General features: G+C 71.4%; 55 protein-coding genes (1 of these 55 cut by a window edge). 25 read left to right on the top strand and 30 right to left on the bottom strand.

What is annotated here, in order from left to right:
* The 3 genes from ACFV20_RS03680 to ACFV20_RS03670 form a co-directional block, all read left to right on the top strand.
* Positions 1–204, top strand: partial view of a glutamyl-tRNA reductase gene (locus ACFV20_RS03680; protein WP_385651934.1) — the 3' portion only. The gene continues 1,557 nt to the left of window position 1, outside the view; the window shows 204 of its 1,761 coding nt (coding positions 1,558–1,761); its start codon lies beyond the left edge, outside the window; it ends in the stop codon at positions 202–204.
* A gap of 164 nt (positions 205–368) precedes the next feature.
* Positions 369–1,316 carry a hydroxymethylbilane synthase gene (gene hemC, locus ACFV20_RS03675; protein ID WP_385651989.1) on the top strand — a complete coding sequence of 316 codons (948 nt, stop codon included), beginning with the start codon at positions 369–371 and terminating at the stop codon, positions 1,314–1,316.
* Entirely contained in the window at positions 1,313–3,019 is a 1,707-nt protein-coding gene (locus ACFV20_RS03670; protein ID WP_385651933.1) for a uroporphyrinogen-III synthase, read from the top strand. Before hemC ends, ACFV20_RS03670 begins: the two co-directional genes overlap by 4 nt.
* Positions 3,020–3,039: 20 nt before the next feature.
* Here the strand turns inward: ACFV20_RS03670 and ACFV20_RS03665 are convergent, their stop codons facing one another.
* The gene (locus ACFV20_RS03665; protein WP_385651932.1) at positions 3,040–4,428 is read right to left on the bottom strand and encodes an FAD-binding oxidoreductase; all 1,389 of its coding nucleotides are present in this window, start codon (positions 4,426–4,428) and stop codon (positions 3,040–3,042) included.
* Positions 4,429–4,817: 389 nt separating this feature from the next.
* Between ACFV20_RS03665 and hemB the strand changes: the two genes are divergently transcribed.
* The gene (gene hemB / locus ACFV20_RS03660; protein WP_385651930.1) at positions 4,818–5,816 is read left to right on the top strand and encodes a porphobilinogen synthase; all 999 of its coding nucleotides are present in this window, start codon (positions 4,818–4,820) and stop codon (positions 5,814–5,816) included.
* Positions 5,817–5,824: 8 nt separating this feature from the next.
* Here the strand turns inward: hemB and ACFV20_RS03655 are convergent, their stop codons facing one another.
* Positions 5,825–6,544 (bottom strand): DUF4232 domain-containing protein, encoded by a 720-nt coding sequence (locus ACFV20_RS03655; RefSeq protein WP_385651927.1) that lies wholly within the window; start codon positions 6,542–6,544, stop codon positions 5,825–5,827.
* 229 nt (positions 6,545–6,773) lie between these two features.
* Between ACFV20_RS03655 and ACFV20_RS03650 the strand changes: the two genes are divergently transcribed.
* The 3 genes from ACFV20_RS03650 (at position 6,774) to ACFV20_RS03640 (ending at position 10,660) form a co-directional block, all read left to right on the top strand.
* On the top strand, positions 6,774–8,231 hold the full coding sequence (locus ACFV20_RS03650) for a helix-turn-helix domain-containing protein (protein ID WP_385651925.1): 1,458 nt from the start codon (positions 6,774–6,776) through the stop codon (positions 8,229–8,231).
* Positions 8,232–8,406: 175 nt separating this feature from the next.
* Complete coding sequence (locus ACFV20_RS03645) at positions 8,407–9,309, top strand: SAM-dependent methyltransferase (RefSeq protein WP_385651923.1); 903 nt, start codon at positions 8,407–8,409, stop codon at positions 9,307–9,309.
* A 118-nt stretch (positions 9,310–9,427) separates the two neighbouring features.
* Entirely contained in the window at positions 9,428–10,660 is a 1,233-nt protein-coding gene (locus ACFV20_RS03640) for a PLP-dependent aminotransferase family protein (RefSeq protein ID WP_385651921.1), read from the top strand.
* Between the two features lie 315 nt (positions 10,661–10,975).
* On the opposite strand, the gene ACFV20_RS03635 is transcribed toward ACFV20_RS03640, so the two are convergent.
* A complete protein-coding gene (locus ACFV20_RS03635) occupies positions 10,976–11,788 on the bottom strand; it encodes a DUF2690 domain-containing protein (protein WP_385651918.1) in 813 nt (270 codons plus the stop codon).
* Positions 11,785–12,543 (bottom strand): peptidoglycan-binding protein, encoded by a 759-nt coding sequence (locus ACFV20_RS03630; RefSeq protein WP_385651916.1) that lies wholly within the window; start codon positions 12,541–12,543, stop codon positions 11,785–11,787. The genes ACFV20_RS03635 and ACFV20_RS03630 overlap by 4 nt, the downstream gene beginning before the upstream one ends.
* A gap of 304 nt (positions 12,544–12,847) precedes the next feature.
* Between ACFV20_RS03630 and ACFV20_RS03625 the strand changes: the two genes are divergently transcribed.
* Positions 12,848–13,231, top strand: coding sequence for a peptidase inhibitor family I36 protein (locus ACFV20_RS03625; protein WP_385651914.1), 384 nt, complete (start codon positions 12,848–12,850; stop codon positions 13,229–13,231).
* A gap of 77 nt (positions 13,232–13,308) precedes the next feature.
* Here the strand turns inward: ACFV20_RS03625 and argS are convergent, their stop codons facing one another.
* Positions 13,309–15,066 carry an arginine--tRNA ligase gene (gene argS / locus ACFV20_RS03620; RefSeq protein ID WP_385651911.1) on the bottom strand — a complete coding sequence of 586 codons (1,758 nt, stop codon included), beginning with the start codon at positions 15,064–15,066 and terminating at the stop codon, positions 13,309–13,311.
* Positions 15,067–15,215: 149 nt separating this feature from the next.
* Between argS and lysS the strand changes: the two genes are divergently transcribed.
* On the top strand, positions 15,216–16,964 hold the full coding sequence (gene lysS / locus ACFV20_RS03615) for a lysine--tRNA ligase (RefSeq protein ID WP_385651908.1): 1,749 nt from the start codon (positions 15,216–15,218) through the stop codon (positions 16,962–16,964).
* A gap of 98 nt (positions 16,965–17,062) precedes the next feature.
* Here the strand turns inward: lysS and ACFV20_RS03610 are convergent, their stop codons facing one another.
* From ACFV20_RS03610 to ACFV20_RS03600, 3 genes are all read right to left on the bottom strand, one after another.
* Positions 17,063–18,400: a DUF2637 domain-containing protein gene (locus ACFV20_RS03610; RefSeq protein ID WP_385651907.1), complete on the bottom strand. Its 1,338-nt coding sequence runs from the start codon at positions 18,398–18,400 to the stop codon at positions 17,063–17,065.
* 121 nt (positions 18,401–18,521) lie between these two features.
* Entirely contained in the window at positions 18,522–19,439 is a 918-nt protein-coding gene (locus ACFV20_RS03605; RefSeq protein WP_385651905.1) for a DUF3558 family protein, read from the bottom strand.
* A gap of 119 nt (positions 19,440–19,558) precedes the next feature.
* Positions 19,559–20,377, bottom strand: a complete 819-nt coding sequence (locus ACFV20_RS03600; protein WP_385651903.1) for a DUF3558 domain-containing protein — start codon at positions 20,375–20,377, stop codon at positions 19,559–19,561.
* Between the two features lie 171 nt (positions 20,378–20,548).
* Between ACFV20_RS03600 and ACFV20_RS03595 the strand changes: the two genes are divergently transcribed.
* Positions 20,549–21,742 (top strand): RtcB family protein, encoded by a 1,194-nt coding sequence (locus tag ACFV20_RS03595; protein ID WP_385651901.1) that lies wholly within the window; start codon positions 20,549–20,551, stop codon positions 21,740–21,742.
* Between the two features lie 121 nt (positions 21,743–21,863).
* Here ACFV20_RS03595 and ACFV20_RS03590 read toward each other — a convergent pair whose 3' ends face one another.
* Positions 21,864–22,640 (bottom strand): SDR family NAD(P)-dependent oxidoreductase, encoded by a 777-nt coding sequence (locus ACFV20_RS03590; protein WP_385651899.1) that lies wholly within the window; start codon positions 22,638–22,640, stop codon positions 21,864–21,866.
* A 119-nt stretch (positions 22,641–22,759) separates the two neighbouring features.
* Here ACFV20_RS03590 and ACFV20_RS03585 point away from each other — a divergent pair, with 119 nt between their 5' ends.
* A complete protein-coding gene (locus ACFV20_RS03585) occupies positions 22,760–22,984 on the top strand; it encodes a hypothetical protein (protein WP_385651897.1) in 225 nt (74 codons plus the stop codon).
* Positions 22,985–23,003: 19 nt separating this feature from the next.
* Here ACFV20_RS03585 and ACFV20_RS03580 read toward each other — a convergent pair whose 3' ends face one another.
* Both ACFV20_RS03580 and ACFV20_RS03575 read right to left on the bottom strand, forming a co-directional pair.
* On the bottom strand, positions 23,004–23,339 hold the full coding sequence (locus ACFV20_RS03580) for a YnfA family protein (protein ID WP_385651895.1): 336 nt from the start codon (positions 23,337–23,339) through the stop codon (positions 23,004–23,006).
* Between the two features lie 54 nt (positions 23,340–23,393).
* A complete protein-coding gene (locus tag ACFV20_RS03575; RefSeq protein ID WP_385651894.1) occupies positions 23,394–23,801 on the bottom strand; it encodes a winged helix-turn-helix transcriptional regulator in 408 nt (135 codons plus the stop codon).
* A 124-nt stretch (positions 23,802–23,925) separates the two neighbouring features.
* On the opposite strand from ACFV20_RS03575, the gene ACFV20_RS03570 reads away from it, so the two are divergent.
* Positions 23,926–24,816, top strand: a complete 891-nt coding sequence (locus ACFV20_RS03570) for an NADP-dependent oxidoreductase (protein ID WP_385651892.1) — start codon at positions 23,926–23,928, stop codon at positions 24,814–24,816.
* Positions 24,817–24,949: 133 nt separating this feature from the next.
* On the opposite strand, the gene ACFV20_RS03565 is transcribed toward ACFV20_RS03570, so the two are convergent.
* On the bottom strand, positions 24,950–25,783 hold the full coding sequence (locus ACFV20_RS03565; protein WP_385651890.1) for a DUF6597 domain-containing transcriptional factor: 834 nt from the start codon (positions 25,781–25,783) through the stop codon (positions 24,950–24,952).
* A gap of 62 nt (positions 25,784–25,845) precedes the next feature.
* On the opposite strand from ACFV20_RS03565, the gene ACFV20_RS03560 reads away from it, so the two are divergent.
* The 4 genes from ACFV20_RS03560 to ACFV20_RS03545 all read left to right on the top strand — a co-directional run bounded on the left by ACFV20_RS03560 (position 25,846) and on the right by ACFV20_RS03545 (position 29,857).
* The gene (locus ACFV20_RS03560; protein ID WP_385651888.1) at positions 25,846–26,463 is read left to right on the top strand and encodes a TIGR03086 family metal-binding protein; all 618 of its coding nucleotides are present in this window, start codon (positions 25,846–25,848) and stop codon (positions 26,461–26,463) included.
* Between the two features lie 64 nt (positions 26,464–26,527).
* On the top strand, positions 26,528–27,604 hold the full coding sequence (locus tag ACFV20_RS03555) for an LLM class flavin-dependent oxidoreductase (RefSeq protein ID WP_385651886.1): 1,077 nt from the start codon (positions 26,528–26,530) through the stop codon (positions 27,602–27,604).
* 117 nt (positions 27,605–27,721) lie between these two features.
* The gene (locus ACFV20_RS03550; RefSeq protein WP_385651885.1) at positions 27,722–28,441 is read left to right on the top strand and encodes a response regulator transcription factor; all 720 of its coding nucleotides are present in this window, start codon (positions 27,722–27,724) and stop codon (positions 28,439–28,441) included.
* Positions 28,442–29,857 (top strand): sensor histidine kinase, encoded by a 1,416-nt coding sequence (locus ACFV20_RS03545; RefSeq protein ID WP_385651882.1) that lies wholly within the window; start codon positions 28,442–28,444, stop codon positions 29,855–29,857.
* Positions 29,858–30,114: 257 nt separating this feature from the next.
* Here ACFV20_RS03545 and ACFV20_RS03540 read toward each other — a convergent pair whose 3' ends face one another.
* The 4 genes from ACFV20_RS03540 to ACFV20_RS03525 form a co-directional block, all read right to left on the bottom strand.
* A complete protein-coding gene (locus tag ACFV20_RS03540) occupies positions 30,115–31,755 on the bottom strand; it encodes a glycoside hydrolase family 13 protein (RefSeq protein ID WP_385651880.1) in 1,641 nt (546 codons plus the stop codon).
* 63 nt (positions 31,756–31,818) lie between these two features.
* The gene (locus tag ACFV20_RS03535) at positions 31,819–32,655 is read right to left on the bottom strand and encodes a carbohydrate ABC transporter permease (RefSeq protein WP_385651878.1); all 837 of its coding nucleotides are present in this window, start codon (positions 32,653–32,655) and stop codon (positions 31,819–31,821) included.
* Entirely contained in the window at positions 32,652–33,641 is a 990-nt protein-coding gene (locus ACFV20_RS03530; protein ID WP_385651876.1) for a carbohydrate ABC transporter permease, read from the bottom strand. The genes ACFV20_RS03535 and ACFV20_RS03530 overlap by 4 nt, the downstream gene beginning before the upstream one ends.
* 11 nt (positions 33,642–33,652) lie before the next feature.
* Positions 33,653–34,936, bottom strand: coding sequence for an ABC transporter substrate-binding protein (locus tag ACFV20_RS03525; RefSeq protein ID WP_385651874.1), 1,284 nt, complete (start codon positions 34,934–34,936; stop codon positions 33,653–33,655).
* Between the two features lie 303 nt (positions 34,937–35,239).
* Here ACFV20_RS03525 and ACFV20_RS03520 point away from each other — a divergent pair, with 303 nt between their 5' ends.
* On the top strand, positions 35,240–36,310 hold the full coding sequence (locus ACFV20_RS03520) for a LacI family DNA-binding transcriptional regulator (RefSeq protein WP_385651987.1): 1,071 nt from the start codon (positions 35,240–35,242) through the stop codon (positions 36,308–36,310).
* A gap of 37 nt (positions 36,311–36,347) precedes the next feature.
* Here the strand turns inward: ACFV20_RS03520 and ACFV20_RS03515 are convergent, their stop codons facing one another.
* Both ACFV20_RS03515 and ACFV20_RS03510 read right to left on the bottom strand, forming a co-directional pair.
* A complete protein-coding gene (locus ACFV20_RS03515) occupies positions 36,348–36,947 on the bottom strand; it encodes a dihydrofolate reductase family protein (protein ID WP_385651871.1) in 600 nt (199 codons plus the stop codon).
* 531 nt (positions 36,948–37,478) lie between these two features.
* Positions 37,479–37,874, bottom strand: coding sequence for a DUF302 domain-containing protein (locus tag ACFV20_RS03510; RefSeq protein WP_024883016.1), 396 nt, complete (start codon positions 37,872–37,874; stop codon positions 37,479–37,481).
* A gap of 179 nt (positions 37,875–38,053) precedes the next feature.
* Here ACFV20_RS03510 and ACFV20_RS03505 point away from each other — a divergent pair, with 179 nt between their 5' ends.
* The 4 genes from ACFV20_RS03505 to ACFV20_RS03490 all read left to right on the top strand — a co-directional run bounded on the left by ACFV20_RS03505 (position 38,054) and on the right by ACFV20_RS03490 (position 41,270).
* On the top strand, positions 38,054–39,418 hold the full coding sequence (locus ACFV20_RS03505; RefSeq protein ID WP_385651868.1) for a rhodanese-like domain-containing protein: 1,365 nt from the start codon (positions 38,054–38,056) through the stop codon (positions 39,416–39,418).
* Between the two features lie 35 nt (positions 39,419–39,453).
* Positions 39,454–39,819: a rhodanese-like domain-containing protein gene (locus tag ACFV20_RS03500; protein WP_385651865.1), complete on the top strand. Its 366-nt coding sequence runs from the start codon at positions 39,454–39,456 to the stop codon at positions 39,817–39,819.
* Complete coding sequence (locus tag ACFV20_RS03495) at positions 39,816–40,559, top strand: sulfite exporter TauE/SafE family protein (RefSeq protein ID WP_385651863.1); 744 nt, start codon at positions 39,816–39,818, stop codon at positions 40,557–40,559. Before ACFV20_RS03500 ends, ACFV20_RS03495 begins: the two co-directional genes overlap by 4 nt.
* Positions 40,560–40,694: 135 nt before the next feature.
* Positions 40,695–41,270 carry a rhodanese-like domain-containing protein gene (locus ACFV20_RS03490; RefSeq protein WP_385651860.1) on the top strand — a complete coding sequence of 192 codons (576 nt, stop codon included), beginning with the start codon at positions 40,695–40,697 and terminating at the stop codon, positions 41,268–41,270.
* Positions 41,271–41,345: 75 nt separating this feature from the next.
* On the opposite strand, the gene ACFV20_RS03485 is transcribed toward ACFV20_RS03490, so the two are convergent.
* From ACFV20_RS03485 to ACFV20_RS03460, 6 genes are all read right to left on the bottom strand, one after another.
* Positions 41,346–42,212: a cytochrome c biogenesis CcdA family protein gene (locus tag ACFV20_RS03485; protein ID WP_385651857.1), complete on the bottom strand. Its 867-nt coding sequence runs from the start codon at positions 42,210–42,212 to the stop codon at positions 41,346–41,348.
* Positions 42,209–42,958, bottom strand: coding sequence for a DsbA family protein (locus ACFV20_RS03480; protein WP_385651856.1), 750 nt, complete (start codon positions 42,956–42,958; stop codon positions 42,209–42,211). The genes ACFV20_RS03485 and ACFV20_RS03480 overlap by 4 nt, the downstream gene beginning before the upstream one ends.
* A gap of 46 nt (positions 42,959–43,004) precedes the next feature.
* On the bottom strand, positions 43,005–43,499 hold the full coding sequence (locus ACFV20_RS03475; protein ID WP_385651853.1) for a hypothetical protein: 495 nt from the start codon (positions 43,497–43,499) through the stop codon (positions 43,005–43,007).
* A 555-nt stretch (positions 43,500–44,054) separates the two neighbouring features.
* A complete protein-coding gene (locus tag ACFV20_RS03470) occupies positions 44,055–44,336 on the bottom strand; it encodes a metal-sensitive transcriptional regulator (RefSeq protein WP_010358257.1) in 282 nt (93 codons plus the stop codon).
* 364 nt (positions 44,337–44,700) lie between these two features.
* The gene (locus ACFV20_RS03465) at positions 44,701–45,405 is read right to left on the bottom strand and encodes a hypothetical protein (RefSeq protein ID WP_385651850.1); all 705 of its coding nucleotides are present in this window, start codon (positions 45,403–45,405) and stop codon (positions 44,701–44,703) included.
* Complete coding sequence (locus tag ACFV20_RS03460; RefSeq protein ID WP_385651847.1) at positions 45,402–45,830, bottom strand: DUF6415 family natural product biosynthesis protein; 429 nt, start codon at positions 45,828–45,830, stop codon at positions 45,402–45,404. The genes ACFV20_RS03465 and ACFV20_RS03460 overlap by 4 nt, the downstream gene beginning before the upstream one ends.
* 413 nt (positions 45,831–46,243) lie before the next feature.
* Between ACFV20_RS03460 and ACFV20_RS03455 the strand changes: the two genes are divergently transcribed.
* A complete protein-coding gene (locus ACFV20_RS03455; protein WP_385651845.1) occupies positions 46,244–46,558 on the top strand; it encodes an ATP-binding protein in 315 nt (104 codons plus the stop codon).
* Here ACFV20_RS03455 and ACFV20_RS03450 read toward each other — a convergent pair.
* The gene (locus ACFV20_RS03450; protein WP_385651842.1) at positions 46,536–47,252 is read right to left on the bottom strand and encodes a 2'-5' RNA ligase family protein; all 717 of its coding nucleotides are present in this window, start codon (positions 47,250–47,252) and stop codon (positions 46,536–46,538) included. The two genes, ACFV20_RS03455 and ACFV20_RS03450, sit on opposite strands and share 23 nt — an antisense overlap.
* A gap of 19 nt (positions 47,253–47,271) precedes the next feature.
* Positions 47,272–48,594, bottom strand: a complete 1,323-nt coding sequence (locus ACFV20_RS03445) for a hypothetical protein (RefSeq protein ID WP_385651839.1) — start codon at positions 48,592–48,594, stop codon at positions 47,272–47,274.
* A 183-nt stretch (positions 48,595–48,777) separates the two neighbouring features.
* Here ACFV20_RS03445 and ACFV20_RS03440 point away from each other — a divergent pair, with 183 nt between their 5' ends.
* The 3 genes from ACFV20_RS03440 to ACFV20_RS03430 are packed head-to-tail and all read left to right on the top strand — an operon-like array spanning position 48,778 to position 50,486.
* Positions 48,778–49,659, top strand: a complete 882-nt coding sequence (locus ACFV20_RS03440; RefSeq protein WP_385651837.1) for a helix-turn-helix domain-containing protein — start codon at positions 48,778–48,780, stop codon at positions 49,657–49,659.
* Positions 49,656–49,886: a DUF397 domain-containing protein gene (locus ACFV20_RS03435; RefSeq protein ID WP_385651836.1), complete on the top strand. Its 231-nt coding sequence runs from the start codon at positions 49,656–49,658 to the stop codon at positions 49,884–49,886. Before ACFV20_RS03440 ends, ACFV20_RS03435 begins: the two co-directional genes overlap by 4 nt.
* A 54-nt stretch (positions 49,887–49,940) precedes the next feature.
* Complete coding sequence (locus ACFV20_RS03430) at positions 49,941–50,486, top strand: flavoprotein (RefSeq protein WP_385651834.1); 546 nt, start codon at positions 49,941–49,943, stop codon at positions 50,484–50,486.
* Here ACFV20_RS03430 and ACFV20_RS03425 read toward each other — a convergent pair whose 3' ends face one another.
* From ACFV20_RS03425 to ACFV20_RS03410, 4 genes are all read right to left on the bottom strand, one after another.
* Complete coding sequence (locus ACFV20_RS03425) at positions 50,487–52,190, bottom strand: relaxase/mobilization nuclease domain-containing protein (protein ID WP_385651832.1); 1,704 nt, start codon at positions 52,188–52,190, stop codon at positions 50,487–50,489.
* Complete coding sequence (mobC, locus tag ACFV20_RS03420) at positions 52,187–52,705, bottom strand: plasmid mobilization relaxosome protein MobC (protein WP_385651830.1); 519 nt, start codon at positions 52,703–52,705, stop codon at positions 52,187–52,189. Before mobC ends, ACFV20_RS03425 begins: the two co-directional genes overlap by 4 nt.
* 235 nt (positions 52,706–52,940) lie before the next feature.
* Positions 52,941–53,747: a DUF2637 domain-containing protein gene (locus ACFV20_RS03415; protein WP_385651985.1), complete on the bottom strand. Its 807-nt coding sequence runs from the start codon at positions 53,745–53,747 to the stop codon at positions 52,941–52,943.
* Positions 53,748–53,953: 206 nt separating this feature from the next.
* Positions 53,954–55,246: a DUF3631 domain-containing protein gene (locus tag ACFV20_RS03410; RefSeq protein WP_385651828.1), complete on the bottom strand. Its 1,293-nt coding sequence runs from the start codon at positions 55,244–55,246 to the stop codon at positions 53,954–53,956.
* Between the last annotated feature and the right edge of the window lie 212 nt (positions 55,247–55,458).

Here is a 55,458-nt window from a genome sequence, read left to right as displayed (position 1 = left end):
GCGGAGATCACCCAGACCGTGCGGCGCGTGGTCGACAAACTGCTCCACGCGCCGACCGTGCGGGTCAAGCAACTCGCGGCCGAACCCGGCGGCGCCGGGTACGCGGACGCGCTGCGGACCCTGTTCGACCTCGACCCCGAGACGGTGGCCGCCGTCTCCCGGGCCGAGGAAAGCACCACCCAGAGAGACCGAGGGCCGGCATGAACGACACGCGTGAGCCGCTGGGGCGCGTCGGCGCCGAGGGCACGAGCGCGCGGAGGCCCGAGGGGCTGAGCACGGTCGAGTCCTCGACACCGGCTGAGGCGCCCCTGCGGGGAGCGGACGCACCGGGGGCGCTGAGGCTCGGCACCAGGCGCAGCAGGCTCGCCATGGCCCAGTCCGGGCAGGTGGCGGAAGCCGTCAGCCGGGTCACCGGGCGGCCCGTCGAGCTCGTCGAGATCACCACGTACGGCGACGTCTCGCGTGAGCAGCTCGCCCAGATCGGTGGCACCGGCGTGTTCGTCAACGCGCTGCGCGACGCGCTGCTCGCGGGCGAGGTCGACTTCGCGGTGCACTCGCTGAAGGACCTGCCGACCACGCAGCCCGACGACCTGGTCGTGGCCGCCGTGCCGGTGCGCGAGGACCCGCGGGACGTGATCGTCGCCCGGGACGGCCTGAAGTTCACCGACCTGCCCTCCGGGGCCCGCATCGGTACGGGTTCGCCGCGCCGCATGGCGCAGCTCAACGCGTACGCCCGCAGCCACGGACTGGACATAGCGACGGTCCCGATCCGCGGCAACGTCGACACCCGCATCGGGTTCGTGCGCAGCGGGGAGCTCGACGCCGTCGTGCTGGCCGCCGCCGGACTGAACCGGATCGGCCGCGGTGACGAGGTGACCGACTTCCTGTCGGTCGACACGGTTTTGCCCGCCCCCGGCCAGGGGGCCCTGGCGATCGAGTGCGCCGCAGTCAATGCGGACCTCGCCGCCGTGCTCGCCGAACTCGACGACCCGTTCACGCGGATCGCCGTGACGGCCGAGCGATCACTGCTCGCCGCCCTGGAGGCCGGTTGCAGCGCCCCCGTGGGCGCGCTGGCCGACCTTCCCCCGCTCTCGGCACCGCTCGAGCGGGGGGACCACCAGGCCGACCTGCAGATTGTCAAGGAAATGCGCCTGCGCGCCGTCGTCGGGACCACCGACGGCACGCGCATGGTGCAGCTGTCCACCACCGGTCCCGTGCCCGAGACGCACGACGGGGCAACGGCGCTCGGTCGCGAACTCGCGGCCGAGATGCTCGCCCAGGGCGCGGCCGGTCTGATGGGGGAGCGAGCACATTGAGCCCCACCACCCTTTCCGCCGGTCCTGAACACGGGCACGTCACCTTCCTGGGTGCCGGACCCGGAGATCCGGGACTGCTGACTCTGCGCGCCGTGGAGGCGCTGGCGAGTGCCGACGTCCTCGTCGCCGAGCACGAAGTGCTCGACGTCGTACGTCAGCACGCCAGGCAGGGCGTCTCCGAGGTGCACACGGATCCGGATCCTTCGCAGGACCCGGCGCCGGGCACAGGAACGCCCCAGCTGACGGTAGTTGACGGCACGTCAACCACCGCCGCAGTCCCCGCGGTGCGGGATGCCGCACATCTTGTCATGGAGGCCGCGCGGGGCGGCAGGCGGGTCGTGCGTGCGGTGTCCGGGGACCCGGGCCTCGACGCGTACGCCGCCGAGGAGATGCTGGCGTGCGCCGCCGCCGGGGTGCCCTTCGAGGTGGTCCCCGGCATCGCGAGTGCCGTCGGTGTGCCCGCCTACGCCGGTGTGCCGCTGCGGGACGCGCAGGGCGCGGACGTGCGGTTCGTCGACGCGCGGACGGCGTCGGACCGGTGCTGGACGGAGGTCGGGGCGTCGGACGGCACGGTCGTCGTGTCCACGACGCTGGACTCCGTCGCGGCGGCGGCCGGTGAGCTCGTCTCCGCCGGGCGCAAGCCGGACACCCCCATGACGGTCACCGTCGCCGGTACGACCACCCGGCAGCGCACCTGGACCGCCACGCTCGGCACGATCGCGCAGACGCTGAAGCAGGCCAAGGTGCTGCCCTCGCCCGACGGCGGCCGGCCGGTCATAGCCGTGGTCGGGGATCGTTCCGCCGCCGCCCAGCGCGACCAGCTCGCGTGGTTCGAGTCCAAGCCGCTGTTCGGCTGGAAGGTGCTCGTGCCGCGTACGAAGGAGCAGGCGGCGTCGCTCTCCGACCAGCTGCGGTCGTACGGGGCCGTGCCGCACGAGGTGCCGACGATCGCCGTCGAGCCGCCGCGCACGCCCCAGCAGATGGAGCGCGCGGTCAAGGGGCTCGTCACGGGCCGCTACGAGTGGATCGCCTTCACCTCGGTGAACGCGGTCAAGGCCGTGCGGGAGAAGTTCGAGGAGTACGGGCTCGACGCGCGTGCCTTCGCGGGCATCAAGGTCGCGGCGGTGGGTGAGCAGACCGCCAAGGCGCTGATCGCCTTCGGTGTGAAGCCGGACCTGGTGCCGAGCGGGGAGCAGTCGGCCGCCGGTCTGCTGGAGGACTGGCCGCCCTACGACCCGGTCTTCGACCCGATCGACAGAGTGTTCCTGCCGCGGGCCGACATCGCCACGGAGACGCTGGTCGCCGGGCTGATCGAGCTCGGCTGGGAGGTCGACGACGTCACGGCCTACCGGACCGTGCGGGCCTCGCCGCCGCCGGCGGAGACCCGTGAGGCGATCAAGGGCGGCGGCTTCGACGCCGTGCTGTTCACCTCGTCCTCCACCGTGCGGAACCTGGTCGGCATCGCCGGCAAGCCGCACAACGTCACCGTCATCGCCTGTATCGGCCCGGCCACGGCCAAGACCGCCGAGGAGCACGGGCTGCGGGTGGACGTGATGGCTCCCGAGCCGTCCGTGCACAAGCTGGCCGAGGCGCTGGCCGACTTCGGCGCGAAGCGGCGTACGGCGGCTCTGGAGGCCGGGGACCCGGTGACGCGGCCGAGCGAACGGCGGCCGGGGGCGCGACGCAGGCGCTCGACGACCTGACCGACCCGCACTGGCTGCGGCTACGCGGGTGTCACCGCGTGGCCGTAGCGCAGGAGGTTGTCCGGGTCGTAGACGGACTTGTCGTGGCGTAGGCGGGCGTAGACCTCCGGGGTCCAGGCGCGGGCGCGGTCCTGCTCGTCGCCCGGGGTGCCGTGGATGTTGACCATGGTGCGGCCCGTGCCGTACGGGGCCATGGCCGTGTAGAGGCGGCGCGTGGCCTGTTCGACGGCCTCGGCGACGGGTGGGGCGGGCATGAGGCCGACCGATTCCATGAAGTAGCCGGCGTCGCGGGAGCAGACCGCGTCCTCGACGGCGGACGGGCGGGCCAGGGCGCCGCCCATGTGCCGCAGGGAGGCCACGAGGAGCGGGTACTCGGCGCCGGCCGCCGCGCCGACCTGCTCCAGGAACGTGCCGAGGGCGTCGGGGGTCAGGTCGCGCAGCAGCATGCAGCACTCGCGCGCCGGGAGCGGGTCCTGGGGTTCCATGTGGATGCGGTCCAGGTCCGCGCAGTCCATCTCCTCGATCGTGTCGACCGACACGGGGGCGGCTTCCCGCAGTGGTGCGATCAGGGACTCGCCCTCGGCCGGGTCGCCCGGCCACGCGATCGCGACCCGCGCCCAGAAGCCGCCGCGCAGGGGCTCGGGGATCTGCGGGATCGGCGGCAGGCGCAGCACCGAGAACATGCTGCACATCTCGTCCGGAACCGTGCGGGTCCAGTCCGTCCAGGTCCGCAGCAGGGTCTCCGTGTGCTCGGCGTGGCAGTGGAGGGCGCCGCCGTAGAGCCGGGGGAGCGGCAGCAGTTCGGTGACCAGCGAGGTGACGATGCCGACGTTGCCCTTGCCGCCGCGCAGCGCCCAGAACAGCTCCGGCTCGCGCTGCGGGTCCGACTCGCGCGGGTGGCCGTCCGGGGTGACGACCTGGAAGGAGCGGACCAGGTCGGCGGCGTAGCCGTAGGCCCGGCCGAGGACCGGGAGGCCGCCGCCCAGGGTGTAGCCGACGACGCCCGCGTCCGTGGAGGTGCCGCACAGGCCCGCCAGGCCGTGGGGGGCGGCCGCGGCCATGACGTCGCTCCACTTGGCACCGGCGGCGATGGTGGCGGTGCGGGTGGTGGGGTCCACCTGGACGTCCGTCATACGGGACGTGGTGATCAGCAGGCCGTGCTCGATCGGGTAGTTGGCGCCGTGGCCGGTGGCCTGGACGGCGACGGGAGTGCGGGTGGCGTTCGCCCAGCGCAGGGCGGTGACGACGTCGTCGGGGCCGGTGGCGCCCACGGCCACGTCCGGGGTGTGGAGGGAGGCCAGGTTGAAGCCGGTGACCTCGTCGGCGTAGGCGGGGTCGCCGGGGCGCAGTACCGGCGCGTGGATCTCCGAAAGGGCGAAGAGGTCGGGGGTGTGGTGGGTGGCGGTCATCGCGTCCTCCGCGGGGGCGGGTACGGAGGGACGGCGGCGGTGGGGGTGGCCGGCCGTCGGGGTTCTCGTCCTGCTGTTTCAGGATGGACCTGGGGGTGCGGGGGCGCATTGCGGGGCTGTGGGTTTCGGGATACTCGGCGTTCGCGCCCGGGGCGGGGGGTTTCGCAGCCCGGCGGAGCGGGGTGCCTCCCCCGAGCGCTCGGCTCCGCTCGAGCAGGGGACCCCCACGCCCACCCGTGCCGCCCCCTCGCGGCGCGCCTGCCCGCAGCGGGGGCGGTGGTGCATCGCGTGCCCGTGGCTGGAGCCTGGGAGTGTGCGTGATCGCGGGCGGTGCGGGGCCGACAGGGCGTCGGTATCGGGGGGTTTGGGGCGGGCGTAGCGTAGGGGGCATGACGTCGTACGGATCATTCCCCGGTTCTCGGCCGCGGCGGTTGCGGAGCAACGCCGTGATGCGTCGGATGGTCGCCGAGACCCGGCTGCACCCCGCCGATCTCATCCTCCCCGCCTTCGTGCGCGAGGGCGTCAGCGAGCCCGTGCCGATCGCCGCCATGCCGGGGGTCGTGCAGCACACCCGGGACAGTCTGAAGAAGGCCGCCGCCGAGGCGGTCGCGGCGGGGATCTCGGGGATCATGCTGTTCGGCGTGCCGGAGGAGTCGAAGAAGGACCCGCTCGGCACGCCCGGGACCGACCCGGACGGGATCCTCCAGGTCGCCCTGCGGGACGTGCGCGCCGAGGTCGGGGACGACCTGCTCGTCATGTCCGACCTGTGCCTGGACGAGACCACCGACCACGGTCACTGCGGTGTCCTGGACGAGCAGGGACGGGTCGACAACGACGCGACCCTGGAGCGTTACGCCGAGATGGCCCAGGTGCAGGCCGACGCCGGCGCCCATGTCGTCGGGCCCAGCGGGATGATGGACGGCCAGATCGGCGTCATCCGCGACGCCCTCGACCAGATCGGGCGGGAGGACGTCGCGATCCTCGCCTACACCGCCAAGTACGCCTCCGCCTTCTACGGGCCCTTCCGCGAGGCCGTCGGCTCGTCGCTGCAGGGGGACCGCAAGACGTACCAGCAGGATCCCGCGAACGCGCGGGAGTCGCTGCGCGAGCTCGCCCTCGACCTGGAGGAGGGCGCGGACATGGTGATGGTCAAGCCGGCCGGGCCCTACCTGGACATCCTCGCCCGGGTCGCGGACGCCGTGGACGTGCCGGTCGCCGCCTACCAGATCTCCGGCGAGTACTCGATGATCGAGGCCGCCGCCGAGAAGGGCTGGATCGACCGGGACCGGGCGATCATGGAGTCCCTGACCGGTATCCGCCGGGCCGGTGCGCGCACCGTCCTCACCTACTGGGCCACCGAAGTGGCCCAGAAGCTCAAGGACCGGTAGGGCGGCGCTCAGTAGGACAGCGCGTCGTCCATGTCGCGCAGCCAGTAGGTGACCTTCAGGGTGCTGTCGTAGTAGACGCCCTTGGCCGGCAGGGCCGGGATCGCCGAGGGGCCGCCGTCGCTGTCGGGCGTGTAGCCCTGGAAGCCGACCGTGAGCTTGTGGCCGGTGGTGCCCCACTCGCCGCTGCCGTCGGCGGCCGACAGCGAGACGCCCGCGTAGCCGGACTCGCCGGGGGCCAGGGTCGTCACCGCCTGCGGCTGGGAGTCCTCGATGGCCTGCGGAACCCACTGCATCTCGTCGAAGCGCAGCACCGGGTAGTAGGTGAGGTCGCACGTCTTCGAGCCGGTGTTCTTCACCGTGATCAGCATGTGGTTGAGGGGGCGGCGGACCGGCTGGGCGGTGACGGTGGTGTTGGAGCCGTTGCAGGGGACGCGGGTCGCGGCGGCACCCTTCCCGCCCTTCGTGTCCTTCCCGCTCTTCGCGGCCTTCGAGGCCTGCCGGTTCTCGGTGGCCTGCGTCGCCCGCCGGTTCTTCGCGCTCGTCGCGTCCTTCGCGTCCTGCGTGCTCTCCGGGGCCTGACCGGCCCGCGTGGCCTGCCCGGCGGTGACGGTCGCCGAGGCCGGCTCGGAGCGGGCGGCGCCCTCGTCCTGCGTGCCGGTGCCGTCCTGGCACGCCGTCAGGGCGAGGGCGGCCAGGAGGGCGGCGGGGAGGGCGTGGTACATGCGCATGTCTGCGGTTCCTTTCGGACAAAGGCGGTGGGCAAGCAGGCCCGGGTGGGCCGCGCCGTCGGTGGTCCCGGAAGCGGCGTGCTTGGATGACCAGAGCTTGTGCGGTGATCCGTCCCGGCTGCCAGACCCGGCGGCCCATCAGGGACGTTGGAACGGCCGCACATGCTCTGACCAGGGAGAACGGCCATTCCCTGGAACGGGGGAACGGGACACGGGGCATGGAGGAACGGTGTCGGAGGGGACGACCGCGGCGGAATTCGCCGCACTGCTGGGGGAGCTGAAGGAGCGCTCCGGGCTGAGCTACGGGGTGCTCGCCAAGCGGCTCCACATGAGTACGTCGACGCTGCACCGGTACTGCAACGGCGATGCCGTGCCGACCGATTACGCGCCGGTGGAGCGGCTCGCCAGGCTGTGCAAAGCCTCGTCGGAGGAGCTCGTCGAACTGCACCGGCGGTGGGTCCTGGCGGATGCCGCGCGGGCACGCAAGGGGAGCGGCGCCACGGGCGGTGGCGGCAAGGGGAGCAGGGGCGGGGAGAGCCGTGGCGAGGGCAGCGGTGGTGAGGAGAGCAGGGGCGAGGGCAGCGCTGGTGAGGGAAGCAGGGGCGAGGAGAGTGGTCGTGCCGGGGACGGCGTCCCGGTCTCGGGTGCAGTCGTGGCCGCGGACGGCGTCCCGGTGTCGGGCGCGGTCGTGGCCGGGGACACCGATGCCCCCGCGCCGGAGGCCCCCGCACGGCGTCGCCCCCGCCGTGCCCTCCTCGTCGGTGTCGCCGTAGCCGTGGCCCTCACCGGGGTCGGTCTCGCCGTGGCCGTCCCGCTGGACGGGTCGGACGACGGCGGGCGGGGCGGAACGGCGGTGGTCTCGAGCGGTGCTGGTGGCGGGCCGGCCGGTGACGGTCCGGCGGCCTCCGTGCGGCCGTCCGCCGGTTCGTCCACCCCGGGCGGCGAGGACAAGCACCGGGCGGAGACCAAGCACCCGGGCAGGGGCGGGGGGAAGGACGAGGGGAAGAAGGAGCCTGCCGCCTCGGACACCGCCGCCGGTGGTTCCGGCCGCCCCGGTCGCGACACCGCCCCCGCCGCCGCTCCTCTCACCGTGACCACGGAACCGCACGCCTGGGAGAGCCCCTGCTCCCAGCGCTACCTGGTGAACCTGCCGCCGGGGCAGGTCCGCCCGCCGCCGATCGAGCCGGACGCGCCCGGCTGGGTGGCGGCCATGGGGGCCGTGCCGTCGGGGGAGCAGCTGCTGAAGCTGACCGTGCAGGGCAAGGGCGAGGAGACCGTGGTCGTCAAGGATCTGACGGTCCGGATGGCCGGCAAGCGGGCGCCGCTCGCCTGGAACGACTACGCCATGGGATATCCGGGCGTCGGCTGCGGTGGCGGTGTGCCGACCCGGTTCTTCACGGTCGCCCTCGACGCCACGCGCCCCGGGGTCGTGCCCGAGGCGGGGCACGCGGACTTCCCCTTCAAGGTGAGCGAGTCCGACCCGGAGGTGTACTACATCCAGGCCGACGCCTCCGCGTACGACGTCAGCTGGTACCTGGAGCTGACGTGGTCCAGCGGCGGCCGGACGGGCACGCTGATCGTGGACGACCACGGCCGGCCGTTCCGTACGAGCGGCAACAACGGGCGTCCGGCGTACGAGTTCCCGCTGGGCGGCGAGAAGTGGGTCGAGGAGGGGACCACACAGTAGTCGCCGGGGGCCTCAGTGGAACTCGTGGACCAGCTCGATCCTTCCGGGGATGTGGGCGTTGAGCTCGTCGAGTTGCTTAGTCCTTGTCGAGGCACCATCAAACCGGTTGAGCCGTTAGCTTGTTGCTCGTCGTAGTGGTTGTCGATCGAACTGCCCACGCTTCAGGGAGACGTTCATGTCCGGTGACGCCCTCAGCCAGGATCCCGCCGAGCTGCGGAGGAGGATCGACAGCAGCAAGGCGCACCCGGCCCGGGTCTACGACGTCTTCCTCGGCGGCAAGGACCACTACCCCGCCGACCGGGACGCGGCCGCCGCCGCGCTGGCCGCCAACCCGCGCGGGTACCTCGACGTCCGGCACAACCGCGACTTCCTCCGGCGCGCGGTGACCACGCTCGTGGAGCAGGACGGCATCCGGCAGTTCCTGGACATCGGCACCGGCCTGCCCACCGCCGAGAACGTGCACCAGATCGCGCAGCGCATCACGCCCGAGTCGCGGGTCGTGTACGTCGACAACGACCCCGTGGTGCTCGCGCACGCCCGCGCCCTGCTGACCAGCGGCCCCGAGGGACGCACGGACTACATCGACGCCGACCTCCGGGACCCGGGCCGCATCCTCGAACAGGCCGCCAAGACACTGGACCTCGACCGGCCGGTCGCCCTCTGCCTGGTCGCGATCCTGCACTTCGTCTCCGACGAGGAGGCCTATCCGCTGGTGAGCGGACTGCTCGGCGAACTGCCCGCCGGCAGCCGGCTGGTGCTGAGCCACCTCACCGAGGACCTCAACCCCGAGAACATCCGCGCGGTCCAACGGACCTACACCGAACGCGGCTTCACCTTCGTGCTGCGCTCCCGGGCCGACATCGAGCGGTTCTTCACGGACAGCGGGCTGGAGATCGCCGAACCGGGGGTCGTCCCCGCGCACCGCTGGCGGCCCGACCACGCCGCCCCCCTCCCCGAGCAGCCGGAGGAGTCCTTCCTCGCCTCGCTGGAGGAGATCGAGAAGGTGCGCTACCGCGACATCAACGACGTCACGGACGCGGACATCAACGTGTACGCGGCGATCGGCACCAAGGCGTGAGGCGCGGTTCACGCGGGTGACCGGCGGGGCGTCCGGATCGCGGAAACCTGCTTGTAGACGGCACGTACTTCCCTAGGCTGCGGGCACCAGGCGCCACCGCAGCCGAAGGAGCCGTGTCATGACCGTCGCCGAGCCCCTGCCCACCCACGCTCCCGCGCCGCCCCTGGCCGCGCGGGCGCAGGCCGTCGGCGGCTCCCCCGTACGCGACATCCTCGCCGTCACCGCCCGCCCCGAGGTGATCAACTTCGCGGGCGGGCTCCCGGCACCGGAGCTGTTCGACGCCCAGGGCATCGCCGCCGCGTACGCGGCCGTGCTCGCCGAGGCGCCCGCGCGGGCCCTGCAGTACTCCACCACCGAGGGCGAACCCGCGCTGCGGGACGCCCTCGCCGCCCGCACCACGGCGCGCGGCCTGCCGACGAGTGCCGACGATCTGCTCGTCACCACCGGCTCCCAGCAGGCCCTCTCGCTCCTGGCCACCGCGCTCCTCGAACCCGGGGACACCGTCCTCGTCGAGAACCCGTGCTATCTGGCGGCCCTCCAGGCGTTCGGCTTCGCCGGGGCGCGGATCGTGGCCGTGCCCGGCGACGAGCACGGACTCGACCCCGGCGCACTGGAGGAACTCGTCGTGCGCGAGCGGCCCAAGCTGCTCTACACCGTGCCCACCTTCCAGAACCCCACCGGCCGGACCCTGCCCGCCGCGCGCCGCGCCGCCGTGGCCGCCGTCGCCGCCCGGCGCGGACTGTGGATCGTCGAGGACGACCCCTACGGCGAGCTGCGCTACGACGGTGAGCGCGTGCCGTGGATCGCCGCCCACCCGGGCGCCGAGGACCGGACCGTGCTGCTCGGCAGCTTCTCCAAGGTCATGGCGCCCGGGCTGCGGCTGGGCTGGCTGCGGGCGCCGGGGGAGCTGCGGCGCGCCTGTGCCGTCGCCAAGCAGGCCGCCGACCTGCACACCCCGACCGTCAACCAGCTCGCCGCCGCCCGCTACCTCGCCGACAACGACCTGGACGCCCATGTCGCCCGCGTCGCCGGCGTGTACCGCGAACGCCGCGACGCGATGCTCGCCGGGCTGCCCGCGGCGCTGCCCGACGGGTCGGTCTGGAACCGGCCCGAGGGCGGCATGTTCCTCTGGGCACGCCTGCCGGAGCCGCACGACACCACGGCCCTGCTGCCCCGGGTGGTCCGGCACGACGTCGCCTACGTCCCCGGAGCGCCCTTCTACGCCGGCCCGCCCGACCGGACGACCCTGCGCCTGTGCTTCGTGACGCAGACACCGCAGGAGATCGGCGAGGGCCTGCGCAGGCTGGGGGAGGGGCTCAGTCCCACCGGCAGCGCCGCGTCCGCTGGTTGAGGACCGGTGCTCGGCGCAGGCGCGGAGGGGCGGGGTGCGGGCCCTGGTGGAGGCGGTTTTGGAGGCCGTCCGGGCAGAAGGCGAAGTGCGGTGCCCTCACACGCGGGCCGCCGCCGCACAGCGCTGACGTCGCCGTGCCCTCACAGGCGGGCCGCCGCCGCACAGCGCTGGCGTTGCCGTGCCCTCACAGGCGGGCCGCTGCCGCACAGCGCTGGCGTTGCCGTGCCCTCACAGGCGGGCCGCTGCCGCACAGCGCTGGCGTTGCCGTGCCCTCACACCCGGGCCGCCGCCCCGCAGCACCGACCCGCCCGGCCCTCACACGCGGGCCTCGAAGCACTCGTGGCTCTTCCCCGTCACAGGGCGGAAGCAGGCGCGGATCGTCGTGCCGGGGTGCGCCTCGGTCATCGGGGTGTAGACGTAGGACTGCGCGGCGACGCCGTCGGTGATCTCCACGGCGTGCGGACGGCCGCCGTCGGCCGAGGTCAGTTCCAGGCGGTCGCCGATCCGTGTGCTCCACATCCTCGCCCAGCCCGCCCCGCACCCGGCGCTGTAGCGCAGTTCGAGCTGGGCGCCGCCGGCCGTGCGGTGGGAGGCGAGGGTGCGCGGGTCCGTGCCGCACTGCATCCGCATCGGGCTCCTGCCCTCGCAGGCGGCCCCACGGCAGCGGGGCGACGGAGCCGCCGAAGGCGTCGTGGAGGTGCGTCCGTCGGTGGACTGGCCCACCAGCAGGACCAGGGCCACCGCCAGACCGCCGGCCGCCAGCGCGCAGACCGAGGCGATGATCGCCAGAGGCGCGCCTCTGCCGCCGCCGGCGCCGCCCTCCCCTCGCGAAACCGCGGGCGGGTCCGTGCGCGACGGTGCCGCACGGCCGCTCCACTCCGACTCCGCCAGCTCCCACAGCGCCAGGCACCGGCCCTCCGGCTCGCCCGCCAGACGGCACAGCTCCCGCACCGCCCGGCTCGGCGGGAGCGTCCTGCCGTTGAGGTAGCGCTCCCAGGACGACTTGCTGAACGTGGTCTTCGCCGCGAGGGCCGCCAGGCTCAGGCCGGTGCCGGCCCTCAACTCCCGCAGGGCCGACACGAGCCGGGCGCGTTCCGGGGGCAGCCCGCCGGGCGGGGTGCGCGTCACTCCCGCAGGGCCTTCCAGGTGTGCGGGCCGATGATGCCGTCCACGACCAGGCCGGAACGCTTCTGGAGGTCCTTGACGGCGCGCTGGGTGTGGGGGCCGAAGATGCCGTCGACGGCGCCCGGCGACAGGCCCGCCTCCCGCAGCAGGCATTGCGCCTCGGCCACCTCGGGCCCGGCGTGGCCCATCGCCAGAACGGCCTTCAGGGTGCGGCTGTTGCCCGCGTACCAGCGGCCGTCGATCCACTCCGAGCGACAGGTGTAGAGGGGGCGCTCCGGCTTCCGCGGTGTCCCCGGGGCCGTCGTGGACGCGGAGGTGAGAGGGGTGGCGGCCGCTTTCCCCTCGCCGTGGGTGAGGCGTACGGCCAGCAGGACGGAGGAGCAGACGGCCAGCACCAGGGCGACGGAACCGGCGATGAGTGTGACGCGCAGGGCCCGGCCGTGGGACCGGGCCGGTTCCGTCCCGGCCGGTGGTCTGCGCGGCTCCGCCGTCGTGCCCCACGCCTCCCTCGCGACCTCGTGCAGCGCGAGCAGGCGCGTCGGGTCGTCACCGCCGAGCCGGGCCATCGCCTCGACGGCGTCCCCGGGCGGGAGGGACCTGCCGGACAGATACCGCTCCCAGGACGACGTGCTGTAGCCCGTCTTCGCGGCCAGGCGGCGCAGACTCAGTCCGCTGTGGTCCTTGGCCCGGCGTAAGCGCACCACCAACTGCCGTACGCGCGGGTCCAGTTCTTCGGGCAGCCCTTTCCAACGCGACATGTTCCCCCCACTCGCGTGTCCGGACCGTGGTCAGCGGTCCCGTCACCGCCGCATTCTGCACCAGCATCCACGCGGCGCCCCAGACATCGGTTGCGTTCCCCCGCCGGCCCCGGCCCGATTCGGCCACCGGGCCTCGGGAGCGTCCCGCCGTGCCGTCCCCGGGCGCCGCCCCGCCGCAGGTCAGCGGGTGGGACGTCCCGTCCGGGCGTCATTTCCGCGGCGACTGTGGTGGATCCGCGGCCCGGGGGCGCAGTCTCGATGCGGAGCCGGCCGAGCGGTCGGCCCACGACGAAGGGGGAACATCATGCGTAGGGCCAAGAGGTTCGCCGTCCTGGCCGGGGGCCTGGCGCTCACCGGTGGTCTGCTGGCCGGCAACGCCGGTACGGCCGGTGCGGCGGAGGCCTCGCCGCAGGCGGCGTCGGACTGTCCGTCGGGCTGGTTCTGCGTCTGGGCCGGTCAGAACTACACCGGGCGCATGCAGAAGGTCGCCGGGACCAACAGGGACCTGACCCAGTACGCCGTGTTCCAGAGCTTCAAGTCCTGGTACAACCACGGCGCGTCCTGCGACTTCAAGTGGTACTCGGCGAAGAACCACGGCGGGTCCAGCGGGGTCATCCCGAGGGGGTACAAGACGACCGACAGCGCGAGCCACTACATGAAGTCCAACACGTGGGTGAACTGCGGCTGACCACCGCTTCGCCACCACGCCCGAGGGCGGCACCCCACGGGGGGGTGCCGCCCTCGGCCCGGCGTCAGGAGTGGGGTTCAGAGCCGCTCAGGCGTCCGGATGCCCAGCAGGTCCATGCCCCGGTGCAGGGTGCGGGCCGTGACGTCGCAGAGGAACAGGCGGTTCTCGACCTGCTCGGGCGTCTCGGCCTTCAGCACCGGGCACTTGTCGTAGAACGTCGTGTACAGCGAGGCCAGCTGGTAGAGGTACGCCGCCAGCTTGTGCGGGGCGTACTCCGCGGCGGCTTCGAAGACCGTGTCGCCGAACGCGTCCAGGTGCAGACCGAGCGCCCGCTCCGCCGGGGCCAGTTCGAGCTCCGGGTGCGCGACCGGCTTCGTCTCGCCGGCCTTGCGCAGGATCGACTGGATCCGGGCGTACGCGTACTGGAGGTAGACGGAGGTGTCGCCGTTCAGCGAGACCATCTGGTCCAGGTCGAACTTGTAGTCCCGGTTCGGCGACGTCGACAGGTCCGCGTACTTCACGGCGCCGATGCCGACCTGCGCGGCCCGCTCCTGGATCTCGTCCTCGGTGAGGTCCTGTGCCTTCTCCCGCACGACCTCGGCGGCCCGCTGCACCGCCTCGTCCAGCAGATCCTCCAGCCGTACGGTCTCGCCCTCACGCGTCTTGAACGGCTTGCCGTCCGCGCCGAGCACCGTGCCGTAGCCCATGTTGTGCGCGGTGACGTGCTCGCCCAGCCAGCCGGCCCGGCGGGCCGTCTCGAAGACCATCTTGAAGTGGAGCGACTGGCGTACGTCCACGACGTACAGCAGGGTCGTCGCCCGCAGGTCGAAGACGCGGTTGCGGATCGCCGTCAGGTCGGAGGCCGCATAGCCGAAGCCGCCGTCCGCCTTCTGCACGATCAGCGGGACCGGCTGGTCGTCCTTGCCGCGGATCTCGTCGAAGAACACCACGAGCGCGCCCTCGGAGCGCACCGCGACACCCGTCTCCTCCAGGATCCGGGCGGTCTCGGGCATGCCCTCGTTGTAGGCGGACTCGCCGACGATCTCCTCGTCGCGGATCTCCATGTCGAGCTTCTCGAAGACGGAGTTGAAGTAGACCTTCGACTCGTCCACGAACTGCTGCCACAGCTCGAGCGTCTCCTTGTCGCCGGACTGCAGGGCGACGACCCGCTTACGGGCCCGCTCCTTGAACTCCTCGTCCGCGTCGAAGAGCGCACGCGACGCCTTGTACACCCGGTTCAGGTTGCTCATCGCCTGCTGGCCGTCGACGTCGGCCGCGGGGGCCAGCTCGCCGGGGTGCTCGAACAGGTACTGGATGAGCATGCCGAACTGGGTGCCCCAGTCGCCGATGTGGTGCCGGCCGATCGTCTTCTCGCCGGTGAAGTCGAGCATGCCGCGCAGGGCGTCACCGATGACCGCCGACCGCAGGTGACCGACGTGCATCTCCTTCGCCACGTTCGGCTGGGCGTAGTCGACGACCGTGATGCCCGCGTTCTCCTTCAGCGGCACGCCGAGACGCTCGCCGTCCGCATGCCGCACGGCGAGGTTCTCGGTGATCGCGCGGTCGGTGACCGTGATGTTGAGGAAGCCGGGGCCGGAGACCTCGACGTCCTTGATCAGCTCACCCGACTCGACCCGGGAGACGACCTGCGTGGCCAGCTCGCGCGGGTTGGCCTTCTCCTTCTTGGCGAGGGCCAGGATCCCGTTGGCCTGGAAGTCGGCCCGGTCGCTTCGTCGCAGCAGCGGGTCCGCGGAGCCGGCCTGCGGCAGAGCCGCCGACAGGGCCGCCGCGAGGCGCTGGTGGACGGAGTCGCTGAGGGACGTGACCGAGGCCATAGGTAAGGGTGCCGTTCTCCTCGAGGGAATCGATAGACACGGCCAGTATTCCATGCGGGTAAAGCCGTTTTTCCGGGCGCGAGGCGGTCTGGGACAATGGTGCGGTCAGCCGTGCGACCGTACCGGCTGCCCGATGCAGAAAGAAGGACGTGCCGATCGTGGCTCAGAGCACCGAGACCACCGACTGGGTCTCCCGTTTCGCGGATGAGGTCATCGAGGAGTCGGAGCGCCGGGCCCCGGGCAAACCCGTCGTCGTCGCGTCCGGGCTCTCGCCGTCCGGCCCCATCCACCTGGGGAACCTGCGCGAGGTCATGACCCCGCACCTCGTCGCCGACGAGATCCGCCGCCGGGGCCACCAGGTGCGCCACCTGATCTCCTGGGACGACTACGACCGCTACCGCAAGGTGCCCAAGGGCATCGCCGGGGTCGACGAGGAGGCCTGGGCCGAGCACATCGGCAAGCCGCTCACGTCCGTCCCCGCGCCGAAGGGCTCCCCCCACCCGAACTGGGCCGAGCACTTCAAGGCCGCGATGATCGAGTCGCTGGCTGAGCTGGGCGTGGAGTTCGACGGCATCAGCCAGACCGAGCAGTACACCTCCGGGGCGTACCGCGAGCAGATCCTGCACGCGATCAGGCACCGCGGCGACATCGACGCCATCCTCGACCAGTACCGCACCAAGAAGGCCCCGGCGAAGAAGCAGCAGGGGCAGAAGCCGGTCGACGAGGCCGAGCTGGAGGCCGCCGAGGGCTCCGGCGCCGCCGCCGAGGACGACGGCAGCTCCACCGCCGCCGGGTACTTCCCGTACAAGCCGTACTGCGGCAACTGCGAGAAGGACCTCACCACCGTCACCTCCTACGACGACGACTCCACCGAGCTGACCTACGCCTGCACCGCGTGCGGCTTCTCGGAGACCGTCCGGCTGGAGGAGTTCAACCGCGGCAAGCTGGTCTGGAAGGTCGACTGGCCGATGCGGTGGGCGTACGAGGGGGTCGTCTTCGAGCCCTCCGGCGTCGACCACTCCTCGCCCGGGTCGTCGTTCCAGGTCGGTGGGCAGATCGTCGGCATCTTCGGCGGGAAGCAGCCGATCGGGCCGATGTACGCCTTCGTCGGGATCTCCGGCATGGCGAAGATGTCGTCCTCCAAGGGCGGCGTGCCCACCCCGGCCGACGCCCTGCAGATCATGGAGCCGCAGCTGCTGCGCTGGCTGTACGCGCGCCGCAGGCCCAACCAGTCCTTCAAGGTCGCCTTCGACCAGGAGATCCAGCGGCTCTACGACGAGTGGGACCGGCTGGACGCCAAGGTCGCCGACGGCAGCGCCCTGCCGGCCGACGTCGCCGCGCACGCGCGTGCCGTGGGCACGGCCGCCGGTGAGCTGCCCCGGACGCCCCGGCCGCTGCCGTACCGGACCCTGGCGTCCGTCGCGGACATCACCGCCGGGCACGAGGACCAGGCGCTGCGCATCCTCAGCGAGCTCGACCCCGAGCAGCCGCTGACCTCCCTCGACGAGGCGCGCCCGCGCTACGACAAGGCCGAGGCCTGGATCAACACGCACGTCCCCGCCGACCAGCGGACCATCGTGCGCGACGAGCCGGACGCCGAGCTGCTGAAGTCGCTCGACGAGCAGGGCCGCGAGTCGCTGCGGCTGCTGCTGGACGGACTGGCCGACCACTGGTCGCTCGACGGGCTGACGCACCTGGTGTACGGCGTGCCGAAGGTGCAGGCCGGGTTCTCCGCCGACGCCACGCCGAAGGAGCTGCCGCCGGAGATCAAGACCGCCCAGCGGTCCTTCTTCGCGCTGCTGTACCACCTGCTCGTGGGCCGCGACACCGGCCCGCGCCTGCCCACGCTGCTGCTGGCGGTGGGGCAGGACCGGGTGCGGGCGCTGCTCGCGGTGTAGCGGATCCGTCGCCGTGACGACGCAGGAGGGGCCCTCAGCGAGGGCCCCTCTTCCGTATGCGGTGGGTGGCGCCGGCGCGTGTGCCGGTGCCGGTGCCGTCAGGCGATGTGCTCGTCCGTCAGCTCGGCGTTGAGGCGGTTGGAGAAGCGATTCACCATGCGCTTGGACTCGGCCTCGTCCAGCGTGACGCCGTACGTCGCCTCGACGTCGGCGATGAATCCGCGCGGGGTGGGCGCACCGTTCCCGCTCTTGATCGACTCCCGGAAGATCTGGTAGTACGCCTCCTCGTCCGGCTCCGGGGCGGGAGGCGTGCCGCCGCCCTCGCCCAGCTCACGGGTGCGGCCCGGGACCACCGGGATCGGGAAGCCGCCGGTGTCCTCCGCCGAGAAGCCCTCCCGCGGCCGGTCCGGATACTGCTCGGCCCGCGAGGGCTCGGCGATCCACTGCGCGTACTGGTCGGGGTCGTAGGCCGGGTCGTAGCCGCCCTGGTACTCGACGTCCCGGGGGGTGTTGAACCAGGGGCTCTCGTCCGGTTCGGGCTCGACGTCGGGCTGCGGTGCGTGGGGGGCGCCACCGGACTCCGGGCGCTGCCCGCCGCGGGGTGCCGCCGCGCCCGCCTGCGCCGCGGCGGCACGGCCGTCCGCAGCCAGGGCGGCCTCCGCCGCGAGCGCCTTCGGCTGAACAGCGCGCGTCTGCGGCTCCGCCGCGTCCAGGGCCTGCTGCGGGGCCGGTGGCAGCAGGGCCGGCTCGATGCCCGCCGCGGCCAGACCCGCGGGGGCCGTCTCCATCAGCGGCACGCCGTACTTCGCCAGCCGCAGCGGCATCAGTGACTCCACCGGTGCCTTCCTGCGCCACGCCCGCCCGAAACGGGACCGCAGCCGGGCCTGGTAGACCAGCCGCTCCTGCTCCAGCTTGATCACCTGGTCGTAGGAGCGCAGCTCCCAGAGCTTCATGCGGCGCCACAGCAGGAACGTGGGGACCGGGGAGAGGAGCCAGCGGGTGAGGCGGACGCCCTCCATGTGCTTGTCGGCCGTGATGTCGGCGATCCGGCCGATGGCGTGCCGGGCCGCCTCGACGGCCACCACGAACAGCACCGGGATCACCGCGTGCATGCCCACACCGAGCGGATCCGGCCACGCGGCCGCGCCGTTGAAGGCGATCGTGGCCGCCGTCAGCAGCCACGCCGTCTGACGCAGCAGGGGGAACGGGATCCTGATCCAGGTGAGGAGCAGATCCAGGGCCAGCAGGACGCAGATGCCCGCGTCGATGCCGATCGGGAAGACGTAGGAGAAGTTCCCGAAGCCCTTCTTGATGGCCAACTCGCGGACCGCCGCGTACGAACCGGCGAAGCCGATACCGGCGATGATCACGGCGCCGGCCACGACCACGCCGATGAGAACGCGGTGCATCCGAGTCAGCTGCAGTGGCGCGGCCACCCGTACTCCCCTCCCCTTGCGTGTTGTTGCGCGCAACAGGGTGGCACATGTGTACGGCGAACGGGTGGCCGGTTCCCGTCGAGACCTCTCAGGGACTGCTCACGGACTGCTCAGGGACTGCTCAGCTCTTCGCCGCGGGCTTCTTCGACGGCGAGGCCGAGGCGCCCTTCGACGGCTCGTCCGAGGCCTCCCCGGAAGCCGACTTGGAGGGCGACTTCGAGGGCTTCTTCGACGCCGACTTCGACGGCTGGGACGAGGCGCCGTCCGCCGTGCCGCCGCCCTTGCCGTTCGCGGCCGACACCGCCTCCACGGCCTCCTTGACGGCCTTCTTCGCGTCCTTCAGCAGGTCACCGCCGTCCGGGGTCTTGTCCCCGGCCAGACCGGCACCGTTGTAGTCGAGCGTGACCACGACGTTCTCGACGCGCGCCACGACCGTCTGCTGCTTGAAGGTGCCTTCCTTCTTCTTCAGGTCGTAGTGGACGGCCGTCGCCCGGTCACCCGTACCGGTCACCGGCTCCGTCTTGACGCTCTTCGCGCCCTCGACGGCCTGCGCCTCCTGGACCTGCTTCTCGAAGTACTCCTGCGCCAGCTTGTCGCCCGGGCCGCGGGCGACGTCCGACTCGAAACGCAGCATCGACACGTTCAGCCAGCGGAACTGCGAGCCCTTCACGCCGTTGTTGTCGAGGCTGTTCCAGGAGCAGCTGGCACGCGTCGAAATGTCGTCCGACTTGCCCTCCTTGCCGGATTTGCTCTCCGGCACGAGGTCCTTCAGCGTCTTCTTCGAAAGCGCCTTGCACGCCTCCGGAAGCTTGTCGTACGCCGCCGCCTTCACGGTCGGTGACGGGCTCGCCGACGCCGACGCCGCGGCCTCGGCGGCCTTGTCCGTGCTGTCACCGGAGCCGGAGTCCGAGGAGCAGCCGGCGGCGACCAGCACCACGGGGACGGCGGCCGCGCAGACAAGGACGCGGCGGCTCAGTCGCTTCGCTCGCTCTACTCGCTCTACTCGCTGTGCTCGTCGCTGCATGGTTCCTTCACTCATGACGCTCGTGGTTCCCTGCGGTCGGAACGGGTCCGAGTGGTCACCGTACGCGGTGAGGCACCGGTGTGGTCTTCCTTCGGGTGCTTTGCGCGGGAGCGTGAAGGGGCCGTGAAGGGGCCTCAGCCGCCCAGTGACTCCGCCAGTTGGGAGGCCAGTTTCTGCGCCCTGTCCTGCATTTCCTTGCTGTCCGGGACGACTCCGACGGTCGCCGGCTGCTCCGCGTACTCGATGGTCACGATGACGTTGGACGTGCGGAACGCCACAGTCACCGTCCGCTGCTGGGCCGTCGAACCGGAACGGTTCAGCCCGTCGTCGAGGAACGCCTCGTCGCCGAGGTCCTCCAGCACCCGGGGCTGCAGTTCCGTCGGCGTCGCGGAGGGGGCCGCCGACGCCGAGGAGGAGCCGGAGGGGGCAGGGGAGCCGCTCGACGAGGCGGCCGAACGGCTCGCCGTGGCGGTGCCGGAGGGCGCCGTCTGCGTGGCGGTCGGCTCCGGCAGGTGGGCCGCCGCCTCCCGCTCCGCGAACAGCTGCTCGGCCTGGCTGTCGTCGCTGACGGCGTTGTCGTAGGAGACGACCCGCTCGAAGTCGATCAGCAGGTGGTCGGTGGCCGCCGGGGAGTCCACCTTCCAGCGGCAGCCGACCTTGCGGTCGGTGTCGAAGGTGGTCGTCGGCTCGCCGTCGTAGGCCTTCTCGCGCTGCTCCTCGTCCCTGATCTGCCCGATGCCCGGGAGCAGTTCGTCGAGGGTGCTGTCACCGGGCTCGGCGCAGGGGTCGGGCAGGGTGCGGTAGCGGCCGGGTTCGGCGGCGGGTGAGGCCGTGCCGGTGCCGCCGGGGTTGGAGTCGTCCGTGGGATCGCCGTCGGCCGAGCCGCCGGTGCAGCCGGCCAGGACCGCCGCGAGGAGCACGGCGATTGCGGGCACGCACGCCTTCCGTTGCACGTGGTGGCTCCTCTCGACACGGATATTGGCTTGCCGCCGTACGGCGGGCGATGGACACAATGTGTATCGCACGCACTGCCGTGGACGCCGGTCCGATTTCCTTTTCGTCGACCTTGGCTCCGGTATTTGCTGTTGAGGACTTCTGTTCGTTTACGGGGGATTGAGGACGCTATGTCGTATGTAGAGATACCGGGTGCGAAGGTACCGATCCGGATGTGGACCGACCCGGGCTCGGTCGAGGAGGGCGCGCTCCAGCAGCTGCGGAACGTCTCCACGCTGCCGTGGATCAAGGGGCTGGCCGTGATGCCCGACGTGCACTACGGCAAGGGCGCGACGGTCGGTTCGGTCATCGCCATGCGGGGCGCGGTGTGCCCGGCGGCGGTGGGTGTCGACATCGGCTGCGGAATGTCGGCGGTGAAGACGTCCCTGACGGCGAACGACCTGCCCGGCGACCTGTCCCGGCTGCGGTCGAGGATCGAGCAGGTGATCCCGGTGGGGCGCGGGATGCACGACGACCCCGTGGACCCGGGGCGCTTCCACGGGATGGCCACGGCCGGGTGGGACGACTTCTGGTCACGGTTCGACGGGGTGGCGGAGGCGGTCAAGTTCCGTCAGGAACGTGCCACCAAGCAGATGGGAACGCTCGGATCCGGCAACCACTTTGTCGAGGTGTGCACGGATACGACCGGTTCTGTCTGGCTGATGCTGCACTCCGGGTCCCGGAACATCGGCAAGGAACTCGCCGAGCATCACATCGGTGTGGCCCAGAAGCTCCCGCACAACCAGGGCCTGGTCGACCGCGACCTCGCCGTGTTCGTCGCGGACACCCCGCAGATGGCGGCGTACCGCAACGACCTGTTCTGGGCGCAGGAGTACGCCAAGCACAACCGCTCGATCATGATGGCGCTCCTGAAGGACGTCATCCGCAAGGAGTTCAAGAAGGCGAAGCCGACCTTCGAGTCGGAGATCTCCTGCCACCACAACTACGTGGCGGAGGAGCGGTACGAGGGCATGGACCTGCTGGTGACCCGCAAGGGCGCGATCCGGGCCGGCTCGGGCGAGTACGGGATCATCCCGGGCTCCATGGGCACGGGCTCGTACATCGTGAAGGGCCTCGGCAACGCCAAGTCCTTCAACTCGGCCTCGCACGGCGCGGGTCGGCGCATGAGCCGCAACGCGGCCAAGCGCCGGTTCAGCACGCGGGACCTGGAGCGGCAGACCCAGGGCGTGGAGTGCCGCAAGGACTCCGGCGTGGTCGACGAGATCCCCGCCGCCTACAAGCCGATCGAGCAGGTGATCGACCAGCAGCGGGACCTGGTGGAGGTCGTGGCGCAGATCAAGCAGGTCGTCTGCGTCAAGGGCTGACCGGCCGGCTCCGCGCCACCGGTGAAGTGCACCGGGCGGCTCCACGGCCCCGCTGCACCGGGCGGCTGGGTGCCTCCCGCTGCACCGGGCGGTTGGGTGCCTCCCGGTGCGCCTTCCGGCTTCACGCCTCCCGGTGGACCTTCGTGTTCGACGCCTGGGCCCGGGGGCGCAGGACCAGGAGGTCGACGTTGACGTGGGAGGGGCGGGTGATCGCCCAGGTGATCGTTTCGGCGACGTCGTCGGCCGTGAGGGGGTCGGCGACGCCCTGGTAGACCTTGGCGGCCTTCTCCTCGTCGCCGCCGAAGCGGGTCAGGGCGAACTCGTCGGTCTTGACCATGCCGGGGGCGATCTCGATCACGCGGACCGGCTGTCCGACGATCTCCAGGCGCAGGGTCTCGGCGAGGACGTGGGCGCCGTGCTTCGCGGCGACGTAGCCGCCGCCGCCCTCGTAGGTGCCGTGGCCGGCGGTGGAGGAGACGACCACGACCGTGCCGTCGCCGCTCGCGATCAGCTTGGGCAGCAGGGCCTGGGTGAGGTTGAGGGTGCCGAGGACGTTCGTCTCGTACATCCGGCGCCAGTCCTCCGGGTCACCGGTGGCGACCGGGTCGGCGCCGAGCGCTCCGCCCGCGTTGTTGACCAGCACGCCGATCGTCTTGAAGGCGGTCGCGAACTCGTCGACGGCGGCGCGGTCGGTGACGTCCAGGGGGTAGGCGGTGGCCTGGTGGCCGGCCTGGGTGATCTCCTCGGCCAGGGCCTCGATGCGGTCCTTGCGGCGGGCGGTGAGGACGACGCGGTAGCCCGCCGCGGCGAGTTGCCGGGCCGTGGCGGCGCCGATTCCGCTGCTCGCACCCGTGACGACGGCGATGCGGGAGGCTGCGGGCGGGGCGGCGGTGGCCATGGGAGCTCCTCGGGTGGGTGGGCCGGCGGGCGTCTGCGCCGGGGCGTGCGGCCAGGATAGAAGGGGGCCGCGGTGGGAGAATGAGGCTGGGTGATCCCCTGTTCCCCGGGAGGTGGATCATGGGTGAGGCACGTGAGGTCATGGACCGGCTCACCGACGCGGTCACCGGACACGCCGATCTGAAGGTCGTCGCCGATCTGTACGCCGGGGACGAGGAGATCCGGATCCGCGGGGTGGACATCGCCGCCGTCGAGGACGGGCGGATCGTCGACTACCGGCTGTACTTCGACGAGGTGGAGTTCCTGGGAGAGTTGGGACTGCTGCCGGCCGACGCGCCGTTCTGAGCGGGTCCGGGGCGCCGGGTCAGTTCCCTCGCGGGGCGTACATGATGACGGCCATGCCCGCGAGGCAGACCAATGCGCCCGTGACGTCCCAGCGGTCCGGGCGGTAGCCGTCGGCGACCACGCCCCACAGGATCGAACCGGCGACGAAGATCCCGCCGTACGCGGCGAGGACACGGCCGAAGTGGGCGTCGGGCTGGAACGTGGCGACGAAGCCGTAGGCGCCGAGCGCGAGGACGCCGCCGGCCGCCCAGAGCCACCCCTTGTGCTCGCGCACACCCTGCCAGACGAGCCAGGCGCCGCCGATCTCCAGCAGGGCGGCGAGGACGAAGAGGGCGGCGGAGCGGAGGACGAACATGGCGGTCAGCTTCGCATGCCCGGTCCGGTCCGGCCCGGCCCGGTGGCGTCGGCGTCAGGCGTCGGCGGCCTCGGCGTCATAGCGTTCGCGGGCCTGTGCGACCTCGTCGAAGTGGTTCTCCGCCCAGTCCTTCACGGCGGTCAGCAGGAGGGCGAGGTTGTGGCCCAGGGGCGTGAGCGCGTAGTCGACGCGGACCGGGACGGACGGGGTGACGGTGCGGGTGAGGAGGCCGTCGCGTTCCAGGGTGCGCAGGGTCTGGGTGAGCATCTTGGGACTGACGCCGGCGATCTTGCGGCCGAGGTCGCTGTAGCGCAGGGGTCCCGGGGCGAGGGCGGCCACGACCAGGCTGACCCACTTGTCGCTGATGCGGTCCAGGAGCTGGTTGGTGGGGCAGCTCTTGAGGAACGCGTCGTACTCGATGCGGGCCTGCTCGCGCCGCTGGGCCGCCGTCGTGGTCGGCATGGCTCACCTCCGGGGTACATACGCACTCTCAGGTAACTACTTACTGATGAATAGTAACTCTTCTTAGGGTTGCTCGCGTGGCCGGGAGGACGTCCCGGACGACGGCAATCCAAGGAGCGTCGCTGTGCGTGCTGTAGTGGTGAATGCGTTCGGTGGGCCGGAGGCCGTGGAGGTCGTGGAGACCGCGGTGCCCGAGCCCGGTGCGCGTGAGGTGCGGATCAAGGTGTCGGCCGCCTCGCTGAATCCCGTGGACGCGGGGGTGCGGGCGGGGGTGTTCGGGGGTGCGGGCAAGCGGCTCGGGCTGGGCTGGGACGTCGCGGGGACGGTGGACGCGGTGGGAGTGGCCGCCTCGTGGAGCGTGGGCGACGAGGTGGTGGCGCTGGACTACGGCATGGTCAAGCCGCTGGGCACCCATGCCGAGTACGTCGTCGTGGACACGGACGCGGCGGCCCTCGCGCCCGCCACGGTGGACGCGGTGCACGCGGCGACCCTCCCGTTGAACGCGCTGACCGCCGTGCAGGCCCTGGACCGGCTGCACCTCGCGCCGGGTGAGTCCTTGCTGGTGACGGGCGCGGCGGGTGCGGTCGGCGGTTACGCGGTCCAGCTGGCGGCGCACCGGGGGATGACGGTGACCGGGCTGGCGCGTGCGCGCGACGAGGAGTTCGTACGGTCGCTGGGTGCGGGGCGTTTCCTCAGCGGTGCCGTCGTCGAGGGGGCTTTCGACGCGGTGCTGGACGCCGCGGTCCTCGGGGAGCCGGCCCTTGCCGGGGTGCGGGACGGGGGCCGGTACATCGGTGTCATCCCGCAGGCCGAGCCGGCGTCGGTCCGGGGCGTGCGGACCGGGGCGGTCGAGGTGAGCGCCGACGGGGCCCGGCTGGCGGAGCTGGTGCGGCTGGTGGACGAGGGGGTGCTGACGACCCGGGTGGCCGAGACGTTCGCCCTGGAGGATGCCGCGAAGGCACACGCCCGGCTCGACGAGGGCGGTGTGCGGGGGCGGCTGGTGCTGGTGCCCTGAAGGGTGCCGGTCGCACTCGGGTGGGTGCTCGCCCGGGGGAGTGCCCTGAAGGGTGCCGGTCGCACTCGGGTGGGTGCTCGCCCGGGGGCGGGAGGGCGCGCATCACACCCTTCGGACTGCCCGCCGGCCGCCTCTAGGGTCCGGCGCGTCCGGCACGGGTCTCCGCCGCGTACGCCGTGGGCGGCACCCCCACCGTCGCCGTGAAGTCGCGTACGAGATGGGCCTGGTCGGCGTAGCCGAGGTCGGCGGCGAGGGCGGCCCAGTCGATGTCGTCGCGGGTGCCTGCCTGTTCCAGGGCCTCGTGGATGCGGTAGCGGAGGATGACCCACTTGGGGCTCACTCCCACGCAGGTGGCGAACAGCCGTTGCAGGGCCCGCACCGACAGGCCCTGCTCGTGGGCGAGGTCGCCGACGCGGCGCACGGTGCGGTCCGTGCGGATGCGCCGGACGAGGTCGATCGCGAGGTCGGCCTGCGGGTCGGGGGCGCAGGGCAGGGAGAGCAGGAAGGCGTCCAGGGCGGCCACCCGGTCCCGGTCGCCGGCGGCGGCGACGACCGAGCGGGCGGTGTCGCCGGTGAGCTGCGGGAACACCTCCCGGGCGGGCAGCGCGCGGCCCGTCCACCGCGAGACCGGGTCGTCCGGGGCGTACGGCCGGAAGCCGCCGGGGCGGAACTTGGCCCCGCAGACGCGGCCCCGCCCGGTCAGCTTCCTGGTGTAGAGGCCGAGGGCGACGCCGGTGACCTCGGCGTAGGGCGGGCCCTCGTCCTCGTCCCACTGGAAGGTGAGGTTGACCGAGGGGTGCGGGACGACGTGGGAGGCGTAGGGCGCGGGCAGGTCCCAGTCGATGAGCCAGTACCACTCGACGTACCGGCGCAACGGCCCGGCGGGCTCGTGGCGGCGGAAGCGCACGTGGTGCAGCAGCCCGGACGGGTCGACGATCCCGCGGGTGTCGTGGCGGGGTGCCTCCATGGCCGGATCGTACGTCGCGTTTGTTCAAGAAGGGCGGCCGTGGGCCTGCCTACGGTCGGGGTATGGACACGAAAGCGGTGAGGACTCCGGGCATCGGTGAGCTGCTGGCCCTGGCCAGGGAGCGGGCGGTGCCGGTGGTGCGGGGCATTCCGGACGCGGCGCTCGACGCCCCGACGCCGTGCGCCGAGTACGACGTGCGGGCCCTGGCCGGTCATCTCTTCCAGGTGATCGTGCAGTTCCAGCGGCTGGCCGCGAAGGAGGCGTCGGACTTCTCGGGGGCGGCCGACGTGGTCGCCGGGGGCCCCGACTGGCGGGAGCGGCTGGTGCGGGAGGCGGACCGGCTGGTGGCGGCCTGGTCCGCGCCCGGTGCGGAGGAGGGCACCACCGGTGCCATGGACATGCCCGCGCGGTTGGTCGGTGCGATGGCGCTGCTGGATCTGACGGTGCATGTGTGGGACCTGGCGCGGGCGACCGGCCAGGACGACCCGGGTGCCGACGAGGCGGTCGTGGCGGAGCTGGCGGGCGCGGTGGACCGGCTGGCGCCCACGGCCCGCACGATGGGCGTCTTCGGGGAGCCGGTGCCCGAGGGCGAGGGTGCGTCGGCCTTCGAGCGGCTGCTGGCGCGGACCGGCCGTACCCCCTCCTGGGGGCGGACCGCCGGGGCCTCCTTCCGGGAATAGGCGCACGCGGGCCGCCGTTCTCCCGGTATGGTTGAACAGTAAACAACCTGGAGGGTGAGCGAGCATGCAGTTCGGGATCTTCAGCGTCGGCGACGTCACGCCCGACCCCACCACCGGCCGTACGCCCACGGAACGCGAGCGGATCAAGGCCATGGTGGCCATCGCGCTGAAGGCCGAGGAGGTGGGCCTCGACGTCTTCGCGACCGGCGAGCACCACAACCCGCCCTTCGTGCCCTCGTCCCCCACCACGATGCTCGGCTACGTCGCGGCCCGCACCGAGCGGCTGATCCTCTCCACGGCCACGACCCTGATCACCACCAACGACCCCGTGAAGATCGCCGAGGACTTCGCGATGCTCCAGCACCTGGCCGACGGCCGGGTCGACCTGATGCTGGGCCGCGGGAACACCGGCCCGGTCTACCCCTGGTTCGGCCAGGACATCCGGCAGGGCATCAACCTCGCCGTCGAGAACTACGCCCTCCTGCACCGCCTCTGGCGCGAGGACGTCGTCGACTGGGAGGGGAAGTTCCGCACGCCCCTGCAGGGCTTCACGGCCACGCCCCGGCCGCTGGACGGCGTACCGCCGTTCGTCTGGCACGGGTCGATCCGCTCCCCGGAGATCGCCGAGCAGGCCGCGTTCTACGGCGACGGCTTCTTCCACAACAACATCTTCTGGCCGGCCGACCACACCAAACGCATGGTCGAGCTGTACCGCGAGCGGTACGCCCACTACGGGCACGGCACTCCCGAGCAGGCGATCGTCGGCCTCGGCGGGCACGTCTTCATGCGGAAGAACGCCCAGGACGCGGTGCGCGAGTTCCGCCCCTACTTCGACGTCGCACCGGTGTACGGGCACGGCCCGTCGCTGGAGGACTTCATGGCGCAGACGCCCCTGACCGTGGGCTCCCCGCAGCAGGTCATCGAGAAGACCCTGGCCTTCCGCGACTACGCGGGCGACTACCAGCGCCAGCTGTTCCTCATCGACCACGCCGGGCTGCCGCTGAAGACCGTGCTGGAGCAGATCGACCTGCTCGGCGAGGAAGTCGTGCCGGTGCTGCGCAAGGAGTTCGCCGTGGACCGCCCGGCGGACGTCCCGGACGCCCCGACGCACCCGGCCCGGCTCGCCCGGACCCGAGGATGAGGGGCCGGCGGGACCCGTCCGCGAGGTCCTGCCGCCCCCGGTGAGAGCCGAGTAAGAAGGACGCCCCGGCGCAGCGCATACGGCCTGGGGCGCCGGGCGGCTTGGCACACTGGACGCGTGCCCCACACCGTGCTGCTCGCCGAAGACGACCGCGCCATCCGCAACGCCCTGGAGCGTGCCCTGACCCTGGAGGGCTACCAGGTCGTGGCGGTCGCCGACGGTGTCGAGGCGCTCGCACAGGCCCACCGCAACCGCCCGGACGTCCTCCTGCTGGACGTGATGATGCCCGGCATCGACGGGCTCCAGGTGTGCCGGGTGCTGCGCGCCGAGGGGGACCGGACGCCGGTGCTGATGCTCACCGCCCTCGTCGAGACCGCCGACCGGATCGCCGGGCTGGACGCGGGCGCCGACGACTACGTGGTCAAGCCCTTCGACGTGGAGGAGGTCTTCGCCCGGCTGCGCGCCCTGCTGCGCCGCACCAGCCCGGTGGGCACCGGCGGCACCCCCGCGGCCGAGCCGCCCAGACCGCTCCCGGAGCGCTTCCTCGAGGCCGCCGGCCTGCGCATGGACCCACAGGCCCGCCGGGCCTGGCGGGGCGCGCGCGAGCTGGAGCTGACCCGCACCGAGTTCGAGCTGCTGGAGCTGCTGGTCCGCAACGCGGGCATCGTCCTCGACCACTCGACGATCTACGACCGCATCTGGGGCTACGACTTCGGGCCCGGCTCGAAGAACCTCGCCGTCTACGTCGGCTACCTGCGCCGCAAGCTCGACGAGCCGGACGCGCCGCAGCTGATCCACACGGTGCGCGGCGTGGGTTACGTGCTGCGGGAGGACTGAGTGGGCCGCCTGCGCCTGCCGGCCGGGCGGCGGCCGAAGCTCGTGTCGCTGCGCACCACCTTCGCGGTGTCCTTCGCGACGGTGACGGCGGCCGTCACGGTCCTCGTCGGCATCCTGTCCTACAGCGCCGCCGCCCGGCTGGTGCGGGTGGACCAGCAGACCGTGTTCGACGAGGTCGTGCAGGACCTGCGCGACGAGGTGCGGCAGAACCACATGGCGCCCGGCGACTTCTCGTCCGCCGCGCCGGGCCACGACCTGGTGCGGCCCGCCCGCACGGACGTGCAGGTGCTCGGGCCGGACGGGCACGTCGTCGACGCGGGCAGCCCCGGACTGCCCGTCACCGGCACCGACGTGCGGATCGCCGCCGCGGCCGGCTCCGGGCAGGTGGCCGAGCACAAGGACGTCGACGTGGGCAGCGACGTCTACCGCGTCGCCACCGTCTCCCTCGGCGGCGGCCGGGGCGCGGTGCAGGTCGCGCAGGAGTTCAGCGACGTCGAGGACCTGCTGCGGGCGCTCCAGCGGCGGACGCTGCTGCTGATGGCCGCCGTGGTGGTCGGCGCCGGGCTGTTCGGCTGGTGGCTGGCCCGGCGGATCACGCGCCGCCTGGTCGTGCTGACCGACGCCGCCGAGGACGTCGCCCGCACCCGCCGGCTGGGCATCCAGGTGCCTGTGGCCGGCCACGACGAGGTGGGCCGCCTCGGCCGGGCCTTCGACCGCATGCTGGGCCGGCTCGCCCAGTCCGAGGAGGACCAGCGCCGCCTCGTCCAGGACGCGGGCCACGAGCTGCGCACGCCGCTGACCTCACTGCGCACCAACATCTCCCTGCTGCGGCGGATCGACGAACTCCCGCCGCAGGCCCGCGAGGAGCTGGTCGCCGACCTCGGCCAGGAGGCCAGGGAGCTGACCGACCTCGTCAACGAGCTGGTGGATCTCGCGGCCGGCCAGTCCGACACCGAGCCGCCGCAGCGGGTGGACGTCGCCGACATCGCCGAAGAGGTCGCGGGGGCGGCCCGGCGCCGCAGCGGACGGCAGATCCTGCTGCGCGTGAGCGGCGACACCACGACCGACGGGCGGCCCGGGATGCTGACCCGGGCCCTGTCCAACCTCGTCGAGAACGCCGTCAAGTTCGACCAGGGCGGCCGGGCCCCCGTCGAGATCGTCGTCTCGGGGCCCGCCCGGCCCGGCAGGATCCGCATCGAGGTCCTCGACCGCGGCCCCGGCATCGACGACCGCGACCTCACGCGGGTCTTCGACCGCTTCTACCGGGCCGCCGACGCCCGTTCCCTGCCGGGTTCCGGCCTCGGCCTGTCCATCGTCCGCGAGGTGGCCCTCGCACACGGCGGAGCCCCGTTCGCGTTCCACCGGGAAGGCGGCGGGACGGTCACCGGCTTCACGGTGGGCGGCGGAATCGATTGACCCGGCGAGTCGCACGGCGCGCAGCCCGACCGAGCGGCTCGGGCGGCCGACACCGCTTGCGCGCGCCCGGCCGCCGCGGGCGGCCCACACCACCTGTGCGCGGTCGGCCGGCGCGGGCAGCCCCCACCGGCCTGTGCGCGGTCGGCCGGCGCGGGCGGCCCACACCGCCTGTGCGCGGTCGGCCGCCGCGGGCGGCCCACACCGCCTGTGCGCGGTCGGCCGGCGCGGGTGGTGCGGGGCCGGCCCGGTGGGTGTCGTCAGAGCGTCAGCCACACCGCCTGGTCCGGGCCCAGGCGGCCGTTCTTCAGCGGGCCGGAGGCCAGCAGCAGTGCGGAGTACGCGGGGAGCTCGTACGGCTCGGACGAGAGGTTCACCACGCAGACGAACCCGGGTTCGCGGCGGAAGGCCAGCACCCCTTCGGGAGCGTCCAGCCAGTCCATCGAGCCGTCGCCCAGGGCCGGATGGTCGCGCCGGACGCGCAGCGCCGCCCGGTAAAGCTCCAGCATCGAGGTCGTGTCACCCGACTGGGCCGCCACGGCGAACCGGCCCCAGCCGGCGGGCTGCGGCAGCCACGGCTCGCCCGTCGCGCCCTCGGGGCTGAAGCCGAACGCCGTGCCGCCCTCGGTCCACGGGATCGGGACACGGCAGCCGTCGCGGCCGCGGTCGGTGTGCCCGGAGCGCTCCCAGGTGGGGTCCTGGAGAACGGACTCCGGCAGGTCCTCGACCTCCGGCAGCCCGAGTTCCTCGCCCTGGTAGACGTACGCGCCGCCGGGCAGCGCGAGCATCAGCAGAGCGGCGGCACGGGCGCGCCGGGTGCCCAGGTCGAGGTCGAGCGGGCCGTCGGGGCGGTAGCTCTCGTTGGCCACCCAGCGCCTGACCGTCCGGCGGCCGTAGCGGCTGGGGTGGCGCACGACGTCGTGGTTGGACAGCACCCAGGTGGCCGGGGCGCCCACCGCCCCGAGCATGCCGAGGGAGCCGTCGATGACCGACCGCAGGTCCTTCGCGTCCCAGCTCGACATCAGGAAGTCGAAGTTGAAGGCCGTGTGCAGGCCGTCCCGGCGGACGTACGCCGCCAGCCGCTCGGGGGTGTCCGCCCAGGCCTCGGCGACGAAGGAGCGGTCGCCGGGGAACTCGTCGGCGACCTTGCGCCAGGACCGGTAGATCTCGTGCACCTCGTCCCGGTCCCAGTGCGGGTGGTCGACGTGCTGCCGGGGCCGTCCGTCGTCCGGGTCCCGGCGGGGCGGCAGGTCGGGCAGCTCCGGGTGCTTGACCAGCCCGTGGGCCACGTCGATGCGGAAGCCGTCGACGCCCCGGCCGAACCAGAACCGCAGGATCGACTCGAACTCCTCCCGCACCTCGGGGTGTTCCCAGTTCAGGTCGGGCTGCTCGGGTGCGAACAGGTGCAGGTACCACTCCCCGTCGGGCAGCCGGGTCCAGGCCGGGCCGCCGAAGCAGGACACCCAGTCGTTCGGCGGCTCGGCCCCGTCGGGTCCGCGCCCGGGACGGAAGACGTAGCGCTCGCGCTCCGGGCTGCCGGGCCCGGCCGCCAGCGCCGCCCGGAACCAGGCGTGCCGGTCGGAGGTGTGGTTGGGCACGATGTCGGGGATCACGCGGATCCCCAGCGTGTGCGCCTCCTCGATGAGCCGCTCGGCGTCGGCGACGGTGCCGAAGGCCGGATCGATCTCCCGGAAGTCGGCGACGTCGTAACCGTGGTCGGCCATCGGCGACTTGTACCAGGGGTTGATCCATATCGCGTCCACACCCAGCGACTTCAGATAGGGCAGGCGGGAGCGGATGCCGGCGATGTCGCCGACGCCGTCGCCGTTGCCGTCGGCGAAGCTGCGGATGTAGACCTGGTAGATGACGGCGCTGCGCCACCAGGGTGCGGTGGGGGACAAGGAAAGGCTCCTTAGGTAGGGCTACTTGGCCGCGAGGTGGGGCTACTTGGCCGCGAGGTCGGGCTACTTGGCCGCGCCGGCGGTGAGCCCGGCGACGATCCGGCGCTGGAAGAGCAGCACCATGACCACCAGCGGGACGGTGACCAGGACACCCGCGGCCATCTGGCTGCCGAACGGGGTCTCGTAGGTCGTCGCGCCGGTGAACTTGGAGATGGCGACCGTGGCGGTCTGCATGCCCGGCTTGTTGGTCATCGACAGGGCGATGAGGAACTCGTTCCAGGCCGCGATGAACGTGATGATGGCGGTGGTGAAGATGCCCGGCGCGGCCAGCGGCACGATGACCTTGCGGAAGGCCTGGCCGCGGGTGCAGCCGTCGACCATCGCGGCGTGCTCCAGCTCGTCCGGCATCTGCCGGAAGAACGTGGTCAGGTTCCACACCGCCAGCGGCAGCGCGAAGGACATGCTCGGCACGATCATCGACTGGTAGGTGTTGATCCAGCCGATGTCCGTGAACAGCTTCAGCAGCGGCACCACGATGGACACCACCGGGAACATCGAGGTGGCGATGATCAGGGTCAGGATCAGCCGCTTGCCGCGGAACTCCAGCCGGGCCATCGCGTAGGCGGTGAACGTGGCCAGCACCAGCGCCAGGGCGGTCGTGATCCCCGCGACGACCAGGCTGTTGAGCAGGGCGCGCCCGAAGCCCTGCGCCGGGTCGAACACGGCCCGGTAGTTCTCCAGGGACAGCGGGGACGGCACCAGCGAGGTGTCGAAGATGTCGCTCGTGCGGCGCAGGCTGGAGACCAGCATCCAGTAGAAGGGGGCCAGGCAGTACGCCACGACCGCGAGGACACCCGCGTACACGAGCCCGCCCCGCCCCTTCGCCATGAGGGTCGTCATGCCGTCACCTCCGTACGACGGCGCCGCCTGCCGCCCCCGCCGCCGACGAGGTCGGCACCGAGCAGCCGCACGAACGCGAGCGCGATCAGGAAGACGTAGAGGAACAGGATCACCGCGTACGCGGAGGCCGGTCCGAAGCGGACGTTGGACGCCTCGTTCTGCGCGAGCATCGACAGCGTCTCCACCGAGTGCTTCTGCGCGCCGACGAGGAGGTAGGGCAGGTCGAACATCCGCAGCGCGTCCATGCAGCGGAACAGCACCGCCACCAGCAGGGCCGGCTTCACCAGCGGCAGGGTGATGTGCCAGAACCGGCGCACCGCGCGGGCCCCGTCCATCCGGGCCGCCTCGTAGACCTCGGTGGGGATCACCTGGAGCCCGGCCAGCACCAGCAGCCCGATGAACGGCGCCGTCTTCCACACCTCCGCGACGATGACCGCGACCTGGGCGTGCACGCCCTCGGTGGTCCACAGGATCTGCTGTCCGAGCAGCGCGTTGGCGACGCCGTCGCTGTTGAAGATCCAGCGCCACAGCAGCCCGGAGATGGCCGTCGGCACCGCCCACGGCACCAGGATCCCGGCCCGCACCAGCGCCCGGCCCTTGAACGCCTTGTGCATGATCAGCGCCATGGCCACGCCGATCACCGTCTCCAGGCCGACGGTGACCACGGTGAAGAACGTGGTGTTCCAGAAGGCGTTCCAGAACCGCGCCCCGGACTCCCCGAAGATCTGCGCGTAGTTCCCCAGCCCGACGAACGGCTCTGTCTCGCTGATGAACCCGGTCGCCGGGTCCAGGCCCTTCGCCCCGTACAGCGACTCCTTGAGCGCCATCAGGGTCGGGTAGAGCACGACGACCGCCAGCACCAGCAGCGTGGGGGAGACGAGCAGCGCGGCCAGCCGTCCGGTCCCGGCACTCGCCCGCCCCCGCCCCCGTCGCGGCTGGGGCCGGGCCCCCGTGGGGACCTCGGTCCGGGCCGCCGCCTCGGTCATGACCCCGGCCCTCACCGCTCCGTGCTCTTCCGCAGCGTCCTCTGCAGGTCCCGCAGCGCCTGCGCGCTGCTCTTGTCCCCGTTCAGCACGGCGTACGCCTCCTGCTGGACCGCCGCGGTGACATCGCCGTACGGCACCACCCGGGGACGCGGGACGGCCCGCACGACGGACTCCTTGAGCACCGGCAGGTACGGGTACTGCTCGATGAGCTCCCGGTCGTCGTAGAGCGCGGCGTACGGCGGGGCGGCGGAGGCGTCCTCCAGCAGGGTCCGGGTGTTCTTCTCGCTCGTCATGAACTCGATGAAGTCCAGGGCGGTCGCCTTGTTCTTCGCCGTCGTGGACACGGCCATGTTGTGGCCGCCGAGGCTGGAGGAGCCGGGCCCGTTCAGGCCGGGCAGGGGCGCGACGGCGAACTTGCCCTTGATGCCGCTCTTCTGGGCCAGGGAGTACACGTAGGGCCAGTTGCGCAGGAAGACCAGCTTGCCGGACTGGAAGGCCTGCCGGCCGTCCTCCTCCTGGAAGGTGATGGCCTTCTTCGGGATGGTCCCGTCCCGGAAGGAACGGGCCAGGAAGTCCAGGCCCTTGCGGGCCTCGGGGGTGTCGACGTCCGGCTTGCCGGCGGCGTCGGTGACGGTGCCGCCCGCCGAGTTCACCGCCTCGGCGAAGTTCACCGTCAGGCCCTCGTACTTCTGGAACTGCCCGGCGTAGCAGGACATGCCCTTCGCCTCGGGGAGCTTCTTCACCGCGGCGCAGGCGGCGGTCATCTCCTCCCAGGTCCTCGGGGGCGAGGCGACCTTGGCCTTCTTCAGCAGATCGGTGCGGTAGTAGAGCATGCCGCCGTCCGAACTGGCCGGCACGGCGTAGAGACCGCCCCGGTACCGCGCGGTCTCCACCACCGGCTTCAGCATCTTCCCCAGCGGGAACCGCTTCTCGGGCAGCCGGTCGATCCATCGGTGGGCGGCGAACTCCGAGGTCCACACGACGTCGAGGGACAGCACCGTGTAGGCGTCGGACTTCGTCTCCGCGTTCTGGATCATCTGCTGCCGCTGGGCGTCCGCGTCGGTCGGCAGCTGGATGAAGGTGACCTTCTCCTTCGGGTGCGCCGCGTTCCAGCGGTCGAGCATCGGCTGGACGGTGCCGGTGGTGTCCTTGCCCGCGACATACGTGATGGGGCCGCGTCCCTCGAACGACGGGGGCCCGGCCTGCCCGGAGCCGCCGTCGGAGGAGCCGCAGGCGGTGAGGAGGAGCCCGGCGGCGGTGATCACGGCCGCTCTGCTGGTGGTTCTGGTCGTCACTGTCTCTCCTGGTCGTACGGAACCGGGTTGAGGTGCTGGCGAGACTGCGTTGTCACGCGACTCAGGCAGGAAACTCCCAGCTCAGAAAGTCAAGAGAGGGTGACCGGGGGAGAGTTCGCTGCTGTCGGGACAACGCTTGCAAGCTAGGGGTGTGCCTAGGTGAAGTCAATGCGTTACGTGCGGGTAATGAGCTGATCCACCGAGTCGGTGAAGCATGAAAGCGCTGTCACGCAGCCGGGTGACGGAGTGGGTTCCTGTGCTAACGTCCGGCTCATGCCTCCAGCCCAGCAACGGCACCCCACGATGGCCGACGTCGCCGAGCGGGCCGGGGTCTCCACCTCCACCGTCTCCCGCACGCTGCGCGGACTGTCCACGGTCTCGCCGGAGGTGCGCGCCCGCGTCGAGAAGGCGGCACGCGAGATCGACTTCGCCGTGTCGCGGCAGGCGGCCAGCCTCGTCACGGGCAGGACGGGCACGGTCGCGGTGATGGTCCCGACGCTCAACTCGTGGTTCATGGGATCCGCCCTGTCCAGCCTCGCACCGCTGCTGCGGGCGGCGGGCATGCAGCTGAACGTCTACGAGATCCCGGACCTGGCCGAACGCACGGCGTTCTTCGAGCACCTCCCCGCGCGCCGCAACGCCGACGCGCTCCTGGTGTTCTCCTTCGACCTCACCGACGAGGAGACGGCCCGGCTGGACGACCTCGGCATGCCGGTGATCTACGTCAGCCAGCATGTCGAGGGCCGCCCGAGCGTCTACGTCGACGACGTCGCCGGAGCCCTGCACGGCACCCGGCACCTGCTCAACCTCGGCCACCGGCGCATCGCCTTCGTCACGACCGAGGGGGCGAGCGGCTTCAGCTTCAGCTCCAACGAGCGGCTGCTGGGCTACCGGCAGGCGCTCACCGAGGCGGGGGTGCCGCTCGACGACGACCTGGTGGTGTCCACGCGGACCGGCAGCAAGCGCGCGGCAGCCGAGTCCCTGGGCGCGCTGCTCAGCCTGCGCGAGCCGCCCACCGCCGTCTTCGCCGAGCAGGACGAGGTCGCGGTCGCCCTCATCTGGAACCTCCGCAAGACCCGGATCGAGGTGCCCGAGCGCGTCTCGGTCCTGGGCTTCGACGACCAGCCGCTGGCGGACTGGTTCGACCTGTCGACGGTGGCGCAGTCCCCGTCGGAGATGGGCCGGCTGGCCGGGGAGCTGGCGTTGAAGCTCATCGAGGACTCGGACGGCGACCATGAACGCCACATCGTCCTGCCGACCCACGTGATCCCCCGGGCCACGACGGCCCCGGTGGCGCCCCGACCGGCGGATCAGACCACGAGGCCGGAGGGACCGGAGGAGTCCGAGGCGCCGGGGAGCCCGGCGAGCGTGTAGAACCCGCTCGGGTGCCGGCGGTGCCTCCTACGGTGCGTCAGTCCGTGGTGGGGCGCACGTAGCTGACGAAGGCCGCGCCGCTGTCGAGCACGGTGTGGCCGGTGAGCTCCCAGCCGCGCGGATCGAAGGCGGCCTTGTGGGAGAAGACCGGGATCCCGGTGCCGATGGTCAGCGGGGCCACCTTGAGGACGAGCCGGTCGATCTCGGAGTACAGGGCACCGGCCAGTTCCGCGCCGCCCAGCAGCCAGATGTCCTTGCCGTCCTCCTGCTTCAGCTGCCGCACCTTCTCCACGGGGTCGTCGGCGACCAGTTCGACGGCCGGGGCCGGGGCCTCGGTGAGGGTCGTGGAGAAGACCAGGTGACGCAGGTGGGGGTAGGCGTCGTCGATGCCGGCCTTGAGGCCGATCTCGTAGCTGCGCCGCCCTTCGAGGACGGTGTCGAAGTGCGTGCCCTCCGCCGTGACGGACAGGGCCGCCCGCGCCTGGACGGGCAGGGTCTCCGGGTACTCCGCCACCAGGTAGTCGATGTAGTCCGCCGGGATCGGCCAGAAGCCGGCCGGCCCGGTGGGATCGGCACCGTCCGGGCCCGCGATGAAACCGTCCAGCGTGGTGGCGATGTAGTACACGAGCTTTCGCATACGGTGCTCCCTCTTCGGGTCTGCGTGATGGGCCGAGACCAGAGTGGATCAAGCGCGGGGGTGGCGTGGGTCGACCTGGTCCGGTGTGATCCATTCGACGGCACACGAAAAGGGCGGGGTCCGAGAACCCCGCCCGACACCATGGAAGCCCCGGCTCAGGGCCACACCAGGCAATAAGGCTGATGCCCCGCCTCATGCAGCCGGTGGGAGAAGTCCTGCCACTCGTGCAGCGATTGAAGGCGGCGGGGCGCTGACCTGGCACTTCTGGGGAAAGTGTGCGTTGACCTGCGAAAACTGCCTTTGGCGCTTCTCACGGGTCAACGCCGTTTCCCAGGCTCATGTGCCCTGGATGTGCCCTCGGGCTGGACCGGATGGCCCGTGTGCTCGCCGCGGATCGAGGTCCCCGACGACCTTGTGGGGCTGGATGGCTGCGTCGACGGGATCCCGGTGCACCGGCTGCTGCGCCGACAGGACGTGCTGCCCGGCACGAACGCCGATCGGACCGCCTCCCGGCCGCCGGACAGGGAGAGGTCAGAGGGCGGCCAGGGCGTTGAGTGCGGCGTCGAGTCGGGCAGTGGCTTCGTCGGCGACGGGCTTGAGGGTGTCCAGACCGGTGAGGGTGACCATGGTGCCCGGGTCGAGAGCCTGGACGAGCATCTGGTCACCGTCGCGGCGTACGACGACGTTGCAGGGAAGCAGTAGGCCGATGGAGCGGTCGGCCTCCAGGGCCCGGTGCGCGAGCGGCGGGTTGCAGGCGCCCAGGATCAGGTAGTCCTCCATGTCGTGGCCGAGCTTCGCCTTGAGGGTGGCCGCCACGTCGATCTCAGTGAGGATGCCGAATCCCTGGTCGGCCAGGGCCTTGCGTACGGCAGTGACGGCGGTGTCGAAGTCGGTGGCGGCCAGGCGGACGGTGCGGTCGTAGGACACGGACACTCCCGGATAGTGCGGAACGATTGATTCCTCTATACCCCGCCGGGTACCCGCAGGGCGCGAGGCGACGCCTTGAGCGGGGTGGTTTCCATGCATGGAATACCCCCCCAGGTATAGCTGTTATGGTGAGCGTCAGATACCCCCCGGGGTAAACCGTCCGAGAGGAGTCGTGAGCCGTGTTCTTCGTTGACACCCTGGAGTTCGAGGGCCTGGGCAACCGGAGCTACCTGGCCGGCGGGCCCCATGCCGCGGTGGTCGTCGACCCGCCGCGCGACATCGACCAGGTCATCGCCGCAGCGGTTCGCCGCGGGGTGCGCATCGCCTTCGTGGCCGAGACCCACGTGCACAACGACTACGTCACCGGCGGCCTGGAGCTGGCCCGCGTCACCGGCGCCCAGTACCTGGTTCCGGCCGGGGCACAGGTGTCCTTCGACCGCACCCCTGTCGCCGACGGCGACACCGTGACGGTGGACGAGGGCTTGGTGCTGCGGGCGATCGCCACTCCCGGGCACACCCCGCACCACACCTCCTACGCCCTCGTGGAGGACGGGCGCGGTGTGGCGGCGTTCACCGGAGGGTCGCTGCTCATCGGCACCGTCGGCCGCCCCGACCTGGTCGAGCCGCGGCTGACCGAACAGCTGGCCCGAGCCCAGTACGCCTCCGCCCACCGGCTGGCCGACGAGCTGGACGACGAGGTGCCGGTCCTGCCCACCCATGGGTTCGGCAGCTTCTGCTCCTCCTCGCAGGCCGAGGGGGACGCGACCACCATCGGCAAGGAGCGCGAGACCAACGACGCGCTGACCCTGGACGTGGACACCTTCGTCGCCCGGATGCTCGACGGCCTGGACGACGTACCCGCCTACTACGCGCACATGGGCCCGGCCAACGCCGCGGGCCCCGCACCGGTCGACCTCACCCCGCCCGCGCGTGCGGACGCGGAGGAGATCGCCTCCAGGCTGGCCGCGGGCGAGTGGGTGGTGGACCTGCGCAGCCGCATGGCCTTCGCCGAGGGGCACGTGGCCGGGTCGTTCAACTTCGAGGGCGAGGGCAAGCTCGCCACCTACCTGGCCTGGCTGATCCCGTGGGGCAAGCCCGTCACCCTGCTGGCCGAGAGCCCGGAGCAGATCGCCGATGCGCAGCGGGAGCTTGCGCGGGTGGGCATCGACCGCCCGGCCGCCGCCGCCACCGGCGACCCGGCCGGCTGGATCCGTGAGGGTGAGCAGCTCGCCTCCTTCCCCCGTGCCCGTTTCGCCGACCTCGCCGAGGTCCGTGAGCGCGGCGACGAAGTGGTCGTGCTGGACGTGCGCCGGGACTCGGAGCGTGCGGGCGGCTACATCGAGGGTTCGGTCCACATCCCGATCCACGAGCTGCACGGCCGTATCGGCGAGGTGCCGGAGGGGACGGTGTGGGTGCACTGCGCCGGCGGGATGCGCGCGGCGATCGCCGCCTCCCTGCTGGACGCCGCCGACCGCGACGTGGTCGCCGTCGACGACGGCTTCGACGCGGCGACGGATGCCGGGCTGTGCCTGGCCTCCGGCTGATACAGACCGTTCCCTAGCAAGGAAGGAAGCGTGTGATGTTCCTCTTTCGCCGAAACGGGCCCCGCGTCAGGGTCGACGAGGCGCGCAGCCGCACCAGCGGCGACCGGCCTGACGCTGTCCTGCTGGATGTGCGTGAGAAGCCCGAATGGACCGCGGGCCACGCTCCGGGCGCCGTGCACGTGCCGCTGACGGAACTGGTCGCAGGCGCCACCCTGCCCGCCCAGGCGCAGGGGCGACCGCTGGTGGTGATCTGCCGCAGCGGGCACCGTTCCCAGCAGGCGGCGAAGCTCCTTGCCGAGCGTGGAGTGCAGGCGGTGGACGTGGAAGGCGGCATGAACGCGTGGGCCGCTGCCGGGCACCCGGTCGTCGACGAACGCGGGAACAGCGGCCGGATAGCGTGACCGTACTTGTTCTCGCCCTCATCGCCGGGGCCGTCGTCGGTCTCGCCCTCGGAGCCCTCGGCGGCGGCGGCAGCGTCCTTGCCGTACCGGCACTGATCTACCTGCTCGACTTCACACCGGCCGCCGCCACCACCGCCAGCCTGATCATCGTCACCGCCACCTCCGTCACAGCCCTGTACGTCCACACCCGCGACGGGAACGTGGCATGGAAGACAGGGGCGCTGTTCGCCGCCGCGGGCATCGTCCCCGCCTTCCTCGCCGGGGCCGTCGCCGGAAGCCTGCCCGACGAGGTGCTGACGTCGGCGTTCGCGGTCATCGCCGCGCTGGCGGCCCTGCGCATGCTGCGTCCGTCCACGTCAGAGCCGCCGGACCGAATCCGTCCCGGCAAGGCGGCCGGCGCCGGTGCCGGACTCGGCGCCGTGACGGGCTTCCTTGGAGTCGGCGGGGGATTCCTCGCCGTGCCCGCCCTGGTGAGCGTCCTGGGACTGGCCATGCGGCGGGCGGTGGGCACCAGCCTGCTCGTCATCACGGTCAACTCACTCGCCGCGCTCGCCGCTCGCACCGGCACCACCGGCGGGCTCCACTGGGAGATCATCGGCCCCTTCACCGGAGCCGCGATCCTCGGCGCCTGGGACGGCAAACGCCTCGCGACGAAGATCTCCGGCACCACCCTTCAGAAAATCTTCGCCGGCGTACTGCTGGCGGTGGCGGCCTTCATGCTCGTCGACGTGATCGCCTGAACACGAAGGCCGTCAACAGCCCAGAAACAGGGACCGGGAGAACCTCTCCGGTCGGCGCGCATCTCAGGACCGCCTGCTGCCCGGCTCCCCTCCGATCAAGTTCCACCACGACTTCCGCACCCGTAAGGACATGCCATGACCACACCCACGGCCCTCGCCACCGACGAGGCGCGCACCCGCCTGCACGAACTGACCGTCATCGACGTGCGTACCCCGGGCGAATACGCCGGCGGTCACCTGCCCGGCGCGCTCAACATCCCCCTCGACCAGATCCAGCGCGCGCTGCCCGACATCCGGCACGCCGCCGAACGCGGTGACGTCCTGGTCGTCTGCGCCTCGGGCGCCCGCTCCGAGAACGCCGGCAGGATCCTCGCGGAGAACGGCGTCAGGGCAGCCACCCTGTCGGGGGGCACCGGCGCCTGGGCGGCCGACGGCCACGAGCTGCACCGCCCGCAGGGCGCCTCGCGTGCCACCTGGGGCATGGAACGGCAGGTGAGGCTCACGGCAGGAGTGATCGTGCTGCTCGGCCTGCTGCTCGGGCTCGTCGTCCACCCGGCCTTCCAGCTGCTCTCCGCCGGCATCGCGGGTGGTCTGGTCTTCTCCGCCCTGACCAATACCTGCGGCATGGCCGCCCTGCTCGCCAAGCTCCCCCACAACCGTCCCCGCGCCGCCGACCTCGACAACACGCTTGCCGCACTGCGCAACCGCTGAGCCACGCGAAGGGAGGGGAGGGATCCTGAACCGGACCCCTCCCTTTTCGCCTGCCAGGCATGCGGCCAAGGCGCGCTACCCGTGCGCAGACGTCTCCTCTTCCGGTGACGGCTGCGGATCCCTCCTTCTCAACGTGCGAAGCAGCACCAGCAGTGCCGCCAGCGCCGCCACAGCGGCCGTGATCAGCACGATCAGCCGGTCGGACACCGCTGCGCCGAGGTCGGACAACCGCTCTTCCAGGGCGAACTCGGTATCGGTGCTCAACACCGACGGCAGCGCGGACGTGCCGTCGAAGGCGAGGAAAGCCGCACCGAGCGCGATGAACAGCAGGCCGCCGACGACCGAGGTGCTGTGCAGGGCCACCGGACCCACCCGGAAGACCCGCCCTCGCAGCCAGCGCTTGCGGCCCAGATCGAAGCGGTCCCACAACAACGCCAGCACGAACATCGGAACCGCCATCCCCAAGGCGTAGACGGCGAGCAGTACCCCGCCGTGCAGAGGGTCGCCGTCCACGGCCGCCACGGTCAGGATGCCTCCGAGGATCGGCCCCGCACAGAACCCCGCCAGCCCGTACACCGCGCCCAGCGCGAACACCGACAGCACCGAGCCCGAACGGCGTCCGCCCGCGGCCTGCGCCATCCGGCGGGAGCCGAAGCCCAGCCCGGCGATCTGGGCCACGCCCAGGGCGATGACCGTCCATCCGCCCGCTGTCACCAGGGTGTCCCGATGGCCGTAGAAGAGCCGGCTGGCAAACGAGCCGGCCACGCCGAGCGGCACGAGTGTCGTGCACAGGCCGAGGTAGAACAGGCCGGTGCGCGCCACCAGCCGGGTGCGACTGGTAAAGGAGTAGGCGAAGAAGGCAGGCAACAGCAGTGCGCTGCACGGGCTGAGCAGAGCGAGCAGACCGCCGAGGAACGCAACCGCCAGTCCGGCCTCGCTCATCGCCCGGCCGCCTTCGCCGCGGCCTCGACGGCTTCGTTGAAGGTGGCCGTGGGCTGAGCCCCCAGGATCGGCCGGCCGTTGATCAGAAACGCCGGAGTGCTGGTCACACCGAGGTTGTAGCCCTCCTCCTGGTCCTTCTGCATGGCGCTGCGGGCCTTGTCGGATGCCATGTCCGCCTGGAACCGCTCGATGTCGGTGATTCCGGCCTCACGGGCCATGTCGATGAGGTTCTCGGCGCTGAACTCACCGGCGTTGCGTTCACGCGGCTTGCTGTAGGCGACGTCGTGGAACTCCCAGAACTTCTTCTGCTGCCCGGCCGCCCAGCCGGCGAGCGCGGCCTGTTCCGACTCCTCGCCGAAGACGGGAAAGTTGCGCCATTCGATGCGCAGGACGCCCTTGTCGACGTACGAGCGCAGCAGTTCGGGCTCGGTCTTGCGGGCGAACCGGCCACAGAACGGGCACTGGAAGTCGGAGTACTCGATCATCACCACCGGGGCGTCCGCCCGTCCGACGGCCAGGGCATCGGAGGGATCGCGGCGAGCAAGAGCGAGCAGGCTCTCGTCGGCGGGCGCCGGGACGGCGGACTCGCTGACGACGGCGGATTCGCCCGCTGCCTCGTTGCGGCTCCCGGAGCCGTCCAGCGTGAGGGCGAAGGCCCCGGCCACCGCGGCGGCGGCGAGGACCGCGGCGGCCGCGATGGCGCGCCTGCGGGTGCGGCGGGACGAAGATGGTGTGAATGCAGTCATGGAACACCTCAGATGCGAGGGAGAAGGGGCAGAACCGGGCCGCAGATCAGGCAGACGCCGTGACCGGGCACGCGGTCTGCAAGGACAGACGGCGCAGCGCGGCTTCCGCCAGCAGTCCCGCCGACAGGACAGCCAGCAGTGGCTGCAGGGGAGCCCAGTAGCTCAGGGCTCCGGAAGCTCCGAGGAGCAAGAGGACGAGCTTGTTGCAGACCGGGCAGCCGACGGCGAAGAAGGACAGCGTGCCGCCGACCACTCCCAGACGGCCGCCTTTGTGGGTCTTGGGCCCAGAGGGGGCAGCGGGTTGGCGCACATAGGTGGTCAGGACGATGCCTGCCAGTACGGCCGTGACGGCGAGAGCCGGGTAGTTCCACCACTGCACGGGGACCGACCGGCCGAACAGCGGATTGGGCACCACGTCGGTGGGTGCGCCGACCAGGATCGCTGTGGCCAGGGCACCGAGGCCCGCCACAGTCCACTGCCGGGTCCGCCAACCACGCAGTGCTGCACCCGCCCGACGCCAGGAGCGCGGGGAAGAAGACATGCTGAAAAGCTCCGTTTCCAAGGATTCATGGACACGACCAACAGGCCGGTCTAAATCCGCAGAACGGAGTGAAGTGTCGTTGGCGGCGGCGGCGGAGCCGGGCCGCCCGACAGCATCCCGGAGAGCTGTGAATGGGACGGCGTAGAGGCAGTATGAAGGGCTGCGGGACCGGGGCACGAAGCCGTCGGCGCCACACTTTCCGCTCGCTGCGCGCTGTGATCGGCGAGCACCTTCTTGCCGCATGGCGCCGCCGTCCCGCCGGACCCCTCAGAGGCGGTAGGTGCATGCACATGCTGCGCGGCGGACGGGGGCGTGCCGGGCCCGCCACGCTCCGCGTGTCCAAAGACGCACAACAGCGCCACCACGGCTACAAGCAGAGCCAGCACACCGTGGAAGCCGACGTGTGCCGGCCTGTGTGCCACTGCTCGCTTCATCATCGATCCCGCGTCCGCTTGGAGACTCAGCCACCATAGGACACGCGCACGGCTAAGAACCCTCGGCAGGCCGGGTGGGCGGAGACTCAGGCGGGTGAGCCGGATGCCGGGGTACCCAAGCTCAGGCCAGAGAGAGGAACAGCTTCTCCAGTCGGGTACGCATCTGCTCCCGGTCGCCGGAAGCGGCCATGTCCGCGTCGGTCAGGCAGTGCTGCAGACCGGTGGCGATGATCGCGAAACCGGCCTTGTCCAGAGCCCGGGACGCCGCGGCGAGCTGGGTGACGACGTCCTCGCAGTCCCGTCCCTCCTCGATCATCTTGATCACACCGGCGATCTGGCCCTGTGCCCGGCGCAGCCGGTTGACCACCGTCTTCAGTTCCTCAGCCGCCATCGCCAGTTCCACAACCCACACTCCTTCGAGATACCCCCTTGGGTATCTTACAGAAGGGACAACCCCGACCGGGCGAGGAAAAATCCCCGCGGCACCCACTGCCGTCACTGCTGATCAGGCCAACGACCGCCTGTACGGCTACACCATCATCGACGAGCGGCCTCGGCGAATACGCCGCCGGCCACCCGCCCGGCGCCCGCAACATTCCCCTCGGCCACCTGCGCACCGCCGTGTCTGCCCTCAAGACGGTCTGGCAGGGGTGGGGCGGGTCCGTGCAGAGGTGGAGTCGGGGGAACTCCTCGGACCCGCCCCGCTCACCGGCTTCCTGTCCTTCGGTTGGCCGGCCGGTGAGGCTGGAGGGCCCCGACGCGGGGATCTACGAGGCAGTGGCCAGATCGTTGAGCAGCTCGTCGAGGCCCACGACGCGGAACGACTGGAGTCGGCGAATCAACTGCGAGGCGAGGAACGTCCCGGTGTTCGGATGGCCGTACGGCAACGGCGCATCCGGCTGTGCGATGACCTTCACACCGCCCTCGTCCCGGCCGTACAGAGTGCCGTGCACGCCGTACAGGGGTGCGCTCCTGGCCAGGAACACCGTCGGGTCGTCCTCCAGGTGCGGACAAAGCCTCGCGGCAGCACGGGTGTGCCTGCGGCACACCGGAGGTTGATTGGTGAGGATGCTCGGGCGACTTGGATCGTGATCCCGAGGGCCGGCGAGAAAGATGAAGCCGAGGGGCGTGCGGGCGGGACCTGTGCAGACCTGGCAGGTGAGCGTCTGCATGCACACCATCTGCCGGTGGGGGTGCATCAACTTCCACTGCGGCGCACCGGAGATCCGGCCTTCGGCGTCGACAGGGTTCCACCCGCACCGGGCCCAGAGCACGCCCCGCGGGTCTCGGTCCCGGGGGTCCTCGTCCGCGTAGTACAGCCGCGGGCCGGAGGCGTGACGCGTGATGACGAGGTTGTCCGGCGCCGCGTCCTCCCCTTCCCTCTGGGTGATGTACGGGACCAGGGAGAGACTCTTGTCTCCCGACTCGGCGGCCCGCAGGTTGTACGTGAGGCGGAGGGGCGGGAAGGTCACGGCGCCTCCGTAAGGCATTGGTGAGCCACCAGGCGTTCGAGGAGTTCGTCGAGCGTCCACGCCATGCGCCGGAGGTGCCCGACGGCTTGGCGGTAGTCGGTGGGTACTCCCTCGGTCCCGAGGGTGCGTCCGCGCTCGATGAGGTCGGCCACCTGCCCGTCCTGCTCGGCCACCTTGGAGACCACGGCGAGGTGGACGAGCCGCATCAGGTGGCCACGAAGGCGCTGCTCGTGCTCGTCGACCTCGTGTTCGGTGGGCGTGTAGTCGTCCAGGACGGCTGCCACGTCATCGAGCAGCAAGCCGTCGACATACGGGGCCCAGCGCTGCACCTTCTTCAGGACCCTTCTCAAGCCGGCCTCGGTGAAGGGCGGTACGGCGGCTCGCACGGGATGGGACCAACCGGGGTGGAGGGTGGTGGCCGTCATCGCCCCGACTCCTCTGGCACAGCGAGGCGGAGCCGGTGGGTAGCTCGTACGGGGGCGGGCACGGTGATCTCCTCTACGCGAAGTCGGCGATCCGGACGCCCTGGAGAGGGCCGGCCATCGGCTTCGAGGCTCCCGTTGCCGTAGTGGCGTCTCCACGCCGTCGCTACGCCTTTTCCCCGCCGTCTGGACGGCGGAGAAGCGTCGGTCGGACGGCGTGGAGACGCGCTGGAGACAAGCGGAACCTGTGGGTCACACCCGTTCGTACGACCGGAAGAGCGACCGCGATGCTGAACGACTCACGCCCGGCAGTCCACCGTTCTCCCACGCACTGGGTGGCCCTGGCCGGTCGGTGCGAGCCGCTTGCCTCCGCCCGTGACCACGCTCGTACAGTGCTGGCCGGTGTCGTGCCTTGCGTGGACGACGCGGTGTTGGTCGTATCCGAGCTGGTGGGTAACGCAGTGCGACACACGACGGCCGGCCCCGACTGTCTGACCATCGAGATTGACGGGGGTCAGGTCGTTGTTGCGGTCCACGACCCGGAGCCTGACGACGGTCGTGTGCAACTGCCGGAGACGGCTGCCGATCCGCTTGCCGAGTCCGGCCGGGGGCTGTGGCTGGTGCAGGCGCTGGCACGTCGTTGCTACGTGGAGACCACCGCCGTCGGCAAGGCGGTCGTTGCCGTCCTGCCGCGCGGGAAAGCGGCGGTCAGCCGAGCGGCAGGCTCTTGACGACGTCCCACCGATAGGCGCGGTCCTCGCGTCGCAGCTCCACCAATTGCACCTCACGGACGTCCAGATCAACTGGCGCAAGCCCGCGGAGCAGCGTGACGGCCTTGATGACGGGGGCAGCGGGGCGGGGCCGGTTGTTGTAGGCCAGGCTCAGGTGCGGGCGGAACAGCGCGGTTGGCTTGCGGGGAGCCAGCCCCAGCGAAGCCATGGACTCGCTGAGGGCCGCGTGCAGCGCCAGTACCGGGCCCCAAGGGGCGACTGTCAGACGTACGGCTCCCCGAGAACCCGCGAGCGGGACCGCCCGCAGGCGAAAGGCCGCCGGGAGAAGCGGGGCTGCCGCGCTGATGACGTCATCGAGACGGCTCAGCGGCAGCGCTGCGGCGGGACCGACGCGGGTGAGCGTGATGTGCAACCCGTCGGCGGGGACCGGATCCAGGCCGAGCGGCGCGAGGTGCTGCTGACAGCGAAGAGCGAGGTCGGCCAGCGCTGGGCTGCCGGGGAAGGTGAGCAACCAGTAGTACGCCCGGGTCTGTGCTGTCCAGCCGGGCCGGTCCCAGTGATCGACCATGGTCTCCACGGCGTCGAAGGCGGCCTGGTCGTGCGCCGCGATCACCGCCGGGTCACTCAGGTCGGCCGGCGGGTGGGCAGGGAAGGCTGCGGGATCGGCGCTGAGCTGTATGTGCGGCCAAGGCACCCGGCGAACTCCTCCGTGATCACCCCGCCTCGGCAGGCGGGTACTGACAGCCCCAGGCGCGGAGCTGTTCGCCATACTCGCGCACCGCCGACCGGGACCGCCAAGGGGCTGCTCGCTCGTACAAGTCCCGGGAGCGTTGCCGCACCGAGCTGATCGGCAGCGGACTGGCCAAAGTGATCGCCTGTTGCCCAAGGGACATGGCATGCTCCACGTCCGGTGCTCGCTGTTGAAGCACCGCGGTGGCCACGTCGAGGCGGACCAGCGAGCGGCTCCACGCGGAATCGGACTTCTCGACCAGGTCGTCGAGGTCCTGGGCGTCCCGCAGCACGTGCCCGGTGTCCTGCAGAGCGACACGGGCGGTCAGCGCATTGGCCAGGGTGCGGGCCCGCCCATACGGCAAGAAGGAGATGCAGGAGGTCAGGCCGGGGGTCACGTCATGCCGGTCGGAGAGCTCCAGCGCCCGCCCGATGGCCCGCTCGGCCTGGTTCCGGTCACTGAGCTTGCCGAGCGCCCGGGCCCGGCCGTTGACCAGTAGCCGGATGGCCTGCGGGTGGTTCGGCGCCCGGTCCACCGCGGCGGCGGCCCGCGCGTCGGCCTCGTCGTAACGGCCTGCGTAGTACGCCGCGAAGGACTGGGTGCCGCAGGCCCACATCTCGGTGTCGAGATCGCCGATTGCCCGGCTCAGTTCCAGCGCTTCGGCGCAGTACGCCTCAGCCAGGGGAAACGCGCCGGTGTTCACCGCCATGTAGCCGAGCAGTCCGCCGGCGCGTGCGGTGATCCGGAACAGTTCCCTGCGTGCGGATGGGGGTTGCTGACCCGCGAGCAGGGTGTATCCCATACTGCGCAGGCTGTTCGTCTGTCCCCACAGGCCGTCCGGTCCGTCCTTCTCGTACCGCTCGGTGATCACCTCGATCCGGGAGGCGAGGAAAGACAGAGTGGTCTGGTCGACGTTGCCGCAGGCCAGCTGACGGGCTCGGGCGACAATCTCCGCCGGGTCGTCATCGTGGGCCGTCGGGCCGGCCTGGGGAGAAGGTGGAACGTCCGCAGGTGGTAGCTCTGGGGCGGCCGGCGGATAAGCCGAGGCCGAAGCGAACAGGTCGCGGGCAGCCCTGCCCAGCAGCTCCTCCAGAATGCGGCACGTGTCGGGGCGGGGAAGCTGCTTCAGTTCCCCACTCAGCCACCGGTCGAACTGCCGCGAAGAGACTGCGACCGCGGCCAGCCGAGGGTCACCCGCCTCCTCGGCCAGGTTCCGGGCCGCGCGGGAGAACTGCACCTCGAACGCCGTGTAAGTCGTGAGGTGGCGCTCTTCGAGTAACTGCCGCAGCAGTGTGTTCCGGGGCATGAAAGACCTCCCAACGCGTCGGCGGAGCCGAGGGCTCCTCGGCGAACGGCACGCACGCCGGATCGTGCGGCGTACGGGATGTCCTACGCAAGAGTGCCGACGCAAAGCGCAACTAGGCAATATGTCTGGCTAAGTTGGCCCGTTCGGGTTGTCCGCCAACGGGTGGATGGACAGACTGCCCCCATGGCACTGAAGAGGAAGCTGGTCCCTCAGTCGGTCTACCGACGCCAGCTCGCCACACGGCTGCGCGAGTTACGGGAGGCGTCCGGCCTGACCCTCACCGAGGTGTCGGAGCAGATCGAAGTCAACCAGGGGTCCCTCAGCCGGATCGAGACCGGCGAGCGCGGCACCACTCCAGTTCTGGTCCGGGCTCTCCTCGACTGCTACTCCGTCACGGACGCCGAGCTGCGTGACGACATCCTGGACCTGGTGCGTGCCGACAAGGAACAGCAGAAGCCCTGGTGGCGCAAGTACTCCACGGTTCTCACCCCGACCCGCTACGACGGTTACCTCGCCCTGGAGGCAGGTGCCGTCGCGCTGGCCAACTACCAGCCCCTGCTCGTTCCCGGCCTGCTTCAGACAGAGGACTACGCTCGCGCCGTCATCGCCCAGATGCGTCCCGAACTCACTTGTGACCAGGTGGACGCCCTGGTCAAGGTACGGATGGAACGCCAGGAAAGCCGCCTGTCCGGCGAGCATTCCACCGACCTGTGGGCCGTCCTGGACGAAGCCGTCCTCCACCGGGTTGTCGGCTCTCCCGCCGTGATGCGCCAGCAGTTCGCCCACCTTGTCCAGGCCGGCGAGCAGCCTAACGTCACCATCCAACTTCTCCCGTTCTCCGCCGGCGCCCACCCCGGCCTCTACGGGCCCTTCGTCATCCTCACCTTCCCCCAGCCCACGGCACCGCTGGTCTGGCTGGAGAACCCCAACAACTCCGTGTACCTGGAGTCCGAGAGCGACATCCAGAACTACACGGACATCTTCGACCAGCTCAGGGCCTCGGCCCTCAGCCCCGCCGAGACCCGTACCCGCCTCATCCGAACTGCCGAGGAGCTCGAACCTTGAGCACGATTCCAATCAGCCGCCCCCGCGCCGAGGAACTGCACCACGCGCACTGGCGCAGGAGTTCCTACAGCGGAGGCGCCAACGACTGCGTCGAGATCGCCGACCTCGGTGCGTACGCGGCGGTGCGCGATTCCAAGGCACTCGACCTCTCACCTGTGATCCTCAGCCGCTCCGCCCTGGGCAATCTGCTGGACTACTACACCGACGGCGAGGCTTGCATCGGCTGAGGCACTGCCCGAGCCGCACATGCGCCGTTTCAGCCGCCAACTGGGAGTGCCCGCATGAGTGACCAGCACGACAAGCCGTTCCTCCAGATCGTGGTCTGCGCGGCCGGGGTCGCCGCCGACGTCGGTCGGCTGATCACGGCAGCACAGGAACGGCACTGGGACGTCGGCGTCGTAGCCACCCCGAAAGGAGTCGGCTTCCTTGATGCCGAGGCGGTCGAGGCCCGGACCGGCCGCCCCATCCGCTCGGCCTGGCGGTCACCCGGTGAGCCACGCCTGAGCCGGCCTGCGGATGCGATCGCGGTCGCTCCGGCCACCTTCAACACGGTCAACAAGTGGGCAGCTGGGATCTCGGACAATCTCGCGCTTGGCATCCTGTGCGAGGCGCCTGCCATGGGTGTACCGGTCGCCGTGCTGCCGTACCTGAACTCCGCCCAGGCCGCCCATCCTGCATACCGACGGAGTCTGGACCTGCTGCGTGAGATGGGTGTCTTGGTCGGCTCCTACGAGCCTCACCGGCCGAAGGCGGGCGGCGGGGCCGACCGCTACCGCTGGGAGGAAGTGCTGGAGCTGCTCGCCCCCAGGCTGGCCATGCGGTCGTGATCAGCGCCTTCGTGCTTGCGGCGGTCGCGAGCCCGCAGATGCTTCGTGTACCGACGGGCTGGGGCCTGGTGGCTTCCCGGGTTGCACTGTGCTGCGGTCCTGTAGTGCACGGTCGCTGTGCGCGGGCCGTGAGATAAGGCGCTGCGTTCGCCAGGTCAAGGTCCTGGCGGGGGAGCGGGCGTCGTCCAGAGCTCGCTGGTCGACCACCTGCTTGAGGAGTCGCTCCGGTTCATGGCCGAGTGCTTCCGCCTCGGCGAGTGCGGCGGTGAGGGCGTCGATAGCGGGATCCGACAGGACCTGTTCCGCGTGCTCGGGCAGGGCCCGGCGGATGTGGCGTATGTACCGGTTCACCGCCTGTTGGGGCGGTCGATGCTGGACAAGAGCGGTGAGGGGCGCGCCTGCTGCCTCGTCGTAGGCGGCTTGGAGGTGGAGCAGGGCCTGCTGCGCGGCGGTGACCTGCTGGTCGTGGTGGCGGAGCTGGTGCCAGCGAGTGGCCGCGACGGTGACGAGGATCGCGGCATCGAGGAGCATCGCCAGAGCCGTGCCGTCCCCGGGGGCGGGCTCGCGGAACATCGCCCGTGCGGCGCTTCGCAGGGCGCGGGCGTGATGGTGTTCGGCCTGGACGCGGGATCGGGTGGCGCGTTCGAAAGCGGAAGCTGCCTCGCGGAGCTGGGCGCGGAGGGGTGCGGGAGCGAGGAGGGGCAGGGCGTCGAGAGCTTCACCGAAGGCGGCGAGGTGGGCCTGGGAGGCTCGGTCGTCGTATCCGCTGAGGTGGTGGGGGATGCGTTCGGCGGCTGCGGTTGCCCGGTGCCAAGGGTTGGGCCTGCGCCTACCCGGCCCGTCGGCGGGCTGCGGGTCGGTGGCCTCCAGGCGTGCTCGGATCTTGGGGAAGGACAGGTCCGGCGCGAGTTCGGAGCCGGAGAACCAGATCGGTTGCCTACCTGCTGTGGTGGTGTCTTCGCTGGCGACCTTGTAGCCGCGTACATCGCCAGAAGGGAAGTACACGACTTCGACCAGCACGCCGTCGGTGTGGCTGAGCAGGCGGATGAACTCGTCGGTGCTGGTGGTGGCGGCCACGGCGGTGCGGACGATGGTGCGCAGACGTTCGCGGGCCGGTTTTTCCTGGCCTTGGCGGTGTGCTTTTTCCTGTTCGGCGCGGGTGGGGCGCTTGGCGGCGGTGCGGTCTCCGCGGGCGACTTGGAAGAGGCCGTATTCCTTCTCGATGGCAGCGAGTTCGCGGTCGGCGGTGAGGTAGTCGTTCCAGTGGCGGGCGGTGCTCAGGTCGCCGCGGACCTTGGTGGCGGCGATGTGGATGTGGTCGGGGGCGTGCCGAACGGCGACCCAGCGGCAACCGTCCGGGTCGTCTTGTGGCGCGATGCCGGTGGCGGCCACAACGCGGCGGGCTATGCCGGCCCAGTCATCGTCGCTGAGGTGGCGGTCGGTTGTGGCGGCGCGGAGGGAGCAGTGCCAGACGTGGCGCTCGGGTGCTCGTCCGAGTCGGCGGGCTTGCTTGACGCGCAGGTCGAGGTCGGCGACCAGGAGCTTCCTTGCGGCGGTGAAGTCGTCGGTGCCGCCGGGGTCGGGGGCGAAGCCGTCCCAGGAGGCGACGAGGTGAGGGTCGGTGTGGTCTTTGGCCATCTTGGTGTCGAACAGGTAGCGGATCAGGCCGGCCGTGTCCTTGCCGCTGCTGATCTTGGCGATCACTGGGCTGTCCTTTTGGTGACGGCCCGGTCCGCCGCTGCCACGATCTCGCTGATGGCACTACGGACCGCGTTCAGGGTGCGTTCGGTCTGGGCAAGGGCGGCGGTATCCCCAGGATGTGGATGGCCGCCGGAGTTGAGTTTCCGGGCGATCTGGTTGGCGTTGTTGCCGATCTTGGCGACCTGCTCGCGCAGGACGGTCAGCTCGTCGATGTAGTCGTCCAGCGGTGTGCGCTGGCCGGGCAGGGCGAGATCGCCATGGATGTGTGCCATGACGACGGCGCCGACGTAGTGGGCGCCGGCGATGTTGAGCGACCGGGCCTTGGCGAGGATGGCGCTCCTTTCTTCGACGCTGTAGCGCACGTCGACGCGTTCCTTGCGCTGAATGTCTTTGCGCTTGCGGCGGCGGGCGATGCGGTGCAGGGCGGCGGCTTCGGCGGCACGAGGCAGGACGACGGGGGTGGCCTGGACGCGTTGTCTGTCCTCGGGTGCCCCCCGGCGCCCGCGGGTCTCCGCCACCCCCGGGGCGGAGCTCCCGTTGGACCGCTCCTTGGACGGTCCAACGGCATACCTTGCTGGCTGGGTGACGCTTGTGGTCATCTCCCGCTGTCCGGGGGGCAGCTCATGGCGGGCTTCGCGCATCGGGGCAGTCCTTACTAGGGGTCGGCGGAGGGAAGTGCCAGGGACGGTCGGCTCCGCGCTTTGTCCACTCGCTGAGCAGCGCGATGACGGGCGGTACCGACCGCGCACCGCGCTAGGAGACGCGCTCGGGCATACGGTCAAGTTCGGCCTGCAGGCGGCGTGTGATCTCGGTGAGGCGGTCTTTGCCGACGGGGTGGCCCTGGGCTCGGATCGCCGCTTCGACGTGGCGGCGGGAGATACGTCCTTGGCGGCCCAGGGGCGCGGCGCGACCGAGAGCCAGGAGCGTTTCCGTGGAAGCGCTGGGCTGCCGACCCTTGATCGGGCTGTGGGGCTGACGCGCCTCCGCCACTTCGGCCGGAGGGTCCGCCACGTCCGCGATGTCCTCCGCCACAACTTCATGCCGTGCTTGTGCCGCGTCCTTCGAGGTATCGGCCGTGTCGCTGTCCGGAGCGGGCCGCAGCAAGTCCTCGACGTGAGTGTGGCGCTGAGCACTGACCGGTTCAGTCGAGTGCCGACCAGTGGGGTGGCGGCGTATGACGAGATCCAGGTGGACGGCTCCGGCGAGCGCGAGCGGGGCGATGGCCGACAGGGCGCCGACGGTGACGTCGTCCAAGTGGAGCCCGGTGGTGTCGCTCTCCTGGTTGAGACGGACGGCGTGCAGGGCGTTCGCCCAGATGCTCGTGATGGTGGCGATGCCGACGAGGGCCCAGACGTAGAGGCGAGAGCGCCAGGGGGCGGTGCGCAGGATGAGCAGGGCCGCGACGCCGATGGCGATGAACCCGTCGATCACGAGCGGGAAGGCGTACGTCAGCACTCCGCGGATGTGGATGGCCACTGCCATCTGCCGCAGGGCGTCGTACGAGAGGGCGAAGCCGATCGTGCCGACCAGAGCGACCCCCAGGCGGATCGCGGCGGTCATCATCGGTACTGGGGTCGCGGTGGTGCGTACAGGCAAGCGGGTGCTCCAAGCAGGGGGGCCGGTGGGCAGCGAGGTGGCGGATCCGTCGCACCCGTCGCACGGCTGGTCAGAGCAGGTACGGGTGATCGTCGTGGTACGAGACGACTCGTCGCAGCGACGACACCCGTCACGGCGTTGACCTGCGATGCGACGGGTGCGACGAGTCTTTACGGGTGCGGGTGCGGGTGCGGGTGCGGGTGCGGGTGCGGGTGCGGGTCCGGGCCTGTCGGGGCGCTCTCGTCACCGTTCTCGGAGGCGGACTCCTCCGGGCAGTACCGCGCCCAGGCGTCGGTGAAGCGGAGCCGGGCGAAGCCCTTGGCCTGTCGGCCGCCCTCGAAGCGGAGGGTGGCGGCCTTGATGTCGAAGTCCTTCAGAAGGAGCCCAAGATGGCGTGGGCTGAGGCCGGTGGTGCCGTACTCGGCCCACGGAGCCTCCTGGTCCTTGAGAAGCTCCTCCAGCAGGTCCCGGGTGCGCATGATGTCCGGGTCGCCGCAGCGGGCGAAGGCGCGCCGGATGTCCTGCAGCAGGCGGGTCTTGAGGTTGGACTCGTCGTCCTTGTCCGCCTCGGCGGCGCACATGGCCACACAGGCAGCGCGCGCGTCCTCGGGCCAGGTACCGCCGGCCAGCTCCGCGACGATCACGAGCGGTTCCCAGGTGTCCGCCGCGCGGTCCTGCACCGGCATCCGCGGTACCAGGTCCGCGGCGGTGTCCATGAGCGGACGGATCCAGGCCGCCAGACGGTCCCGGAGGGCGTGCAGGGCGGGGATGTCGCGGCGGGAGCGGAACTGCTCGACGCGCTCGCCGTCCTTGCGGCGTTGTATGCGGATCACCACCGCCCGGTCCATGACCGTGTCCGGCAGGGCGCCGATGCCGGCGAGCGCGGCCATGGCGAAGGTGGGGAACTTCCGCGTCTTGTGCTCGGGGCCGGAGATCCGCAGGGCGGGCCGGTTGCGCTGGTGGCCGGCGTTGAGCAGGCCGCGCAGCTCCTCGTTCTTCTCGGCGGCCTTGATGCTGCCGAAGATGGTGTCGGCCTCGTCCACCAGCAGAGTGGGCGGGTCGTCACCGATGGCACGGAAGACGACAGCCGGGCTGGTGTTCACGGTGATCAGCGGGTCGTGCGCCGTCTCCGTGATCACGTCCAGCAGGCGGGACTTGCCGCACCGCTTCGCCGGCCCGACCACCGCCAGGCGCGGAGCGTGCTGCAGCGCGGGCTGGATGTGCGTGGCCGCCACCCACAGTGTGACGGCGGTCAGGGCCTCGCCACTGGGCAGGATCACGTACCGGGCGATCGCTGCGCGCAGCTCGTCCAGCAGGCCGGCGCCCTCGTTGGAGCTGTCGGTCCGATCAGGCTCGCTGGATGAGGGATCGGACGCCAGGCCCTGGCCGGGGATGGCCACGGGTGGCCAAGACCGGTTGACGGCGGGTGCGGTGGGGGTGTGAGAGGTCGTAGATTCGTCCACAGGCGTTCCTCCCCGGTGAGCCGGACGGGCAAGGTCCGGCTCACCAAGACAGATCGTTTTCTGGCAAGGGGCGATGGGGGAAGGGGCCGCGGGGGGGCCCGGGGGGGCCCGCCGCGGGGCGGCCCGGGTGGCGCGGTCCCCCCGCCCCCCCCACGACGCGGCCTTCCCTGCCCACGCCGTCGTGTCCTGTCTGCGGGAGGCCGGGCTAAGCC

The sequence above is a fragment of the Streptomyces sp. NPDC059696 genome, assembly GCF_042733745.1.
Classification (GTDB): Bacteria; Actinomycetota; Actinomycetes; order Streptomycetales; family Streptomycetaceae; genus Streptomyces.
The sequence above is the reverse complement of the archived record's forward strand: the minus strand, read 5'-3'. Positions and strand labels throughout refer to the sequence as shown.

What these genes read in the sequence shown, in the direction of transcription:
- hemC (WP_385651989.1), top strand. Translation starts at nt 369, where the DNA reads ATGGCCCAGTCCGGGCAGGTGGCGGAAGCCGTCAGCCGGGTCACCGGG.
- ACFV20_RS03665 (WP_385651932.1), bottom strand. Translation starts at nt 4,428, where the DNA reads ATGACCGCCACCCACCACACCCCCGACCTCTTCGCCCTTTCGGAGATC.
- hemB (WP_385651930.1), top strand. Translation starts at nt 4,818, where the DNA reads ATGACGTCGTACGGATCATTCCCCGGTTCTCGGCCGCGGCGGTTGCGG.
- ACFV20_RS03655 (WP_385651927.1), bottom strand. Translation starts at nt 6,544, where the DNA reads ATGCGCATGTACCACGCCCTCCCCGCCGCCCTCCTGGCCGCCCTCGCC.
- ACFV20_RS03645 (WP_385651923.1), top strand. Translation starts at nt 8,407, where the DNA reads ATGTCCGGTGACGCCCTCAGCCAGGATCCCGCCGAGCTGCGGAGGAGG.
- ACFV20_RS03640 (WP_385651921.1), top strand. Translation starts at nt 9,428, where the DNA reads ATGACCGTCGCCGAGCCCCTGCCCACCCACGCTCCCGCGCCGCCCCTG.
- ACFV20_RS03630 (WP_385651916.1), bottom strand. Translation starts at nt 12,543, where the DNA reads ATGTCGCGTTGGAAAGGGCTGCCCGAAGAACTGGACCCGCGCGTACGG.
- ACFV20_RS03625 (WP_385651914.1), top strand. Translation starts at nt 12,848, where the DNA reads ATGCGTAGGGCCAAGAGGTTCGCCGTCCTGGCCGGGGGCCTGGCGCTC.
- argS (WP_385651911.1), bottom strand. Translation starts at nt 15,066, where the DNA reads ATGGCCTCGGTCACGTCCCTCAGCGACTCCGTCCACCAGCGCCTCGCG.
- ACFV20_RS03605 (WP_385651905.1), bottom strand. Translation starts at nt 19,439, where the DNA reads ATGAGTGAAGGAACCATGCAGCGACGAGCACAGCGAGTAGAGCGAGTA.
- ACFV20_RS03595 (WP_385651901.1), top strand. Translation starts at nt 20,549, where the DNA reads ATGTCGTATGTAGAGATACCGGGTGCGAAGGTACCGATCCGGATGTGG.
- ACFV20_RS03590 (WP_385651899.1), bottom strand. Translation starts at nt 22,640, where the DNA reads ATGGCCACCGCCGCCCCGCCCGCAGCCTCCCGCATCGCCGTCGTCACG.
- ACFV20_RS03585 (WP_385651897.1), top strand. Translation starts at nt 22,760, where the DNA reads ATGGGTGAGGCACGTGAGGTCATGGACCGGCTCACCGACGCGGTCACC.
- ACFV20_RS03580 (WP_385651895.1), bottom strand. Translation starts at nt 23,339, where the DNA reads ATGTTCGTCCTCCGCTCCGCCGCCCTCTTCGTCCTCGCCGCCCTGCTG.
- ACFV20_RS03575 (WP_385651894.1), bottom strand. Translation starts at nt 23,801, where the DNA reads ATGCCGACCACGACGGCGGCCCAGCGGCGCGAGCAGGCCCGCATCGAG.
- ACFV20_RS03565 (WP_385651890.1), bottom strand. Translation starts at nt 25,783, where the DNA reads ATGGAGGCACCCCGCCACGACACCCGCGGGATCGTCGACCCGTCCGGG.
- ACFV20_RS03560 (WP_385651888.1), top strand. Translation starts at nt 25,846, where the DNA reads ATGGACACGAAAGCGGTGAGGACTCCGGGCATCGGTGAGCTGCTGGCC.
- ACFV20_RS03555 (WP_385651886.1), top strand. Translation starts at nt 26,528, where the DNA reads ATGCAGTTCGGGATCTTCAGCGTCGGCGACGTCACGCCCGACCCCACC.
- ACFV20_RS03535 (WP_385651878.1), bottom strand. Translation starts at nt 32,655, where the DNA reads ATGACGACCCTCATGGCGAAGGGGCGGGGCGGGCTCGTGTACGCGGGT.
- ACFV20_RS03530 (WP_385651876.1), bottom strand. Translation starts at nt 33,641, where the DNA reads ATGACCGAGGCGGCGGCCCGGACCGAGGTCCCCACGGGGGCCCGGCCC.
- ACFV20_RS03520 (WP_385651987.1), top strand. Translation starts at nt 35,240, where the DNA reads ATGGCCGACGTCGCCGAGCGGGCCGGGGTCTCCACCTCCACCGTCTCC.
- ACFV20_RS03515 (WP_385651871.1), bottom strand. Translation starts at nt 36,947, where the DNA reads ATGCGAAAGCTCGTGTACTACATCGCCACCACGCTGGACGGTTTCATC.
- ACFV20_RS03500 (WP_385651865.1), top strand. Translation starts at nt 39,454, where the DNA reads ATGTTCCTCTTTCGCCGAAACGGGCCCCGCGTCAGGGTCGACGAGGCG.
- ACFV20_RS03490 (WP_385651860.1), top strand. Translation starts at nt 40,695, where the DNA reads ATGACCACACCCACGGCCCTCGCCACCGACGAGGCGCGCACCCGCCTG.
- ACFV20_RS03485 (WP_385651857.1), bottom strand. Translation starts at nt 42,212, where the DNA reads ATGAGCGAGGCCGGACTGGCGGTTGCGTTCCTCGGCGGTCTGCTCGCT.
- ACFV20_RS03480 (WP_385651856.1), bottom strand. Translation starts at nt 42,958, where the DNA reads ATGACTGCATTCACACCATCTTCGTCCCGCCGCACCCGCAGGCGCGCC.
- ACFV20_RS03475 (WP_385651853.1), bottom strand. Translation starts at nt 43,499, where the DNA reads ATGTCTTCTTCCCCGCGCTCCTGGCGTCGGGCGGGTGCAGCACTGCGT.
- ACFV20_RS03460 (WP_385651847.1), bottom strand. Translation starts at nt 45,830, where the DNA reads ATGACGGCCACCACCCTCCACCCCGGTTGGTCCCATCCCGTGCGAGCC.
- ACFV20_RS03445 (WP_385651839.1), bottom strand. Translation starts at nt 48,594, where the DNA reads ATGCCCCGGAACACACTGCTGCGGCAGTTACTCGAAGAGCGCCACCTC.
- ACFV20_RS03440 (WP_385651837.1), top strand. Translation starts at nt 48,778, where the DNA reads ATGGCACTGAAGAGGAAGCTGGTCCCTCAGTCGGTCTACCGACGCCAG.
- ACFV20_RS03430 (WP_385651834.1), top strand. Translation starts at nt 49,941, where the DNA reads ATGAGTGACCAGCACGACAAGCCGTTCCTCCAGATCGTGGTCTGCGCG.
- ACFV20_RS03415 (WP_385651985.1), bottom strand. Translation starts at nt 53,747, where the DNA reads ATGACCGCCGCGATCCGCCTGGGGGTCGCTCTGGTCGGCACGATCGGC.